General features: G+C 55.0%; 59 protein-coding genes, 1 tRNA gene and 1 pseudogene (2 of these 61 running past the window's edge). 28 read left to right on the top strand and 33 right to left on the bottom strand.

Going from position 1 to position 55,062, the window contains the following annotated elements:
* Both GOX45_RS09205 and GOX45_RS09200 read left to right on the top strand, forming a co-directional pair.
* Positions 1 to 689, top strand: the 3' portion of a protein-coding gene (locus GOX45_RS09205) for an ABC transporter permease (protein ID WP_171100112.1). The gene continues 178 nt to the left of window position 1, outside the view; 689 of the gene's 867 nt are visible here — the last part of the coding sequence; its start codon lies off the left edge, out of view; its stop codon occupies positions 687 to 689.
* Positions 686 to 1,540: an ABC transporter permease gene (locus GOX45_RS09200; protein ID WP_171100110.1), complete on the top strand. Its 855-nt coding sequence runs from the start codon at positions 686 to 688 to the stop codon at positions 1,538 to 1,540. Before GOX45_RS09205 ends, GOX45_RS09200 begins: the two co-directional genes overlap by 4 nt.
* Positions 1,541 to 1,709: 169 nt before the next feature.
* Here GOX45_RS09200 and GOX45_RS09195 read toward each other — a convergent pair whose 3' ends face one another.
* Positions 1,710 to 2,588 (bottom strand): LysR substrate-binding domain-containing protein, encoded by an 879-nt coding sequence (locus GOX45_RS09195; protein ID WP_171100108.1) that lies wholly within the window; start codon positions 2,586 to 2,588, stop codon positions 1,710 to 1,712.
* 97 nt (positions 2,589 to 2,685) lie between these two features.
* Here GOX45_RS09195 and GOX45_RS09190 point away from each other — a divergent pair, with 97 nt between their 5' ends.
* The 3 genes from GOX45_RS09190 (at position 2,686) to GOX45_RS09180 (ending at position 4,033) form a co-directional block, all read left to right on the top strand.
* Positions 2,686 to 3,390 carry an SDR family oxidoreductase gene (locus tag GOX45_RS09190; protein WP_171100105.1) on the top strand — a complete coding sequence of 235 codons (705 nt, stop codon included), beginning with the start codon at positions 2,686 to 2,688 and terminating at the stop codon, positions 3,388 to 3,390.
* Positions 3,380 to 3,631: a DUF6552 family protein gene (locus GOX45_RS09185; RefSeq protein WP_171100103.1), complete on the top strand. Its 252-nt coding sequence runs from the start codon at positions 3,380 to 3,382 to the stop codon at positions 3,629 to 3,631. The genes GOX45_RS09190 and GOX45_RS09185 overlap by 11 nt, the downstream gene beginning before the upstream one ends.
* A gap of 129 nt (positions 3,632 to 3,760) precedes the next feature.
* Positions 3,761 to 4,033 carry a hypothetical protein gene (locus tag GOX45_RS09180; RefSeq protein ID WP_171100101.1) on the top strand — a complete coding sequence of 91 codons (273 nt, stop codon included), beginning with the start codon at positions 3,761 to 3,763 and terminating at the stop codon, positions 4,031 to 4,033.
* Positions 4,034 to 4,155: 122 nt separating this feature from the next.
* Here GOX45_RS09180 and GOX45_RS09175 read toward each other — a convergent pair whose 3' ends face one another.
* Both GOX45_RS09175 and GOX45_RS09170 read right to left on the bottom strand, forming a co-directional pair.
* Positions 4,156 to 4,317: a hypothetical protein gene (locus GOX45_RS09175; RefSeq protein ID WP_171100099.1), complete on the bottom strand. Its 162-nt coding sequence runs from the start codon at positions 4,315 to 4,317 to the stop codon at positions 4,156 to 4,158.
* A 231-nt stretch (positions 4,318 to 4,548) separates the two neighbouring features.
* Entirely contained in the window at positions 4,549 to 5,415 is an 867-nt protein-coding gene (locus GOX45_RS09170) for a hypothetical protein (RefSeq protein ID WP_171100097.1), read from the bottom strand.
* A gap of 371 nt (positions 5,416 to 5,786) precedes the next feature.
* On the opposite strand from GOX45_RS09170, the gene GOX45_RS09165 reads away from it, so the two are divergent.
* Positions 5,787 to 6,149 (top strand): hypothetical protein, encoded by a 363-nt coding sequence (locus GOX45_RS09165; RefSeq protein ID WP_171100095.1) that lies wholly within the window; start codon positions 5,787 to 5,789, stop codon positions 6,147 to 6,149.
* Positions 6,150 to 6,937: 788 nt separating this feature from the next.
* On the opposite strand, the gene GOX45_RS09160 is transcribed toward GOX45_RS09165, so the two are convergent.
* From GOX45_RS09160 to GOX45_RS09125, 8 genes are all read right to left on the bottom strand, one after another.
* On the bottom strand, positions 6,938 to 7,435 hold the full coding sequence (locus tag GOX45_RS09160; RefSeq protein ID WP_171100093.1) for a hypothetical protein: 498 nt from the start codon (positions 7,433 to 7,435) through the stop codon (positions 6,938 to 6,940).
* A gap of 193 nt (positions 7,436 to 7,628) precedes the next feature.
* Entirely contained in the window at positions 7,629 to 7,940 is a 312-nt protein-coding gene (locus GOX45_RS09155) for a cupin domain-containing protein (protein ID WP_171100091.1), read from the bottom strand.
* 17 nt (positions 7,941 to 7,957) lie between these two features.
* A complete protein-coding gene (locus GOX45_RS09150; protein WP_171100090.1) occupies positions 7,958 to 8,701 on the bottom strand; it encodes a 3-oxoacyl-ACP reductase family protein in 744 nt (247 codons plus the stop codon).
* A gap of 59 nt (positions 8,702 to 8,760) precedes the next feature.
* Positions 8,761 to 9,639 (bottom strand): NAD(P)-dependent oxidoreductase, encoded by an 879-nt coding sequence (locus GOX45_RS09145; RefSeq protein WP_171100088.1) that lies wholly within the window; start codon positions 9,637 to 9,639, stop codon positions 8,761 to 8,763.
* Between the two features lie 19 nt (positions 9,640 to 9,658).
* The gene (locus GOX45_RS09140; protein ID WP_171100086.1) at positions 9,659 to 10,084 is read right to left on the bottom strand and encodes a heme-binding protein; all 426 of its coding nucleotides are present in this window, start codon (positions 10,082 to 10,084) and stop codon (positions 9,659 to 9,661) included.
* Between the two features lie 19 nt (positions 10,085 to 10,103).
* Positions 10,104 to 11,390 (bottom strand): TRAP transporter large permease, encoded by a 1,287-nt coding sequence (locus GOX45_RS09135; protein ID WP_171100084.1) that lies wholly within the window; start codon positions 11,388 to 11,390, stop codon positions 10,104 to 10,106.
* Positions 11,391 to 11,392: 2 nt separating this feature from the next.
* The gene (locus GOX45_RS09130) at positions 11,393 to 11,962 is read right to left on the bottom strand and encodes a TRAP transporter small permease (protein WP_254445963.1); all 570 of its coding nucleotides are present in this window, start codon (positions 11,960 to 11,962) and stop codon (positions 11,393 to 11,395) included.
* A gap of 40 nt (positions 11,963 to 12,002) precedes the next feature.
* Positions 12,003 to 12,977, bottom strand: coding sequence for a TRAP transporter substrate-binding protein (locus GOX45_RS09125; protein WP_171100081.1), 975 nt, complete (start codon positions 12,975 to 12,977; stop codon positions 12,003 to 12,005).
* 243 nt (positions 12,978 to 13,220) lie between these two features.
* Between GOX45_RS09125 and GOX45_RS09120 the strand changes: the two genes are divergently transcribed.
* Together GOX45_RS09120 and GOX45_RS09115 are read left to right on the top strand one after the other, a co-directional pair.
* Positions 13,221 to 13,967 (top strand): GntR family transcriptional regulator, encoded by a 747-nt coding sequence (locus tag GOX45_RS09120; RefSeq protein WP_254430596.1) that lies wholly within the window; start codon positions 13,221 to 13,223, stop codon positions 13,965 to 13,967.
* 356 nt (positions 13,968 to 14,323) lie between these two features.
* Positions 14,324 to 14,809, top strand: a complete 486-nt coding sequence (locus GOX45_RS09115) for a hypothetical protein (protein ID WP_171100079.1) — start codon at positions 14,324 to 14,326, stop codon at positions 14,807 to 14,809.
* Between the two features lie 57 nt (positions 14,810 to 14,866).
* On the opposite strand, the gene GOX45_RS22255 is transcribed toward GOX45_RS09115, so the two are convergent.
* Positions 14,867 to 15,208, bottom strand: a complete 342-nt coding sequence (locus GOX45_RS22255) for an HGGxSTG domain-containing protein (RefSeq protein ID WP_305851945.1) — start codon at positions 15,206 to 15,208, stop codon at positions 14,867 to 14,869.
* Positions 15,209 to 15,711: 503 nt separating this feature from the next.
* On the opposite strand from GOX45_RS22255, the gene GOX45_RS09110 reads away from it, so the two are divergent.
* From GOX45_RS09110 to GOX45_RS09090, 5 genes are all read left to right on the top strand, one after another.
* Positions 15,712 to 17,001: a DUF3300 domain-containing protein gene (locus GOX45_RS09110; protein WP_171100078.1), complete on the top strand. Its 1,290-nt coding sequence runs from the start codon at positions 15,712 to 15,714 to the stop codon at positions 16,999 to 17,001.
* 3 nt (positions 17,002 to 17,004) lie between these two features.
* A complete protein-coding gene (locus GOX45_RS09105) occupies positions 17,005 to 17,904 on the top strand; it encodes a DUF2950 family protein (protein WP_171100075.1) in 900 nt (299 codons plus the stop codon).
* Positions 17,905 to 18,504: 600 nt separating this feature from the next.
* Positions 18,505 to 19,308 (top strand): DUF1194 domain-containing protein, encoded by an 804-nt coding sequence (locus GOX45_RS09100; RefSeq protein ID WP_171100073.1) that lies wholly within the window; start codon positions 18,505 to 18,507, stop codon positions 19,306 to 19,308.
* A 382-nt stretch (positions 19,309 to 19,690) separates the two neighbouring features.
* Positions 19,691 to 20,257, top strand: a complete 567-nt coding sequence (locus tag GOX45_RS09095; protein WP_171100071.1) for a hemerythrin domain-containing protein — start codon at positions 19,691 to 19,693, stop codon at positions 20,255 to 20,257.
* Positions 20,258 to 20,267: 10 nt separating this feature from the next.
* Positions 20,268 to 21,287: a glutathione S-transferase C-terminal domain-containing protein gene (locus tag GOX45_RS09090; protein ID WP_171100069.1), complete on the top strand. Its 1,020-nt coding sequence runs from the start codon at positions 20,268 to 20,270 to the stop codon at positions 21,285 to 21,287.
* Positions 21,288 to 21,597: 310 nt separating this feature from the next.
* Here the strand turns inward: GOX45_RS09090 and GOX45_RS09085 are convergent, their stop codons facing one another.
* Complete coding sequence (locus GOX45_RS09085) at positions 21,598 to 22,875, bottom strand: adenylate/guanylate cyclase domain-containing protein (protein ID WP_171100067.1); 1,278 nt, start codon at positions 22,873 to 22,875, stop codon at positions 21,598 to 21,600.
* A 289-nt stretch (positions 22,876 to 23,164) separates the two neighbouring features.
* Here GOX45_RS09085 and GOX45_RS09080 point away from each other — a divergent pair, with 289 nt between their 5' ends.
* Positions 23,165 to 24,481 carry an MFS transporter gene (locus GOX45_RS09080; RefSeq protein ID WP_254445977.1) on the top strand — a complete coding sequence of 439 codons (1,317 nt, stop codon included), beginning with the start codon at positions 23,165 to 23,167 and terminating at the stop codon, positions 24,479 to 24,481.
* 52 nt (positions 24,482 to 24,533) lie between these two features.
* Here the strand turns inward: GOX45_RS09080 and GOX45_RS22320 are convergent, their stop codons facing one another.
* The 3 genes from GOX45_RS22320 to GOX45_RS09065 all read right to left on the bottom strand — a co-directional run bounded on the left by GOX45_RS22320 (position 24,534) and on the right by GOX45_RS09065 (position 27,097).
* Entirely contained in the window at positions 24,534 to 25,316 is a 783-nt protein-coding gene (locus GOX45_RS22320) for an FAD-dependent oxidoreductase (protein ID WP_371808967.1), read from the bottom strand.
* Positions 25,274 to 26,116 carry an FAD-dependent oxidoreductase gene (locus GOX45_RS22315; protein ID WP_171100062.1) on the bottom strand — a complete coding sequence of 281 codons (843 nt, stop codon included), beginning with the start codon at positions 26,114 to 26,116 and terminating at the stop codon, positions 25,274 to 25,276. The genes GOX45_RS22320 and GOX45_RS22315 overlap by 43 nt, the downstream gene beginning before the upstream one ends.
* A 216-nt stretch (positions 26,117 to 26,332) precedes the next feature.
* Positions 26,333 to 27,097 carry a DeoR/GlpR family DNA-binding transcription regulator gene (locus GOX45_RS09065; protein ID WP_171100059.1) on the bottom strand — a complete coding sequence of 255 codons (765 nt, stop codon included), beginning with the start codon at positions 27,095 to 27,097 and terminating at the stop codon, positions 26,333 to 26,335.
* A 233-nt stretch (positions 27,098 to 27,330) separates the two neighbouring features.
* Here GOX45_RS09065 and glpD point away from each other — a divergent pair, with 233 nt between their 5' ends.
* On the top strand, positions 27,331 to 28,911 hold the full coding sequence (gene glpD / locus GOX45_RS09060) for a glycerol-3-phosphate dehydrogenase (protein WP_171100058.1): 1,581 nt from the start codon (positions 27,331 to 27,333) through the stop codon (positions 28,909 to 28,911).
* Positions 28,912 to 28,992: 81 nt separating this feature from the next.
* On the opposite strand, the gene rplT is transcribed toward glpD, so the two are convergent.
* From rplT to pyk, 5 genes are all read right to left on the bottom strand, one after another.
* Positions 28,993 to 29,358 (bottom strand): 50S ribosomal protein L20, encoded by a 366-nt coding sequence (gene rplT / locus GOX45_RS09055; protein WP_171100056.1) that lies wholly within the window; start codon positions 29,356 to 29,358, stop codon positions 28,993 to 28,995.
* 14 nt (positions 29,359 to 29,372) lie between these two features.
* The gene (gene rpmI / locus GOX45_RS09050; RefSeq protein WP_039523697.1) at positions 29,373 to 29,573 is read right to left on the bottom strand and encodes a 50S ribosomal protein L35; all 201 of its coding nucleotides are present in this window, start codon (positions 29,571 to 29,573) and stop codon (positions 29,373 to 29,375) included.
* A 184-nt stretch (positions 29,574 to 29,757) separates the two neighbouring features.
* Entirely contained in the window at positions 29,758 to 31,308 is a 1,551-nt protein-coding gene (locus GOX45_RS09045; protein WP_171100054.1) for a sodium:alanine symporter family protein, read from the bottom strand.
* Positions 31,309 to 31,319: 11 nt separating this feature from the next.
* Complete coding sequence (locus GOX45_RS09040) at positions 31,320 to 31,757, bottom strand: universal stress protein (RefSeq protein WP_171100052.1); 438 nt, start codon at positions 31,755 to 31,757, stop codon at positions 31,320 to 31,322.
* Positions 31,758 to 32,030: 273 nt separating this feature from the next.
* Positions 32,031 to 33,476, bottom strand: a complete 1,446-nt coding sequence (pyk, locus tag GOX45_RS09035; RefSeq protein ID WP_171100050.1) for a pyruvate kinase — start codon at positions 33,474 to 33,476, stop codon at positions 32,031 to 32,033.
* A gap of 117 nt (positions 33,477 to 33,593) precedes the next feature.
* Between pyk and GOX45_RS09030 the strand changes: the two genes are divergently transcribed.
* Both GOX45_RS09030 and GOX45_RS09025 read left to right on the top strand, forming a co-directional pair.
* Positions 33,594 to 34,331, top strand: coding sequence for an N-formylglutamate amidohydrolase (locus GOX45_RS09030; RefSeq protein ID WP_171100048.1), 738 nt, complete (start codon positions 33,594 to 33,596; stop codon positions 34,329 to 34,331).
* 67 nt (positions 34,332 to 34,398) lie between these two features.
* Entirely contained in the window at positions 34,399 to 34,713 is a 315-nt protein-coding gene (locus tag GOX45_RS09025) for a DUF1244 domain-containing protein (RefSeq protein WP_171100046.1), read from the top strand.
* A 41-nt stretch (positions 34,714 to 34,754) separates the two neighbouring features.
* Here GOX45_RS09025 and GOX45_RS09020 read toward each other — a convergent pair whose 3' ends face one another.
* From GOX45_RS09020 to dgcN, 3 genes are all read right to left on the bottom strand, one after another.
* On the bottom strand, positions 34,755 to 35,615 hold the full coding sequence (locus GOX45_RS09020) for a D-amino-acid transaminase (RefSeq protein ID WP_171100044.1): 861 nt from the start codon (positions 35,613 to 35,615) through the stop codon (positions 34,755 to 34,757).
* A 30-nt stretch (positions 35,616 to 35,645) separates the two neighbouring features.
* Positions 35,646 to 36,611 carry an N-acetyl-D-Glu racemase DgcA gene (gene dgcA, locus GOX45_RS09015; protein WP_171100043.1) on the bottom strand — a complete coding sequence of 322 codons (966 nt, stop codon included), beginning with the start codon at positions 36,609 to 36,611 and terminating at the stop codon, positions 35,646 to 35,648.
* A 77-nt stretch (positions 36,612 to 36,688) separates the two neighbouring features.
* Complete coding sequence (dgcN, locus tag GOX45_RS09010) at positions 36,689 to 37,690, bottom strand: N-acetyltransferase DgcN (RefSeq protein WP_171100041.1); 1,002 nt, start codon at positions 37,688 to 37,690, stop codon at positions 36,689 to 36,691.
* A 296-nt stretch (positions 37,691 to 37,986) separates the two neighbouring features.
* Here dgcN and GOX45_RS09005 point away from each other — a divergent pair, with 296 nt between their 5' ends.
* The gene (locus GOX45_RS09005) at positions 37,987 to 38,949 is read left to right on the top strand and encodes an L-malyl-CoA/beta-methylmalyl-CoA lyase (protein WP_171100039.1); all 963 of its coding nucleotides are present in this window, start codon (positions 37,987 to 37,989) and stop codon (positions 38,947 to 38,949) included.
* A 37-nt stretch (positions 38,950 to 38,986) separates the two neighbouring features.
* On the opposite strand, the gene GOX45_RS09000 is transcribed toward GOX45_RS09005, so the two are convergent.
* Both GOX45_RS09000 and GOX45_RS08995 read right to left on the bottom strand, forming a co-directional pair.
* Positions 38,987 to 39,568 carry a PA14 domain-containing protein gene (locus GOX45_RS09000; protein ID WP_171100036.1) on the bottom strand — a complete coding sequence of 194 codons (582 nt, stop codon included), beginning with the start codon at positions 39,566 to 39,568 and terminating at the stop codon, positions 38,987 to 38,989.
* Between the two features lie 120 nt (positions 39,569 to 39,688).
* Positions 39,689 to 40,141, bottom strand: coding sequence for an Lrp/AsnC family transcriptional regulator (locus GOX45_RS08995; RefSeq protein WP_171100035.1), 453 nt, complete (start codon positions 40,139 to 40,141; stop codon positions 39,689 to 39,691).
* A gap of 73 nt (positions 40,142 to 40,214) precedes the next feature.
* On the opposite strand from GOX45_RS08995, the gene GOX45_RS08990 reads away from it, so the two are divergent.
* Positions 40,215 to 40,811, top strand: coding sequence for a LysE family translocator (locus GOX45_RS08990; protein WP_171100033.1), 597 nt, complete (start codon positions 40,215 to 40,217; stop codon positions 40,809 to 40,811).
* 1 nt (position 40,812) lies between these two features.
* Here GOX45_RS08990 and GOX45_RS08985 read toward each other — a convergent pair whose 3' ends face one another.
* Positions 40,813 to 41,646, bottom strand: a complete 834-nt coding sequence (locus GOX45_RS08985; protein WP_171100165.1) for a GyrI-like domain-containing protein — start codon at positions 41,644 to 41,646, stop codon at positions 40,813 to 40,815.
* A 122-nt stretch (positions 41,647 to 41,768) separates the two neighbouring features.
* Here GOX45_RS08985 and GOX45_RS08980 point away from each other — a divergent pair, with 122 nt between their 5' ends.
* Complete coding sequence (locus GOX45_RS08980) at positions 41,769 to 42,731, top strand: acetyl-CoA carboxylase carboxyltransferase subunit alpha (RefSeq protein WP_171100031.1); 963 nt, start codon at positions 41,769 to 41,771, stop codon at positions 42,729 to 42,731.
* Positions 42,732 to 42,734: 3 nt separating this feature from the next.
* On the opposite strand, the gene GOX45_RS08975 is transcribed toward GOX45_RS08980, so the two are convergent.
* Positions 42,735 to 43,865, bottom strand: coding sequence for a lytic murein transglycosylase (locus GOX45_RS08975; protein ID WP_171100029.1), 1,131 nt, complete (start codon positions 43,863 to 43,865; stop codon positions 42,735 to 42,737).
* Here GOX45_RS08975 and GOX45_RS08970 point away from each other — a divergent pair.
* Positions 43,768 to 43,986, top strand: coding sequence for a hypothetical protein (locus GOX45_RS08970; protein ID WP_171099282.1), 219 nt, complete (start codon positions 43,768 to 43,770; stop codon positions 43,984 to 43,986). The genes GOX45_RS08975 and GOX45_RS08970 overlap by 98 nt on opposite strands.
* Here the strand turns inward: GOX45_RS08970 and GOX45_RS08965 are convergent.
* On the bottom strand, positions 43,979 to 44,626 hold the full coding sequence (locus tag GOX45_RS08965; protein WP_171100027.1) for a GntR family transcriptional regulator: 648 nt from the start codon (positions 44,624 to 44,626) through the stop codon (positions 43,979 to 43,981). The two genes, GOX45_RS08970 and GOX45_RS08965, sit on opposite strands and share 8 nt — an antisense overlap.
* Before the next feature lie 42 nt (positions 44,627 to 44,668).
* Positions 44,669 to 45,352 (bottom strand): M48 family metallopeptidase, encoded by a 684-nt coding sequence (locus tag GOX45_RS08960; RefSeq protein ID WP_254445962.1) that lies wholly within the window; start codon positions 45,350 to 45,352, stop codon positions 44,669 to 44,671.
* A gap of 100 nt (positions 45,353 to 45,452) precedes the next feature.
* Between GOX45_RS08960 and GOX45_RS08955 the strand changes: the two genes are divergently transcribed.
* From GOX45_RS08955 to GOX45_RS08945, 4 genes are all read left to right on the top strand, one after another.
* Positions 45,453 to 45,776: a TIGR02300 family protein gene (locus tag GOX45_RS08955; protein WP_171100023.1), complete on the top strand. Its 324-nt coding sequence runs from the start codon at positions 45,453 to 45,455 to the stop codon at positions 45,774 to 45,776.
* Positions 45,777 to 45,917: 141 nt separating this feature from the next.
* Positions 45,918 to 45,993 (top strand) — tRNA-Ala (locus GOX45_RS08950).
* A 100-nt stretch (positions 45,994 to 46,093) separates the two neighbouring features.
* Positions 46,094 to 46,201, top strand: coding sequence for a DUF6538 domain-containing protein (locus tag GOX45_RS22310; RefSeq protein ID WP_371808964.1), 108 nt, complete (start codon positions 46,094 to 46,096; stop codon positions 46,199 to 46,201).
* A 34-nt stretch (positions 46,202 to 46,235) separates the two neighbouring features.
* A complete protein-coding gene (locus GOX45_RS08945; protein ID WP_171100021.1) occupies positions 46,236 to 47,114 on the top strand; it encodes a hypothetical protein in 879 nt (292 codons plus the stop codon).
* A gap of 25 nt (positions 47,115 to 47,139) precedes the next feature.
* On the opposite strand, the pseudogene GOX45_RS22075 reads toward GOX45_RS08945, so the two are convergent.
* From GOX45_RS22075 to GOX45_RS08935, 3 genes and pseudogenes are all read right to left on the bottom strand, one after another.
* Positions 47,140 to 47,256 (bottom strand): annotated as a pseudogene (locus GOX45_RS22075) (pirin family protein); the annotation flags it as partial.
* A gap of 133 nt (positions 47,257 to 47,389) precedes the next feature.
* Positions 47,390 to 48,136 carry a hypothetical protein gene (locus GOX45_RS08940; protein WP_171100019.1) on the bottom strand — a complete coding sequence of 249 codons (747 nt, stop codon included), beginning with the start codon at positions 48,134 to 48,136 and terminating at the stop codon, positions 47,390 to 47,392.
* 67 nt (positions 48,137 to 48,203) lie between these two features.
* Complete coding sequence (locus tag GOX45_RS08935) at positions 48,204 to 49,844, bottom strand: sulfatase-like hydrolase/transferase (RefSeq protein WP_171100017.1); 1,641 nt, start codon at positions 49,842 to 49,844, stop codon at positions 48,204 to 48,206.
* A gap of 382 nt (positions 49,845 to 50,226) precedes the next feature.
* On the opposite strand from GOX45_RS08935, the gene GOX45_RS08930 reads away from it, so the two are divergent.
* The 3 genes from GOX45_RS08930 to GOX45_RS08920 all read left to right on the top strand — a co-directional run.
* Entirely contained in the window at positions 50,227 to 51,585 is a 1,359-nt protein-coding gene (locus GOX45_RS08930) for a tetratricopeptide repeat protein (protein WP_171100015.1), read from the top strand.
* A gap of 664 nt (positions 51,586 to 52,249) precedes the next feature.
* Positions 52,250 to 54,592, top strand: coding sequence for a tetratricopeptide repeat protein (locus GOX45_RS08925; RefSeq protein WP_171100013.1), 2,343 nt, complete (start codon positions 52,250 to 52,252; stop codon positions 54,590 to 54,592).
* A gap of 351 nt (positions 54,593 to 54,943) precedes the next feature.
* Positions 54,944 to 55,062, top strand: partial view of a hypothetical protein gene (locus GOX45_RS08920; protein WP_171100011.1) — the 5' end (the start) only. 232 nt of this gene lie beyond the right edge of the window; the window shows 119 of its 351 coding nt (coding positions 1-119); its start codon is at positions 54,944 to 54,946; its stop codon lies off the right edge, out of view.

The raw sequence follows: 55,062 nt of genomic DNA, 5'->3' as shown, positions 1-55,062 counted from the left end.
CATTGTACTGGCGCACCTTCGCTCGCACCACGATCATGTCGGTTTTGGCGACCGTGCTCACGCTGATCCTTGGGTTCCCGATCGCCTATTACATTGCCAAACTCACCAAGGGTCGGGCTAAGACAACGCTGTTTCTGATGTGCATGATCCCGTTTTGGGTCTCGGAACTTGTACGAACCTTTGGCTGGATGATCCTTCTGCGCGAGACTGGGGTGTTCTCAAATCTACTGCAATATCTTGGATTGGTCACTGGGCCGGTCGAAATGCTCTACAACGACGCGGCCATCATGGTCGGCCTCGTCTACACCTCGATCCTGTTTATGGTCGTACCGCTTGTCACGACCCTGGACAGTCTGGACGACAGCCTGATCGAAGCGGGCTATGACCTCGGGGGTACAAACACCTCTATTATGCGCGAGATCGTGATCCCGCACGCCATGCCGGGCATCGTGTCTGGCTGCATCGTCGTCTTCATGCTGTCGCTGGGCAACTATCTAACGCCAATCCTGTTGGGCGGCAAAGACAGCCTTTGGTTCACAGGTATGATATATACTCAGTTCATAACGCGCTTTAACTGGGAACTTGGGTCGGCCTTCGGCTTTCTTCTTTTGGCGCTTTCATCGCTTGTTGTCTTCCTTGGGCTAAAAGTGTCAGGCCAGTCTCTGTCCAATACGATGGGGCGCTCATGATACCCAGCATTCCCCAACCCGTTTTTACCCGGTTTTGCTATCGCGTCTACGTCGCCGTTTTTTTCATCTATCTGGCGCTACCATTGGCAGTGGTCTGTGTGTTTGCCTTCAACGACAGTGTGTTTCCATCGCTTCCCTGGGAAGGCTTCACGCTGGCTTGGTTCTTTGGCACCGACGCACCGTTCATCGGTGTTTTCAACGAGCGTTCGATCATGCGCTCGATCGGAACCTCTGCTTTCGTGGCGATCTGGGTTTCTGGCCTTTCCGTAGCTGTCGGCACCAGTAATGCATTTCTGTTCGCGCGTCATGAATTCCGAGGCAAGGCGTTGCTTTACATGCTGATGCTACTGCCCCTGATTATTCCTGGTGTGATCCTGGGCATCTCGATCCTTGTATTTTCCAGCTCGGTTGCGAATACACTGGAGGATGCGACCGGACTGTGGTTCGACGGTCTCAGGCCTGGCCTGATGCTGGTAATCCTGGGGCAGTTTTCCTTTATCACCACCTTTGCAACACTTGTAATCTCTGCGCGGCTGCAAAAGTTTGATCTCAGCCTAGAGGAAGCGGCGTTGAATCTGGGCGCCAGTAAATGGGGTGCAATCCGCCAGATCACCATACCGTTTTTGTTACCAGCGATTTTAGCATCCGCAGTGGTCGCTATGTTAATGAGCTTCGAGAACTTCAACACAACGCTCATGCTTGTTGGATCGGAGTCGCCGCTGACGATCACAATGTTCGACAAGCTAAAACAAGGTTCGACGCCTGTCCTAAACGCGGTCTCTTTGTTGTTGATGGCAGCGTCCGCCATTCTTGGCCTGTTATCGCTGCTTTTTCAAAACAAGAAATCCTAACGAGCGCTCCTTTTATAGCGCTCACAGAAAGACTCGAACCAAACTCAGCTAGTCCAGTACAACCTGCTGTTCAGAGCGGTCGTTCGCTGCAGCTTGCTTGAACGTCTACTTTGCGGATTTGCTGTCGTTCATCCCGATGGTCTGAAAGACCGCTTAGGTTCCTAGGCAGTCAGTTATCTTCGGCCGAGCGCGCCTTAAGCCACGTCACGACATTGATGACCGTCTCGCTGTTCTTGGCTGTTCGCGGCATGAGGACATAGAAATCACTTCCACCCGCGTCCAGCGCTGCGCCAACCTCGACCAAGCGTCCAGCCTCAAGGTCATGAGCCACCAGAAACCGGCTTACTAAGGCCAGACCTTGCCCGGCGATAGCGGCATCGACCGCAAGAGACGTTTGGCTCAGACGAAGGTGCCGAGGCGACTGTTCCTGTACACCCAAATGCGCGAGGTAGCTGGGCCATTGGTCGTGGGTGTCATGAATCTTCGGCATACTTGCAAGTTTATCTGGTTCAAGAGGAGTGTCACCCATGTCCCCAAACTGCGGCGCAGCGACCGCGATCAGCGATTGCCTGAACAAAAGCGTTACGTCCAGTGACGCGCCAAACGGCGGCGATCCCTGACGCACTGCAAGGTCAATCCCGTCGCTGTGGAAGCTGGAAACTCTTTCGGTCGCCATAATCCGCAAATCGATATCAGGATGGGCTACGGTGAAGTCCGGCAGATTGGGGATCAGCCATTTCGCAGCAAAGGTCGGTGTGACGCTGATGACGACTTTGTTTGGCTCCGGCTTCAATTCTGCCGTTGCGGATCGAAGGTCAGCGAAGATCCCCGCAATCCTGTTGTGATAGCTGCGCCCGACCGATGTGAATGCCAGACCCTTTGGAACACGCTCAAACAAGATCAGATCAAGATGCGCTTCTAGTTGGCGCACGTGCTGTGCAACAGCCCCTTGCGTAACGCCCAATTCATCAGCGGCAGAGCGGAAACTGAGGCGGCGGCCTGCAGCATCAAACGCACGCAAACTGTTGAGCGGGGGAAGTTCAGTCATTCTACAATAGTATTTCTACTGTCATGTGACATCAATTCTGAATCGAAATTTCTCAGATAATAGACAATTTGGGAATCAACCAGAAAGGATTCTCGATATGACAGTAGAAAAAGTAGCTTTAATTACGGCAGGCGGAAGCGGCATGGGTGCAGATGCAGCGCGCAAACTGGCAGAAGATGGCTTCAAAGTTGGCATCCTGTCCTCGTCCGGCAAAGGTGAGGCACTCGGTGGCGAACTTGGTGGCTTTGGCGTTACTGGCTCTAACCTTGATGGAGAAGCGCTGAACGCTTTGGTCGAAGGTGCGAAGGATCGCTGGGGTCGCGTCGATGTCTTGGTGAACTCTGCCGGCCACGGACCAAAAGGTCCGGTTCTCGAAATCAGCGACGACGACTGGCATCAAGGGATGGAAGTCTACCTGATGAACGCTATCCGTCCGACACGGCTTGTCACCCCCTTGATGCAGGCGCAGGGCGGCGGAGCAATCATCAATATCTCAACCTTCGCGGCATTCGAACCTGATCCTCTTTTCCCCACGTCGGGCGTCTTCCGGGCCGGGCTCGCCGCGTTCACAAAACTCTATTCCGACAAGTACGCAACAGAGAACATCCGCATGAACAATGTTCTTCCGGGTTTCATCGACAGCCTGCCCGAAACCGAGGACCGTAAAGCACGGATTCCTATGGGGCGGTATGGCAATGCCTCTGAGGTCTCGTCCTTGATTTCGTGGCTCGCCTCAGCGGAAGGCGGCTACATGACAGGGCAAAACCTGCGCATCGACGGTGGGTTAACCCGTGCCGTCTGACATCTTGGCCTTCGCGTCATCGCGCGAGCGCCTGGTTTTCGCGGTCAAGTGGGGCGCATCCGCCGTTCAAATCATGGGATACACCGCGACGGGGTTTGGCTGGACGCCTTGGAACCTCTACTTGTTTCTTGTGGGTATCGTGGGGTGGTTCGCAGTCGGCGCACTGTGGAATGACAAAGCGCTCATGCTTGTCCACCTTGTCGCCCTGGGCGCAATGATTACTGGAATGGCAAGCGGCTGATGAGCAAGAGCAGTCATTCGGGCGTTGCGTAGCATCTGGGAGGTTTGGGCTCAAAGCAGACTTTTGACTATATTCAAACGAGCCTCACCACCCGCTCTGCCTCCTAAATATCTGTTTGATGCTGAACGGGTGCCTGCCGCATTTGGTACACCGGGCTTTACCCAAAACGCTGCGCAGGGTGACATCGCCGCCGAGGCGGTTAACCAACTCACTTGGCTGGAAGCTCGCACCATGGGTACAGCGGACATCATCGCAGTGGATGTATATCCAGTAGTCATCGGAGATGCTGGAAATCGGGATGGGCAGGATCTGACTTCTGAGTTGTCGGGGTGGCATTACGCAAGAATAGGGAAGGGCCTCACCCGGGCAAGCCGCGAAGTGAAACCTTGCCGAATTTGCTGAAAACCAAGCCTTCGTCTACAAGCGTTCGGGGTAAGCAGGGACCACATGTGATGGCTGAGACGCGAATCAAACGGATCAAAGTGACCTCTGAGCAGGAGCTTCGTAACTGGCTTGCAAAGAATTCATGCGGCCAGCAGGTTGTCATGATTGTGACCTGCAATAAGAAGTCCCCGGCGAAACACATCAGCAGCGCTCAATTGAGGGAAGCTCTTCACGATACTGGCTGGGTTGCTGGTCACACCCAAACACTCGCTGGCAATCTTCTCGGACATGTCATCAGTCATAGCTAATCCAATTGCTGGGTATTGTGTGTGACCCGCTTCACTGAAGTGGCTAACTCCTCGCATGTTTCTTTGACTTTGGAAAAGTTAAGCCGGGCGCGTCAGTCTGGGTCTTCGAATTTGAGAAAACCTTTGTAGATTGGTTCCGGCTCAATCTCCTTTGGGGCAAACCAATCACTTGCTTCCTGGAGGCTAGAGTGTAGTGCGGCCCAGAGCTTAGCTTTCATTGTTGCCTCACGGCTGAATTGAGAACTGCGCGACAACTGGTCTGTGGTCCGGCCCTCCAACCTTTTCAGCATCGCAAAACGCGCTTTCGGTTTCGTGGATCGCGACGTCAATTGTACCGATGTTTGGACCTTCCTTTATGAAGAAGTGATCCAGCATTGAGTCAAAGTCTTCGCTGCACTGGGTCTTTATCGGGTTTTGTGGACGTTCCCATGTCATAACGCTTTCAAGGGTTTTGAAGGCATCGGAGTTCTGATTTCCATCGGCGCTGGATGGTTGTACCGGAATGTTGAAATCACCGGTCAATATCACCTGCACATCGGACCTTTCGATCCATGCTTTGATGATTTCTGCTTGATGTGCGCGGGTATTCTTACTGTCACCGCAGCATTTCAAATGAACATTTCCAACGTAGAACTCGACACCAGTGTCTTTGTCCTGCAATCGTATGAACAATGCTCCGCGAAGGTTCCAGTCTGGCTCACCCAACCGTCCGCCTATCGCTCCAGGCTTGGACCTTATGCCATGGAGTTCAACGTTTTCGACCTGCCTGAACCGGGATGAATTGTAGACGATAGCCAGTTGGTCATCTCTGCGGTGCTGCTGAGAAATCGTACCGCTTTCGCTCACGATGGCTCGGTAACTGCTTCTGCGCCCGACCGCTCCCGCCGCAACTGTGTATTCTTCCACTGCGCTAAGGCCAGCCACCTCTTGCAATGCCCACACATCAACCTTCCCGACGCCGCGTATTGTGCGGCTCACCATGAATGGCTGGGTATCTGAAGCGGATTCAGTGTTTAGCGTGCCAACTGAAAAGTCTTGGGCGTGAGCCGATGTAAAAGGGAAAAGCATCAAAAATGCTGCTAAGAACCTCATAGGAATCTCCAATATTCATCAATCAATGGAACGACAATACATGCCTATCGTTGGTTCTTCTAAGGATTTGTTCCGACACCTGACTATCCGTTCATTGCGTCCTTCGCGGCGCAAGACGACAAACTAGATCCCGAAAAGTCGCTAGATTTTGGAACAAGCAGGTTTTGCTAGCTTAATCCGAAAAGTGTTACGCTTGTCTTTGTTTAAGACCTGGAAATTTGATTATGCCCCCAGAAGACAGACATCCCAACGCAGAAATAAACCCGCTGATTGCTAAGCTCTAGGAGCGGACTCTAACCATCCTTCAGGACCCATTGAGTGAAGAAACCCGCAAGGCTCGCCGAAACCTTCTCACCTTTTGTGCTGTGTCTATGTTCTTTGCATTGGGAGGAATTGTACCAAAAGAAATCAGTGCGCTGGGTGTTGAACTGACGGTCACGAACCAGAAGTACTTGTATTTGGTTGCCGTGCTGATTGTGGTCTATATGGCGGTGACCTTTTTGGTGTACGTCGCAGCAGACACCCAACGCCTCCTGATCGCCTACCGGGCTTTCAAAGGAGACTTCAACATGGTGAAAGACGCAGCGAATGAGCGTTTCCAAGACAGGTTGCTTTTAAGAGGAAGGGCTTGGAAAGGAACTGTCTTGTTACGCGCGGTCTGGGAATTGCTTGTGCCTTTACTGGTCGCCCTTGCGGCGATAATCGCTCTCCAGAACACGACGATCCCAATGTGACTCTGTGCAGCACGCACAGTTAAGAAATTAGGCAGCAGCTAAGGGGTGAAAAGGTAGGTGAAAGTTGCTGGGAATTGGCAGTTCTATTCAGAAGGGCCCGAACTGGTATACGGGAAGGCTCGCAGTATTTTTTGCGGCATTTGTGCTTTACGCAATTAGTCAGACGCTCGGCGGGGTCTTTGCTTTTCTCTTCCCCCCTGAGGGGAAAAGGCATCTGTGGAGCAACCTAGCGGGCGTCGACGCTACAGGGAAAAGCCGTAGGCGCACGCACTGCGCAGAAATCCCGGTTACCGTCTGGCTGAGAATTAAGCCTGTTATTTCCCGTTTAAAAAACGGCGGTCCCGATATCCCGGCATCGGATTTCTGAGCATCTAAAAAACTCAGATTTAGACCTGACCCGCTGCTACATCTGCTACTTCTGCTGCATGAGAAGGGCAAAGGTAACCCCACGCCGAAAGTGGGGAACGGATCGGCATGGGGTTATTTACGGAGTTTTCGACTTTCAGACGTAGGCCACTCTCACACAGACCTACGTCTTCACTCTCACACGTCGAACTCCGAATTGAGTTACTCGAAACAAAGAACTCGTAAACAGTACTTGATACTGGCAGTAGCACCTTGCGCCCAAATCCAAAGCAAAAGCTGTTGAAAGGGTATAATTTGCGCCCGATGGGGGTGCTATCCAGCAACAGTATCGATTTCGTGGAAGACTGGATACAGACTGGCAACAATTTGAGATTTGATTTCCTGAATCCGAAGTCGGCCACTCGCGTGGATTTTGGCTGAATTTACGTCAAATGGCCAAGTAAAGTTGAAAAAAGTAGAAGAATAAAGCCGAACCATGCGAGTCTTCTTTCTCTTTGTTCGGGGTGGTCTAAATAGTCGAATGCATGAAACAAGACGGTGGTGATTAGACTTGTCGCCGCCAAAACGGCTAGAACAGCGGCTGCAAGAAATCCCAAAATTGCGATGGAAAGTCGCGTCTCATTCGAAAACTCGTGCGAAAAATCAGTACCGGCGATGAGTGTGATTGGCACAAGAAACAGACCAACGTATATCAAGAGAAATGCATTTTGTGTCCAGTGGTTGGATAGTAGATTCTCTTGCCACGCTTTCCGAATGAACAGTTTTTTCAAACGTGAAAGCCAACGTATCCATCTGTCTTCTGGGATAAGCAGGTAACGCTCGCCCTCGCTCACATGTAAGCGATAGAGACCAACAGTCTTGTTTGGTACGATCTGAACGTAAGCGTCAGAAATATTGCCAGCCTGCATAAACTCCAACATTTCGCTGGACAGGTCATCATCGCGAACGGCGGTGAAATAGGCGACCTCTGCCTTTGTCTAAATCTGAGCGAGATACCAAGCGGTGTTGAAGATATCTCCGGCAAAGCCCAAGCGAAACGTCCTTGCGTCACCTGTCGGAGCGAATTCGGCCATGCAGTCACCAATCGACAAAACGCGCTTCGGACCAGAACGGTCAGAGAAAATCGTCACGGCGCGGGGTGAAGGTGTCAATTAGAACGCCCGGCACAAGACAGACACAGCCGTGGGTCTGGTCGGAAGGGATCACGAAACTGTCACCTGGACCAACCTCGCGCTCTTCCTGGCCAAGCGTAAACCGAAATCGGCCGCTTTCCACGTAAGTCGATTGCACATGGGGATGGTTGTGAAGGGCTCCAATGGCTCCCGACGCCGCAAACCTGAAAGCTACAACCATCAACTGATCATGATCCGACAAGACTTGCCGGGTCACATCGGGCCCAGTTGAGACAATGGGATACTCAGACATTATGTGATCCTTGTGTGTTACGAGAAAAGCATGCCGCCGTTGATGTCGATATTCGCACCGGTGATGAAAGCGCTGTCGTCGCAGGCAAGAAACAGGACAAGATTTGCCGTATCTTGAACATGACCTTGACGCTTGAGTGGGGCGTTTGCCTCGAAGCCGCATCTCCCGGCGTCCGGTGTGTGAATATTGTGGAAATCTGTGTCGATCATGCCGGGGCAAAGCGCGTTAACGCGGATTTCTGGACCAACTTCCTTGGCTAGCCCTCGGGTCATGGTCATCACCGCACCCTTCGAGGCGGCGTAGGCGACGGCTCCCGGACCGCCTCCGTCGCGACCGGCTTGACTTGCCAGGTTCACGATCGCCCCGCTTTTCATGTGCGCCAGGCACGCCTGAGTCATAAGAAACGTACTGGTGACATTAAGGCGCATCACGGCCTCCCAATGCTCTAAAGACATCTCCGCAATGGTCTTGCGGGCAATGAGTCCGCCCGCATTGTTAACGAGGATATCGACGCCGCCAAAGGCTTCCACTGCCGCCTGAACAAGCGCATCCGCATCTACCTTGTTGTTCAAATCCCCCTGAACTGCGATTGCACGGCCACCTCGCGTCTTGATGGCCTCGACGGTCTCATCCGCTCCTTTGGAGCTTGAGAAGTAGTTGATAGCGATACTTGCGCCTTCTGAGGCTAATTTCTCGGCGACGGCTCTGCCGATGTCGCGGCCCCCTCCTGTGACGATTGCGGTTTTTCCTTCGAGTTTCATGAGAAGTCCTTCAAAGCTGAAATCGGCGCGAAATAGATTGGACAGTAGTCGTTAAACGCTTATGCGCCGCGTTGCACAAAAAGATCATAGATTTCAGGGACATTGCCATGGCCCATGCCTGCCTCTAGAGCGGCAGCCAGGTTAGCGGCAGTACCTTCTGCGATCTCGGCCCGGGTATTCATGTTTTGTGTCATCTGTACAAAATATCCGATGTCCTTGGCAGCATTCGCAATCGAAAAGCCAAGATCACTGATTCCATCGACAGCATAGTTCTTGCAAAACTGCATGAAGGGCGAATTGGACGGGCCCGCCGACATGATGTCGAACAGCTGCTGCACGTCAATTCCGGTGCGTTTGGCAACAGCGAAAGCCTGGCTCATCGCGCAAACGGTAGTCATGCCCATGAAGTTATTGATCAGCTTCGTCACGTGGCCTGACCCAAGCGCACCAAGGTAAAAGACGTTTTCACCAAGCACGTCGAGCACCGGCTTCACCTTGACATAGGTGTCCATGTCACCTGCGGCCATGATATTAAGCAACCCGTCCTTGGCGTGTGCTGGCGTGCGCCCCAAAGGCGCATCAATCATTCCCGCCCCTTTTGCATCTAAATCCGCTCCGATCTTTTGGGTGGATGCCGGAATGGACGTGCCGAAATCAATGATGGTTGTCCCCGGCTTGATACCAGCGAGTATCCCTTCGTCGCCGTAGATCAAGCTTTCGACGACTTCCGAAGTCGTAACGCAGAGCATCACGATATCACTGGCTAGAGCGAGTTCTTTCGGCGTGCTGGCTTCCACCGCGCCCCGCGCAAGCGCAGGCTCTAGGGCGCTCCGCGTCCGCCCCATCACCACCAGGTCATACCCGTTGTTTTGCAAGCATTCGGCCATGTTGCCACCCATCAGGCCAAGGCCAATGAATCCAATTATCGGGGCTGTCATATGTCGTTACTCCATGCTTTCATGTGGGCGTGTTATCGAATGCATCTGCGCCCGCTTGCGCCACCTCGAGATCCTGCGCGGGCGATCCGGAACTCACGCCGATGCCGCCAACGACAACGCCGCCTGACATGACCGGCAAGCCGCCCGCAACAGCAACCATGCGCCCGCCCAGAGCGGAGGAGATTCCGTGCGCAGGCATGCCAGGCTGATTTACTTCTCCCAAGACATCTGTGCCTTTCCGGATCCCAGTCGCGGTAAAACTTTTGTCGATGGCCAGTTGAATGCTGGTAATCTTGCCACCGTCCATACGCTCAAAAGCGATTAGATTGCCGCTTTCATCGGTCACCGCGATGCACATCGGCACACCGATCTGACGTGCTTTGGCGCGTGCGCCTGCGATCAGCCTCTCAGCATCGGTGATATCCAGTCTCTTAATCGTCAACATGTGCTGCACGTTCCGCTGATCATTGGGAGATTATTAGGTTTGGCAACGTCAGGGAAATCGCCGGTATGAAGGTGATCAGCATGAGCGCTGCAAAGATTGCGAGGTAAAACGGCCATATCGTTCTTACGGCTTTCTCCATTGGTAGCTTACCAACAGCGCAACCTACAAAAAGGCAGGTGCCCACAGGCGGCGTGCACAGGCCCAGGCCGAGGTTGACCAACAGGATCATGCCAAATTGCACCGGATCGATCCCCAGCATGTTCATAACCGGCAGAAAAATCGGTGTGCAGATCAGGATCAGCGCTGCCATATCCATGATCATTCCAAGAAGCAGCAAAACTGCATTGATCATGAGCAGGATGAGGATCGGATTTTCGGTTATACCCAGCAGGAATTCGACCGTCTTGGTGGGCACGCGGTTGTAGGTCAGCATGTAGGCGAATGCACCCGCACAAGCGATCAGGATCATGACCATCGAAGTTGTGCGCACTGAAGATATCACAGCCTCCTTGAACCCCTCCCAGCTAAGACTGCGATAGACGATAAGTGTCACGATGAAGGCATACATTGCCCCAAAGGCACCGGACTCGGTCACGGTAAAAACTCCAGACAAAACCCCGCCAACGATGATCACCGCCGTCAGCAATCCGGGGATCGAACCGACAAAGGCAATGGCCAGTGCTGTCCAGCCGGGAAATTGCTCGGCCTGATAGCCGCGTTTAACCGCCACAACATAGGCTGCAATCGCAAGGCAGCAGCACATCAGCACGCCTGGCACCACACCCGCCAGAAAAAGCTTAGAGATCGACACCGCGCCACCAGTAGCCAGTGCAAAGATAATCATGTTGTGGCTGGGTGGAATGATGATCCCGGCGATGGAGGAGGTCACCGTGACGTTGACCGCGTAGTCAGCATCATACCCTTTGTCTTTCATTACCGGGACAAGGATTGATCCAAGTGCCGAGATGTCCGCGATGGCCGATCCAGAGATCCCACCAAACAGCATTGACGAGAACACATTGACGATCCCCAGACCTCCACGCACAGCACCAACCGCTGCCTGCGCGAATTTGACCAATCGCATGGCGATCCCGCCATGAAACATAAGCTCGCCCGCGAAGATGAAGAACGGGATCGCCATCAGCGAAAAGACGTTGACCCCCGAAACGATCCTTTGAAACCCGACAAAAAGCGGCAGGCCTTCGTACCAGAACGCCGCCAAAGCCGAGATGCCCAGGGCAAAGGCTACCGGTGTACCGATTATGACGCAAAGGGCAAAGACCCCAAGAAGAAGCATCAGTCCCATGATTAGCCCTGATCTATGTTGTCTTGGCGCTCATCCCTGCCGAGAACTAGGCGGATGAGGTGACCAACGGAAAAGAGAAACAAAAGCGCGCCGCAAATCGTTAACGGCAGTGAGCGCAGACCTTCCGACCACTGGATCAAGGGTATGAGTGTGTTCCATTTGAACTTGGTCAACTCGATCCCGTACCAGAACATCATTGCACCAAACCCGGCCATCAGAACGTCCGATACTATGACAAAGAGCGTGCGCACCGGCGTCGGGACGATGTTGCGAAAAATCACCACAGAAAGGTGCGTGTGATTATGCACCCCGGCGGCTGCACCCAAAAACGCAATAACCATGACCAGAAGTAGCGAGACTTGCTCGACCCACGTGGGCGTGTTGTTCAGCACATAACGTCCAAAGACCAGCCATGCGAATATCGCGGTCATGCAAACAAGAGCGATCCCCGCGATTAAAACACAAGCTCGTGAAAGAAAATCGAAGGCTCTGTCCATTGGTCGCAAAAACGCCGGTGCTTTTTTGTACTCGTTCATGTGCCCCCCTTTTTGGATAAAACGCCCGGCTACCATTCTGGGAGCCGGACGCTCGTTTTTGTCTGATCAGACGAGCTTATTCGGTGGCTTTCGCCATATCGACCAAGGCCTGCATGTCGGGGTTTGCCGCCAGGTAATCGGCATAGACCGTATCCATTGCCGCTTGGAACGGCGCTTTGTCAGCGATTTCGTTTACGGCGATCCCGGCGGCTTCCACGTCCTTGCGCGCCTGCTCGGAGCCGATAGCCCAGAGTTCGCGCTGAACAAGTGCTGCTTCTTGCGCAGCACTGCGGACGGCCGACTGCATTTCAGGGCTCAAAGCGTTAAACTTAGAGGTGTTCACGCAAATGCACTCGGGAATGATAAGGTGCTCGGACAGCGAATAGTGAGTGGTTACTTCGTAGTGGCCAACGTTCTTGAACGAGGGGAAGTTGTTTTCAGCACCGTCCACAACACCGGTCTTCAACGCTTGCTGAACTTCGGCAAATGCCATTGGTGACGGGTTGCCGCCCATGGCCGAAATCATCGATGTATAAAGATCATTGTTCATCACACGGATCTTCAAGCCTTCAACATCTGTCGGTGTGTTGATCGGCTTCTGGCTGTAGAACGAACGCGCGCCCGCATCAAACCAGGCAAGAGGTAGCACGCCCGCTTCGCCCATCGCGGCAGCAACGGTTTGACCCGCTTCACCTTCCATGACACGGAACATGTGCGGCACGCTCTTGAAGATAAACGGCAAGGACACCAGGTTCGCCTCTTTAACCATGGGTCCAATGGGCCCAAGGTTAAAGTTGCCTACCTCGATGGCACCGATGCGCACTTGCTCCAACGCATCGGGTTGCGACCCCAGAACACCGCCATGGAAGACGTCAATAGTGATCTCGCCATCCGTGGCCGTATCGACCAGCTCAGCGAATTTATCCATGGCCGCGGTGTTCGGGTGGCCGTCGTTGTGAATGTTCCAGGCACGCCAGCTCTCGGCGGACGCAGAAGTTGCGATGAGAGCAACCGCGCTGGCAGCTGCAAATAGCGATTTCGTAAAAGTCATGGGTTCTCCTCCCCGTTGAATTTTGGACAGGACCTGGCTTTTCAAAGTTAGGGAGGTCGGTGGAAGCATGGCCTCCTGCTTCCTCCCAGAGCCGGAATCACTGTCCCTATATCGAGTACTAGTATCCAAGTTTTGTCAATACTTGTCACCTAGTATCCCAGATAGCTTGACACAGCGCCTCTTAAGACTTTTCATAGGGGTAAAGATCAGTTCCGATTTGGGCTCTTTGAAAGAAGGTCTATATTGGAACAGTTTCAAGTGTTTAGGGGTGTTATGGCGGGCCTCAACTTGCCGATGCCATTGGGAAGCGAGATAGAATTCGTGGAAGATATAGTCAGACGAACCACAACTGATGCGGTTTATGAAAAACTGCATGACGAAATAATCTCGCTTGAAATTCTTCCCGGTACAAAGCTGTCGGAGTCCGAAGTCGCGCGCCGATTTGGCGTCTCTCGTCAACCCGTCAGGAATGCGTTCACACGACTTGGCAATGACGATCTGTTGTTGATCAGGCCGCAAAAAGCAACCGAAGTCCGCGGATTTTCGATGGAGAGGGTGGAACTCGCCAGATTGGTGCGCCTGGCCGTTGAATTGGAGATCGTTTACCGCGCGGTCGGCGTTTGGGATGCATCATGCCAAGCTCAATTGGCCGACAACATACGCTTGCAGGAACAGGCTATCGAGAGTGGTGATCTGACGACATTCCACGCGCTGGACTATGATTTTCACAAGTTGATTTACGTTCTCAGCGGTAATCCTACGGCCTTCGAAGTCATGCTTGAATGCAAACAAAAGGTGGATCGACTCTGCCTCTTGAGCCTCGAAAAATCCAGCGAAGCCACGTCGATTTTGGCAGACCATCGCGCGATCGCTGAGAGCTTAGCATCGAGAGATCTTGACGCAGCGCAGGCCGCGATCCGGGCGCATCTGTCGCGACTAGATGAAACGATTGAGTTTATTCATGAGACTCATCCGAACTTTTTCGAATGATTGGTTTTTGAAGGTTCACTGACACCACGCCCTTTGGCCGATGCAACGCAGTATCTTGTCGTACTTTGCCTGCCAATTATAGCGACATGGCCTACGACTGCTTTGTCCGCTTTGCCGTCATTCGAGCCACTCGAATCAACTGAATCCGCCGGATAACCGCTTTGAGCCCAGAGTAACATCCATTCGACAAGGTAAATGCTCTCAGAAGAGCGGCATCAAATCGTGGCACGTCAAATAGGGTTTCTCATTGATTTGTTTCGAGCCCAAAAGCTTTGTAAGATGTTTCTACGTCGGCATCTGGTGCTAACTGGAGCATTTCTTGGATAGAGTGACCAATAATAACAACCCACACACTAATGGCTGATTTTGGCTGTTTTGGTTGGCGCCACCGCGGCCCGGAAAACGAAGTGAACCCACCTTTGGGTGGTGGCATATGGGACGGGTATTACTGGATCGACGAAGACGCGGTCATAGATGAAGAACTAAGGTTGGATTTGCGTGCATGGCACGCTCGTTTTGAGCTTGGAAATTCTGGAAGCGATGAACATTGCTTCAAATTTGATTGGAAGAGTTTCCATAGTGAAGGCGTTGCATTCTGCTGCAGGCTCAACGCTGCATTCGGGTCAACTGTTCGTATACGATACGAAAAACCCGTCGAGGACCCCACCCACCGCGGCAGGAGCCCAGCGCAGATCGAAGCTGATGGGCGCGTTGTAGAAGTGCCGTGGGATCATGATCTGGAAAGACAAACGTTAGATAGATTCGTGGAAGATGTGCGAAGGCACCCAGAAAATGGTCGATTTGCTACGAGTTTGTTCTTGGTCGCTTCTAAACTTCAGTAGTTCAGATGCGACCTGACGGACGCTGCCAGAAAGCGGCCAACTTTCAGATTGCGTCGATCAAATTCTCATGCGCACGCGATGAGGGGCCTGTTTAGCCTTTTCTTTTGGTCCTGTGCTAAGACCGCCATGCAATCGGCAGCGTCGTTTACCTGGTACCACTCGGGCCTGACATTGACCGCCAGCTCGAGTCTTCGCGCCGCATGCTGAGCGCTCGGACTTAGGTAAAGGCTCACCGTTATCATTCAGGTCTAGTTCCACCAACCGCTTGCCGATTACACCAGAACAATGCGAGCAGTCCCTTCGGTAGTCTCTGTGTTTGTGAGCTTCCGCAGGGCACGGCCCCCAACGTGACCGAATTGTCAACCAATTTAAAGGATCGATCTGAATGTGCGAACGCATCTAAACTTCCAGCCTTGTGGGTCGCGCCATCAGAAAACACCAACATTTTTTAAAATAGTTGGCAAACCCCATTACGGGCGCGAGGCGACACCAGTTGTTCTGAACGAGACTTCTGCCACCTCTGTGTTGTTGTCTGAGGCAGTCGAGATTTATCTTACACAGTAAGGGCCGATCTCTACATTCACACCAACGGCAACCGGCCATATGTGATTCTTTGAACTGAGGTTCCGGCGCTTGGGCTTTTTTCGGTCTTGGACAGGCCTGGTCGCTGTAGAACAGGGCACGGCTTTCGACTATGTAGATAATCTTCCCACAAGGGTTTTCGCACCGGCTTAAGCCTCCAATACCCATCGAAAATAGCCGTTTGGATTAAAGGCTCTTTACACAGCCGTTCCTCCCGCGACAACATGCAAGAAATAAGTGAATTCGAATATCGGGATAAGTTTCCCGGTGCGCTCGTGATGATTAGCGCCTCGGATAGTTGGCATTGTAAGGGGGAGATTATGGTCCGTATATTTCGTTGGATAATACCCGCGGTTTTGGTTTTTGCACCAACACTTGCGGGGGCACAAACTGAACAGGAGGGTACTGTTGACCCAGTCTCAGACGACGACCTTCTGACTCAGGCCGAGCTGGAAAATCTTGTCGCCCCAATTGCCCTGTTTCCCGATACGCTTTTGATTCAGATCCTTGTTGCAGCGACCAGCCCGATGGAAGTGATCAAAAGCGACCGATTGCTCACCAGTCTTGACGGTGAAGAGCCTGAAATCATTCAAGCGGCTGTTGAGGCTGAAGAATGGGACGAAAGCGTAGAGGTTCTGGCCGTCGCTTTCCCCGAAGTGATTGAAGATATGGCTGCTCACATCGAATGGACTGAGACGATGGGCGATGCCATGCTTGCCCAAAGCGACGACGTGATGGCAGCCGTCCAGACGATGCGAACCCAGGCGATCAACAATGGGGCTCTGGTTTCCGGAGACGAACAGGTCGTAGAAGTCACGCAGGACGAAGATGTCATTATTCAACCCGCCGATCCCGAAGTTGTCTATGTCCCGCAGTACGACCCTCAGGTCGTTTACGCAGACAACAATAGCAACCTTGTAGGCGATGCTATCGTCACCGGTGCAGTAGCGTTCGGAACCTTTGCCGTGATTGACGCCATTTTCGATGATGATGACGATTGGAATGATTACTGGGGATGCCGGAATTGCGGTGGATGGGGAGGAGGCCCGATTTACCGAAACCCAAATATTGATCTGGACGTTGATCGCAACGTGAATATCGACAGAGACGTCAATATCGGGAGCGGAAACAATATCGGCAATGGGAACATCAATCGCTCCAATACAGGCTGGACGCCGGATGATAGAAAGAAAGATCAGGCGCGGGACAAGATTAGTTCCAGAAAAGACGATGGTGGCAAAACCAAGCTGCCGATAAATAAAAGTGACAGCAACGCGGACGCGTTGCGGAGCAAGCTGTCCCAGACATCTGGAGCGCCGGATATTTCGCGACCTGGTTCACAAGCCAAAACCGAAGCAGTTCGAAAAACCATGAAGGATGGAGGCAAGCCCAAGGTAAACAGGCCGACGCCAAGCAAAGCGGTTAAAGATCCGGCCAAAAAACCAGCAGTTAAGAAACCTTCGGCGGCCAAGTCCCCCGTCAACAAGGCCTCTAAACCCAAGGCGGTAAAAAAGCCGAAGGCGACCCAGAAGAAATCCAGCGGGCAAAAGGCACGCAAAGCTTCGCAACGGGGTAAGGCCAGCGGTAAAAAAGCCAAGCGGAGGGGATAAGACATGAAACGGATTCTATTCAAAACAGCTGTAATTGCCGCGCTGTTCTGCGGTCCGGCTAAAGCGGACCCTGCTGCGTATGGCTCTCCGCAAGAGGCGCTTGAGGCGATGGTTGCGGCGCTAAAAAGCCCGGACGAGGGTGGTGTTTTAGCCGTCTTTGGGTCGGAAGCTGCGGACTATCTTTCAGATGGAAACCCGATCGAGGACAAGATCAACAAATTGGCCCTGCTGTCGCTTTACAGAGAAGGGTATCGGCTTGTACCGCAAGACGATGGCTCTGTCCTGATCGCGCTTGGCGAGGAAGGGTGGCTTTTCCCAGTCCCCATCGCAAAGACGGACACATCATGGTCGTTTGACAACGACGCTGGTCGCGAAGAAGTACGCCTGCGCGAAATTGGCCGCAATGAGCTGGACGTGATCGAATTGATGGAGGCCTATGTCGAAGTTCAGGCCGATTTCCGGTCGCAGGATCAAGACGGTGACGGGGTCAGGGAATTTGCGAGCCAGATCATCTCAACCTCTGCGGATCAACGAGATGGATTGTTCTGGGCAGATGAAGGCACGCTTTTGGGAGAGCTTTTTGCGCGCGCCTCGGCCTTTGGGTACAGTGACGGTGAAACCGATCACGCACCCGAGCCCTATTCGGGATACTATTTTCGCATCTTAACAGAACAGACAGATGCGGCACCCGGTGGTGCTATGGACTATTTCGTCAATGGGCACATGGTAGCAGGTCACGCCCTTCTGGCCGTCCCGGCAGAGTTCGGAGAGACGGGGGTGCACAGCTTTATGGTTTCGGAAAACGGTATCGTCTACGAAGCCGTTTTGGGTGAGGACACGTTGGAAAAGGCGGCAGCCATGACAAGCTTTGATCCGTCAGAAGACTGGCATCCGGTGAACTAAACTTGCTCGCCGAATTAAGCATTCGAAATATGAGATTATTCGCGAAGCTTTCAGAGAATTCATGACAATGAGTTCGGTCAAGACACTTGCGGGGGCTGCAGTTGGTATCGCGATTGCACAGGGTGTATGGCGTGTGATGTCCCGGTCAGGCGGCGCATCGGGAGGGAGCGTTTCGGGTCGCGGTGCACCCTACGGCGGCTCAGCTTCCCGAACGCCAGCGTCAGGGGGGGAGTTTTGGGCGGCCTGATCGGGAGTAAACCACGCATCGTTCGAGTAGGAAGAAATCGTCGTTGATTTGTGCGCGTACTGATTCTGGCTGCAAACGCGGATGGCCGCATAGAGTCGAGCGAAAAAGAACAGTTTAGTGGCCTTCGCGGACGGCAAATGGGCTGTCGTGGTGTCCTGTGAAAGCGTAGAGGCTGCGCAAGCGTCGATGGACAGTTTATCGGATCTATGCGACTGAAACGTTGTTTTTCCGTGATTGGCCTTGATGTTTGGTATGGCAGACGTCCGCCCAAAGCTTTGCCGCTTTTTCTCATCAACCACATCATCATGCGTTTGTGGCTTGACTTGAGCGCCCAGCGCACCACCCGTTAAGGGATGCTACGAAAGATATTCCTGACCATTTTCGCGTCCACTTTTCTCTTAGCCGCGCCTGCCGTTTCACAGGCGACGGAGGTTGATCTAGAGCTTGTTCTTCTCGTCGACGTCTCTCGGTCGATGACCGAGCGGGAACTCGAGATTCAGAGACAGGGCTATGCGGCAGCCTTGCAGTCTGACGAGGTCTTCGCGGCCGTTCGGTCGGGCCTGTTGCAAAGGATAGCTTTGACATATGTCGAGTGGGCCGGCACGCAAGAAGTGGTCGTTGATTGGCGACTTGTGGAAACGCGCGCTGATCTTGAAGGCTTCGCGCGCGCTCTTACCACGCGTTTCGATCCCGCTCTGCGCAGAACTTCAATTTCTGAAGCGCTGATCTTTGGTGCGGCGATGATCGAAGAGAACGAATTCGAAGGTCTGCGCAAGGTGATCGACGTTTCAGGCGACGGGCCTAACAATCAGGGGCGTCCGGTACTCCGAGCCCGTGAAACAGTGCTGTCAAAGTCGATCACCATAAACGGATTGCCGCTCATGACCCAAGAAGGTTTGGGCAGCCAATGGCATCTCGACGACCTCGATGTGTACTACGAGAATTGCGTGACGGGCGGGCCAGGTTCTTTTGTCATTCCGGTTCTTGACTGGCAGGACTTCGCAGAGGCCGTCCGCCGAAAACTGGTGCTGGAGATCGCGTCGACGACCGTGCTCGAATACTTCAGATTTGCGCAATTCAATTCGACCGATACTTATGATTGCTTGATAGGTGAGAAAATTTGGGAACGGAACCGGCAAATCTGGAGCGAGCCCTAAAGGTGGAAACTTTGACACCGAATTGCATGCGCGTTCTCTGAAATCTGCGGCTCGGAGCGAGCAAGACAGCAAAGGCGATCCCATCACGGAGTTTGTTTTTTGGTGGTTGAACTGCCGCACATGCGCTGCGCTAGCAGTACCGTCCGCGCTCTTGAGCGATGCGTGTCGTAAGTTTTGGGCCGATCCAGCGCCCCTACCGTTTTTTCTCCCGTGACTGCTTGTCCGGGTTCACCCGACACGACGTCAAAACCTTGAACCGCGCGATAGCCGGTTTGTACGGTATCGGATTTGCGGGGGTTCGCTGACGCATAGTGACTGTGCGTTCTCGCTAGTGGCGAGCAGTTGCCCGACCTCCCATCTTTGGCCTGAAAGGAGACAACCGATGCTCGATACATATACCATTCGCCAAGATGACATGCCTCAAGAAATGCGGTTTCTCTTGGACCAATACCCCCGCGACAGCTGGGAAGCCCATCCGGGTTTCAAAGAAAAAACCAAGCATTGGCTCGGTGCGCATGAGATGTTCCGCCGCGTCGCAGAACGTATTCGATTGGATACAGAGAAGCTGTTGAACAGCGACATGGGGTTTGACGACTATGCAGGACGGCTTTCCGACTATGGCGGCAATCTGGTTGGGAACCTGCATGGTCATCACGGTTGGGAAGACCACAGCTATTTCCCTGAATTGTCGGCTGCGGACCCTCGTTTTGATGCGGGGCTTGAGTTGCTGGAGCAGGATCACTCCGATCTGGATAAGGTGCTGAGTGACTTTACCCGGACGGCGAACCGTGTGATCAAGCTGTCCGCACTTGATGAGGCGCAAGCTTACGACGAAGCCGGACAGCTCCATGCGACGAGCGATACGATTGAAGCGTTCCTGAAACGGCATCTCAGCGATGAAGAGGAATTGGCCGTGCCAATCATCTTGCATCACCGGCTCAGAGGATGATGCTGAAGTCATGACGGATGCATCTACCGAAGAAGACCAAACTGATATCAACAAGCGCCGCGCACGGGGTGAATTCGTGCGCGGTATTAGCGGCTTTCGCCACGCCATTGGCGATCCAGTGTTTCCGGCAGAACCTGATCGCTATCACCTGTTCGTAGCCCTGAATTGCCCGTGGTGTCACAGAGTGACGCTGGCGCGAAATGTGTTGGGCCTTCAAAACAGCATCACCATGGACGTTGCATTTCCAAACCGAACCGGTGACGACGATCCAGAGGCGCCAAACCTATGGGAGTTTGCACCTGATCGGATTGCATCGCTCACAGGTGAGACTTTGCCAGAATGCACGAGCGAGACCGGCACCGGCAAAGGATTTCGCCTTGCCAAAGGGATCTATCGTGCCGAAGGCTCTGAAGAGCAATCCCTTCCAATCCTGTATGACAAGATACAAGGGCGTATTGTTAACAACGAAAGCGCTGAAATTGTCCGAATGCTGGACGCTGCGGCGGATTCACTTGGCAGCACAATCCCGGCGGCTGAACGCGTTAGGCTTTACCCAGACGAAGTGCCGCGTCATCAAATTCACGACCTGAACGAACGGATATATACAGCGATTAACAATGGTGCCTACAAGGCCGGGTTTTCGTCTGATCAAACGATCTATGAAACAGCTTTTGACGCCTATTTTGAGACACTCGAATATTTGGAGGAGCATCTATCAGATGGCAGGCCGTATTTGACAGGAAACCACTTTTCAGAAGCAGATCTTCGCCTGTTCCCAACTCTTTATCGTCACGATCCCGTCTACTATGTGCGGATGAAACTTAATGGTGCCCGAATCCTGGATTACCCATACTTGTGGCGGTGGCTGTGCCGTGTATACGCGTTGCCCGGAATTGCCGAGGCAGGGTCTCTTGTACATTGCCGCCAGGGTTATTTCGGGCGCAGTTGGAATTGCGTGGTGCCCAATGGTCCACTCAAGCCAATGTCGTACCCTGAGGCCTATCTGCATCCTGAGCTCGCAACACTGTAGGACTCGTCAAGGTGTTATTGGGAGGCCTAGTTTCGAAGCCAAACGTTTCCATTTCGGAGTACGAGAGCATTTTGTCTCTGCGTTTCGAAACCTGCATATCTTGGTTGCGAATGGTCGGTTTGGGCACAGTGATCAGTAGAAACGCAGTTGCAATTGCAGTATTGGACGAGGGGACGCGAGCTTGGCTCTGGGCCGAACCTATGCTCGGGCTGGGGCGGGCTCATCAATTGATGCTGCGATTGCTTCAGGATCCGCAATTGAGCCCAAAGCAGTCATCAGTATCGCTTTCCCCCATGCCCGTTACATTACCCTAAGTTCCCTGAACCATTAGAAAAACCTCAACCGGTTCGCGGATACCCTTTAGCTTGACCTCTCCTGCTGAGACTGACTTGAATTCGTTTTCCACAGCGATCGCCGCGCGGGTGCTGAGTAATATCTCGCCGTCCTCGGCCATATCGCAGAGTCGTGCCGCCACATTGATCGCGGTGCCCGAGGCGGTGTAGTCTGATCGATCTTCGTAACCGACCATGCCTACGGTTGCATATCCGAGCGATACGCCCACGCCAAACCCAAGCCTGTGACCAAGTCGTTTCCATCGCTGAGACAACTCAACCATTTTCGCCCGCATCGCAACCGCGAGCCGAACCGCATCCCCGGCAGGGTCGTCACAGGGCAACGGGTCGTTGAACAGCACCATGATCCCGTCGCCCATGCGGTGGTCGACGCCCGCACCATGCGCGTTGATCAACTTGCCCATTTCCTCGTGATAGGTCTGCAGCACCTCGATGGTTTCTTCTGGTTCGGCAGTTTCGCAAAACGCCGTGAACCCACGAATGTCACAGAAAATAACGCCCAAAAGCGCGCGATGGCTCTTCAGCATGGTCTCAGAGCCTGAAGAGATCACCGTGTCGGCGACAGCGGTGGGAAGGAAGCGTTTAAGGCGGCCCATTCGCTCAATCTCGCCCACCTGTTTCTCAACGCGGTCTCCAAGTTCTGCATTCAGCTTTTCCAAGGCTCTAAACTGTCGCGCGTTTTCGATGGCGATGACGGCTTCGGTGGCGAAATTCTCGACCAAAAGCAGGTCGTCAGGTGCGAATTTGCCGACCTCTCGTCGCAACAGAACCAGATTGCCAAGAGATTTACCCTGCGAAACAAGCGGGACGAACACACGCGACAGGATACCATCGACGTCCACCAATTTTATCGCATCCACATGCCTGGATTTGTAGAACTCCGTCTCACGTATGTCAGGTTCTTCGACGATCCGGCGTGTTTTGACGCTTTTGTAAGGTGCGAATTCTCGGCCGACTTGAAAGACGTTGCCGACTTTCATCATATTAGTCGCTTCCCCCGTGGCAGCAGCTATTTCCCACTCGGTATGGTCCTCATTGATCAAAACCACAAAGGTCATCGGAGCACTACACAACCGCGCGGCGTTTTCTACGATTGTCTGAAAAACTGGTGTCTCATCGTCGCGGCTTTGGCTTATGACAGTCAGGATTTCGCGCGTCGCGGCCTCGCGGTCATGCGCGCGCGCAAGTTCGGCTCGAAGGTTTTGTCTATAGACGTTATCCTGTGAGTCCGGCACAACTTGCCCTCAGCTCCTGATCACGTTTCAACATGGATATCACACAGGGCTTGCGAGACCAGAAAATTGCAGAGCGGGCGTAAAGCGAGGCAGCTCTGCCTCGCAGTCGGTGAATCCGCTTTTCCAACGAATGCGCGCCAACAACGAATGGTGGGTAAGCGATTTGCGACCCAACTCCTTCAACATGTATTATGATTACTCTGGACCGACCGGCGCGTCGCGCAGAGTTTTGTAGGAGCGATTTGGATTGGGAACTGGCAAAACTGATCGTTGGTGGCTTCTGGGTGCGATGGGCGCAATTCTCGGGGTGATCTTGTTGGACGAAACTGCGGTTGGCGTCGCGCTTCCAACAATACGCCAAGAACTGGGACTTTCAGAGATATCTGCTCATTGGGTGGTCAATATCTATCTTCTGACATTGGCCTGTTTGGCGGCGGCTACGGGTCGAATTGGGGACATAGTCGGAATTAGGGCGCTTTTGACCGCAGGGCTTCTTGTTTTTGGAGTGGCTTCAGTTGTTTCAGGATTTGCGCCAAACGGGCTAACGCTGCTTATAGCGCGTGGCATTCAGGGCGTTGGCGCCGCCGCAATCTTTCCGTTGTCTCTGACATTGATAGCCTTGTCATTTGATGGGGCCGAGCGCGGCAAAGCTTTGGGTATCTATGGAGCGATCGGAACATGTTTCCTGGCGGCTGGCCCCTTGGTCGGCGGTGCGCTTACTTCCGGTCTCTCCTGGCGGTGGATCTTCTGGATCAATCCAGTGGTCGTTACATGCGTCGCCTTTGTGGTTTGGCGGTTATGGCGCGATCCTCCAAGACACATCAAAGAGCGTTTCGATTTGACAGGTATGGTTCTGTTGGTATTCGGGCTTTCGCTTTTGGTCTTCGGAATAATGCAGGGGCCTGACGTTGGATGGCAACAAGGCAATGTGCGCGCTGCCCTGATCACTGGCGTTCTCGCACTTGCGGTATTCGTATTTGTTGAGAACCGGCGCAGAGATCCTTTGGTCGCGGTGGCTCTTTTCCAAAATCCGACCTTCACAGCCTCGAACCTAATTGTCGGTGTCGCCCAATATGGAAAGATTGCCACCTTTGTTTTTGGGTCGATGTACCTGCAAACGGTTGAAGACTGGGGGCCATTCTGGGCCGGATTGGCTTTGCTGCCAGCTGTCATACCGACAACCTTTTTTGCACCAATTGCCGGCAAGTTATCTGACGAGCGCGGTACCCGCTGGCCTGCACTTGCTGGGTTGGTGTCCATTACTGTCGGTCTCTGCCTGGTCGCGGTTGGAATGATGCTTAAGACAACGGCCGTTGTTTTCGTTGGGTTTGTTTTGTTTGGTGCCGCCGTTTCGCTGATGTTTGTACCGTCTCAGCGTGCTGTCACAATGTCGGTCCCTCCGAATATGCAGGGACAAGCGGGCGGGATTGTACTTTCAAGCCAATTGATTGGGGGGACAGTCGGCATGGCGTTGTCTAGCACAGCGCTGGCGGTGACGTTGTCACATGCGGCGGTATTTTGGCTGGCTGCATTCGCGTCACTGATGGTTCTCATCTACTCATACTTCGCGATTGATGCGCGGGACTCCTGGAAACAGACTGCTTAACCCTGAGCTGCTACCGAACAACTCTTTGACCTCAAAAGCCGATTAAGCTGACCTATACAAACGGGTCCATTTTGAATTTCGTGACAAGCAAGCTGTCGGCCGATTGCATGGCCCCATTTGTCCAACCCTGAGAGACAGACCACGCTTCATTGCAAATGTGCATGCCCGGCACGGGCTCTTGCATGTACCCGATGATATCCTTCGGATCCGCCCCAATTCCCCACAGGTGATAGGCAGCACCCCAGGGTTCGCGCCCCCAATTCTGGTAGGTGGCGGCAACAGGATTGGGCAAGTCATCACTCAAATTATGGGATTTGCGGACCTGGCTCCAAACTTCTTTCACAAGCCGGTCGGACGCTGGCAGAAGTTGGCGCATTGATGGCGCTATGGGGTCTCCCTCAGGTCCGGTCGCCCGATCAATCCAATCGGGTGCACCGAAAGTCGACCCTTGGGACAAGGCCTCCCAATACTCGATCATCTCACCATCGTGATAACTCGCCATCAACAAAGCATGGCCTGACAGGTCGTCTACACCCCAGCGATAAATCTGTCTTGCCGGCAAATCCGTGATGACGCGCCCGACAGAAAGGTTTCGGGGCGTCCACCAATCCTGATCAAACGCAAGATGCACCTTGGCCAATGGCACTTTGTAAACACTCTTCACGGCACGTGCAAAACGGGTATCGCCAGAAAACACTTCGGTATTGATCAAGGATGGAAAGGCATTTGGCGGAATTGCCAGGATCACCCGCGCGGCCGACAGGCTCGTTTGCCCAGCTTCCGTCTGGAAGGTCAGATCAAAACCCGCATCAGGCCGCCGCCTGAGGTTGACCAGTTTATGTCCCAGATGAACCTTCCCCGGTTCGACACATAGGCTCTGGCAAGAGCTTTGGGGATTTGTTCGAGACCATGATCCAGTTTGAAGTACTTGGTTTTGTACGCGAAGTCGCGTTCAAACCAACTGATTGCTGTTTTGCTGTCCCAATTGGACAAAGGAGAGTTGTAACCCAGCACGTCGCGCACGAAATCATAGGTCTCGCGACTACGCTGTTGAAGCAAGAGTTCCCACAACCCCGTGTCCTTCAGAGACAGAGTGCCTTCGCTCGCTCTCTTGTTTAAGTCGTCAATCACGTACGTCAGAAGGTCATCTCCACGCGCGATGACTGCGCGTTCCCGATCAGACAACCCGTAAGGAACGGACGTGGCTTCAGAAAGCTTTGAGAAGTGCTGCCCGCGCAGGTAATAGCCCGTGATCGGGTAGGCAAAGTCCTGTAGTTTCTCGCGCCCGATCATTTCATCAACGATTTTGAGCGCGTGTTTGTCTGTGCGGCGCAAACGCATACCACCGATTTCCGCGGTTTGAGAGGTCAAGTTGGGGAAATGCAGCGAAAGGAGGCGTCCTCCTATCCGATCGGTCGCTTTAAAAACGCCTACTCTTGTGTTGGGTGCTTCGCTCAATCGCATTGCACAAAACAGTCCAGCCACCCCGCCGCCCACAATTGCGATGTCCAGGTCCGTTGTCCCGGTCTGCGCCCGAACTGCCGGTGCCGCGAAGGCAAACGCAGTAGCGGCGCCAGCTTGATTTAGAAAGGTTCGGCGTGTCGGCATCGTGGTTTCTCGAGCTGCAAAGAACAAAGTGCCGTATGTTCGGGCATATGGAAAAGTCAGATTGGCTTATTCTTGGGGGCCAGTTTGGTCGTTTTATCGGGCTTTGCAAAGCTTAGTTGCGATAGTCAGCTTGGACTGACCCTCTGACGCTCAAACCAAAAGGTGTCTCATATCAAACTGAGCGTTCCGGAAGCCCGCTTTAATAAGTTAAAACGCAGCATTGTCTTGTGCTTTGGCCGGTATTTAGGCGGTTGCGATAACCAGCTTGGTGCCCCAGGTTTCGCAAGATTGCGACAGGTCCTGAGGGAATGCGTGATCTGTAAAGACGACATCGATATCGGCAAGCGATGCAATACGCGCCGGAGCGCTTCGGGACAGCTTTGTTTGGTCAACCACCAGAAAGGTCGAACGGGATTGCCGCAAGATGGCTTGGCTGACGCTGACTTCCTGAATGTCAAAATCCAACAGGTCGCCTTCGTGGTCCAAAGCCGAACAGCCGATAACGGCCAGATCAAACTTGAATTGCCGGATTGTTTCAGCCGCAAGGTTTCCGACAAGCCCGCCGTCTGACCGACGCAGAGTACCCCCGGTCACGATGATTTCGCAGCCTGGGCTGTCGGCCAGTATGTTCGCGACGTTCATATTGTTTGTCACAACCAAAAGGTTCTGATGATACCGCAACTCCTCTGCGACAGCTTCGGTAGAGGTCCCGATGTTCAGAAACAGCGACGCGTTATTTGGGATTTCGGCAGCGCAGGCGCGTGCGATGGCGCGCTTGGAGTCACGATGCAGCGCGCGACGTTCCTCGTAACCGATGTTTGTCGTTCCAGAACTTAGGACCGCGCCGCCATGAACGCGTTCAAGGCGGCCAGCTTCCGCCAAATCCGTCAAGTCGCGGCGGATCGTTTGAAGCGTTACGCCGAAGTGAGACGCCAGACCTTCGACTGTTACCTTTCCGTCTCGTCGTGCGATGTCGAGGATTTCGGGATGGCGAAAGGTCTGGGTCATTTGGTGTCTTTCAGGACGAAACTCGGAAACAAGCCTACGTGCTCAAATTTGCTGGATACGCCGGAAAAGGCAACCAAGTTCTTTCGGTTTTCCAAAATACCGCGCGAAAAGTTACGCGGTTTGGCGAAATTTCACCCAAAAAGACCAAAAACGAAAAATATCGAAAAACAATTCTTGCAAAAGAACGAAAACCGCAGTTAAAGGCGTGCAAGCGCGCCGAAAAGGAGACAAAGGTGGCACATTCGGAAAGCATCGAAGTTTCGGACCTTTTCATCATAGGTGGCGGCATTAATGGGTGCGGCATCGCGCGTGATGCGGCGGGGCGTGGCCTGAGCGTGACACTGGCCGAGATGAACGATTTGGCCTCGGCCACCTCGTCTGCTTCGACCAAGCTGTTCCATGGCGGTTTGCGGTATCTTGAGTATTTTGAGTTTCGCCTTGTCCGTGAGGCGCTGATCGAGCGGGAAGTGTTGCTGAAAGCGATGCCGCATATCAGCTGGCCGATGCGATTTGTGCTGCCTTACCATAAGGATATGCGGTTCGAGTCGGATACGCCGACGTCCAAACTGCTCAACACCGTGATGCCGTGGATGAAGGGGCGCAGACCAGCCTGGCTGATCCGTTTGGGTTTGTTCATGTATGACAATCTGGGCGGGCGCGAGGTGCTGCCAGGTACCAAAACCGTTGATCTGAGATCTGGGCCAGAGGGCCTACCCTTAGAGGATCGCTTTGAGAAGGCTTATGAGTATTCCGATTGCTGGGTCGAAGACAGCCGCTTGGTTGTTTTGAACGCACGCGATGCTGAAGCCCGTGGAGCGCGTATACTGGTCGGGACACAAGTGTTGTCGGCTGAAAGCGAAGACGGTATTTGGCGCATCGAAACGCGCGATACCGAAACCGGGCAGACACAAACGCACTATGCGCGCATGTTGGTGAATGGCGGTGGGCCCTGGGTCGGCGATATTATCCAGACCAAAGTGCGCGTCAACTCACGCGAAGGGGTTCGGCTGGTGCGGGGCAGCCACATTGTGACCAAGCGTCTGTTTGACCATGACAAGTGCTACTTCCTGCAGGGCACTGACGGGCGCATCATTTTCGCGATCCCGTACGAGACAGATTTCACGCTGATCGGAACCACCGACGCCGAACACAGCGACCCCTCTGTCAAACCGACATGCACCCCGGAAGAGCGGGATTATCTGCTGAGCTTTGCCAACCAATATTTCAAGCAGGACCTGACGCAAGATGACGTGGTCTGGACCTATTCCGGTGTTCGTCCTCTTTATGACGACGGGGCCAGCAGCGCCACCGCGGCGACGCGCGATTATACGCTGAAGGTGGATACCAGCACAGGCGCGCCGATGCTGAATATTTTTGGCGGCAAGATCACGACCTATCGTCGCCTTGCCGAAAGCGCGCTGGAGCATATCGCCGAGCATTTGCCAAACGTCAGTGGCCCTTGGACGGCGGGTGTGGCTTTGCCCGGTGGGGATTTTCCGGTGGATGGCGTTTCCAATCTGACCGCGCAGCTGAAGACGGATTATCCGTTCCTCAGCGACTATTGGGCCGGTCGCCTGATCCGAGCCTATGGCACCGAGGCACAGGCCGTGCTGGGCGACGCCAAGTCGGCTGAGGATCTGGGGCGCGACTTTGGCGCGACATTGACCGAGGCAGAGGTCAACTGGCTGATGGCCAAGGAATATGCGCGCCACGCAGAGGATATCGTCTGGCGGCGCAACAAGCTGGGCTTGCGGCTGAGCGAAGAGCAGATTGCAGATCTTGAGACCTGGATGGCTGAGCAGCGCAAAGCCTAGCTTTCACTATTTCGCTCAGTCGCAAAGAAAAAAGCCGTTCCCGAAGGAACGGCCTTTCTTTCACTGTCTCTCGAAAGAGGATCAGGCAGCCAGAGCAGCCTGAGCTTTGGCAACGATCGCGCCGAACGCTTCCGGTTCGTGCACGGCCAGATCAGCCAGAACTTTGCGGTCCACTTCGATACCGGCCAGGTTCAGGCCGTTGATGAAGCGGGAATATGTCAGAGCCTCGTCATGCGAACGTACAGCTGCGTTGATCCGCTGGATCCACAGTGCGCGGAAGTTGCGCTTACGGTTCTTGCGGTCACGGGTTGCATACTGGTTCGCCTTGTCGACGGCCTGAGACGCAACTTTGAACGTGTTCTTGCGGCGACCATAATAGCCTTTTGCGGCTTTGATGATCTTCTTGTGACGGGCGTGAGCTACGGTTCCACCTTTAACGCGGGACATATCGGTATCTCCTCTTAGCGGTCGTAGGGCATGTAGCCCTTGACGATCTTGGCGTCGGGGGCGGACAGGGTGGTGGTGCCACGGGCGTCGCGGATGAATTTCTTGGTCCGCTTGATCATGCCGTGACGCTTGCCGGCCTGGGCCGACATGACCTTACCGGTCGCAGTCACCTTAAAGCGCTTCTTGGCGCTCGATTTCGTCTTCATCTTAGGCATTTCCGTCTCCTTTTCCGGGTTCGGTTCCAAACGCGACTCGGCATGCCATCTCGGCCGGTCACGCGATCAGAGGCGCCGTTTACGCAAGTTTGATCAAGCTGGCAAGGGGGGAGCGACCAGAATCTGCGTTTTTCGCAGGGTGGCCCGGGCGCCGGGGCGACAAGTGCCGCCCCGGTGATTTGGCTTAGTGGCCGAACTTGCGGATCTCACCGCTTTTCAGGCGTTCAGCATAGGAGGCCAGCTCTTGCCGCACCACTTTCATCAGGAAGTAGAGCGCAAAGACGTTCACAACCGCCATGGCAAAGATCGCCGCATCCGAGAAGTCGATAACCGGGCCAAGATTGGCCGCCGCACCGATCACCACGAAGACGCAGAAGATGACCTTGAAGATCAACTCGGTGGTCTGTCCTTCGCCGAACAGATAGGTCCAGGCCTTGAGGCCGTAATAAGACCAGCTGATCATGGTCGAGAAGGCAAACAGCACCACAGCGATGGCCAGAACATAGGGGAACCAGCTAAAGGCGCTTGCGAAGGCGGCCGAAGTCAGGCTGACGCCCGAATTGCCGTCTACAGTCGCGATTGCGGTACCTGCTTCGTTCAGCATGTATTTGCCGGTTTCTGGGTCGATGATCAGCTGTTGGGTGATGATGATCACCAGCGCAGTCATGGTGCAGATCACCACAGTGTCGATGAACGGTTCCAGCAGCGAGACAAAGCCTTCGGTGATCGGTTCTTTGGTCCGCACAGCCGAGTGCGCGATGGCCGCAGAGCCAACGCCAGCCTCGTTCGAGAATGCAGCCCGGCGGAAGCCCTGGATCAGCGCGCCAACCATGCCGCCAGCAACGCCCAACCCGGTGAAGGCCCCGGCGAATATCTGGCCAAAGGCCCAGCCGATCTGATCTGCATGCATGATGATGATAACCAGCGCGGCCAGCACATACATCACGCCCATGAACGGCACGACTTTCTCGGTCACGCGCGCGATGGATTTCAAGCCACCGACGATCACCGCAAAGACGATACCCGCAAAGACCAAACCGGTGATCCAGCCCGGGTAGTCCCCGGTAATTCCTGCGATCTGAGCATGGGCCTGATTGGCCTGGAACATGTTGCCCCCGCCCAAAGCGCCCAGGATACAGAAGATCGAGAAGAGGACCGCCAGGATCTTGCCGCCCGGCAGACCAAGCTCGTTGAACCCTTTGGACATGTAATACATCGGGCCGCCCGAGACGGTGCCATCTTCGTATTCATTGCGGTATTTCACGCCCAGCGTACATTCGGTGAATTTCGACGCCATGCCCAAAAGGCCTGCGACGATCATCCAGAATGTGGCCCCAGGCCCGCCGATACCAACAGCAACTGCCACACCAGCGATGTTGCCAAGACCCACTGTACCCGAAAGCGCAGTGGCCAGTGCCTGAAAGTGGCTGACCTCACCAGCGTCATTGGGGTCAGAGTAATCACCTTTCACAAGGCTGATCGCGTGGCTGAAGAACCGCAGCTGCACGAACGCGAAATACAGCGTGAACACTGTCGCCGCAATCACCAGCCACCCCACGATCCATGGGAACCCTGTCCCTGGGAACGGTGCGAAAATGAAGCTGACAAATGGCCCGGTGAAGTCGGCAAAAGCCTGGTTGATACGTTCGTCCAGCCCTGGTGCGTCTTGCGCAGCGGCGGCGCTGGACGTGAAGATCATCGCCAGCAAGACGCCGATTTTGTTGATAAAGTTCATATTCGCCCCCATCAATTGACGACTGTTACTGGAACATCTGCGTGCATCACCAGATACTGGGTCGAACTGCCAAACAGGCGTTTTTTGATCCCATCGGCGGATGCGCGACCAACAACGATCTGAGATGCGCCGTTTTCGACAGTGATTTTGTTCAGCGTTTCTGCAACGTCACCGTGGCGCACGATGCCGCGGGCGGTGAAACCTGCGGCGCCCAAAGCGTCTACTGCTGGTGTAATCACCCGCGTAGTGGCCAGTTCAATCTCTTCTTCACGCCGTTTGTGACGCTGTGCGTTCTCCTCTGGTGTCTGAAATGTAAATGGGGACCATTCGATCACGTAGGCCACCAGAAGCTCGCAAGTTCCGATACGCTCTGCCAGATCTTTGGCAAAGGCGATCGCGCGTTCTCCGGATGGTGTCCCGTCCAACCCTATGACAATTTTTGTTGTCATCTCGACTTCCTTTTTTGTTTGTTTTTCCGGGGCCCGTGCCCCCGGCCGAGCAGCCGGATTCTGGAACTAATTTGAGACTGCTCGTAGAAATACCTTCAAGACTGTCCACCTGAAGATGTGTCGCATTGTGCCAAACTCGTGTTTGGCGGTCAAATTGTGTTTATTTTTTAGGCACTGAGCGGCTTGAACCAAATGCAAAAACCCAAACTCGGACAGGGCGAGTTTGGGCTTTTCCTGCGTCAGGAAGATCTGATCTGAAAAGAAGGCTTGTGGCTATTCCGGGTCAGTGCTGTAGATCAGGCGTTCATCACAAGGTGCCACGCGTAGAATGTTGGTTGTTCCTGGAACATTGAATGGAACACCCGCAGTGACAACGATCTGATCGGTTTCGGTGGCGAACCCACCGGCGCGCGCTGCGCGGGCTGCGTTCACCACTGCACCTTTGAACCGTTCCAGCACCGGTGTCATCACACAGTTACAGCCCCAGCTGAGGCACAATCTGCGGGCGGTAGTGCGTTGAGATGTCATGGCGATGATCGGAACACCGGGCCTTTCCCGCGCTGTCAGCGAAGCTGTTGTGCCGCTTTGGGTAAAGCAACAGATTGCCTTGATGTCGGTTTTCTCAGCGATCTCACGGGCCGCCGCTACGATGCCATCAGCAATTGTCGTGCCCTTCGCGGAGCGCGAGGAGGCAATGATCTGTTCATACGTAGGGTCGGCCTCGACCTCGATCGCGACCTTGTTCATCGTTTGAACCGCCTCAATCGGGTACGATCCAGCAGCAGATTCAGCGCTGAGCATGATGGCGTCTGTGCCTTCATAGATCGCTGTTGCGACGTCCGAAACCTCGGCGCGCGTGGGCATCGGGCTGTCGATCATGCTCTCCAACATCTGAGTTGCCACAATCACCGGTTTTGCCGCACTCCGGCACTGGCGCACCAAGCGTTTCTGAATTGGTGGAACGGCGGAAACAGGCAGTTCAACACCCAGATCGCCACGGGCCACCATGATCCCGTCAGAGGCATCAAGGATAGCGGCAAAATCTTCGACCGCTGCGGGCTTTTCAATCTTGGACAGGATCGCCGCGCGCCCGTCGGCCAATGCGCGCGCTTCGAACACGTCCTTGGCGCGCTGCACAAAGCTGAGAGCCAGCCAATCGACGCCGAGTTGGCAAACGAATTCAAGGTCGTCCCGATCTTTTTCCGACAGGGCCGCCAAGGGAAGAACAACGTCAGGCACGTTGACACCCTTGCGGTTCGAGATCGTGCCGCCAACTTCGACGGTACAATTTGCGAAATCTTCGCCGCACTCCTGAACGATCAGGCGAATCTTGCCGTCATTGACCAAAAGGCGGGCACCAGGTTCAAGCGCCACGAAAATCTCGCGGTGGGGCAGGCAAACGCGCGATGCGTCGCCGGGTTCGGGATCAAGATCCAGACGGAAGCTTGCACCTTCCTCCAGCTCTTCCGCGTCATTGGCAAAGACGCCAACCCGCAGCTTGGGCCCTTGAAGGTCGGCCAGAATTGCAATCGGACTGTCCAGATCCTTTTCGATCTGACGAATGATGCGATGCCGTTCGCGAATCTCGTCATGGCTGCCGTGGCTCATGTTCAGGCGGAAGACATCCGCACCCGCCTCGTGCAGGGCGCGAATGGTATCGTAATCATTCGACGCCGGTCCCAGCGTCGCCACGATTTTCACACTTCTCAGGCGTCGCATAGGTATTGCTCTCCTCATGTCCCAAATGTTACCGCAAACAGTGTTTCAGCTGCTTATTGCGCAATTCCCTTTCCGAAGCAACTGTCCTACACCTGCGGCAAACTAGACAACAGGCTCATGACATATTCTCCGTTCTTCGTTCACGGCGCTGACCGTCCGTCGCGCTGGTTGATAAGCTGCGATCACGCCACCAATACCGTCCCACCCGAAATCTGCGAGGGCGATCTGGGCTTGCCGCGGGAGGACATGGAGCGCCACATTGCATATGACGTCGGCGCCTATGAAGTCTCAAAGCATCTGGGCGAAATGTTGAGCGCGCCTGTCGTGGCCGCAAATTTCTCGCGCTTGGTCATTGATCCCAACCGGGGCGAAGACGATCCGACCCTGCTTATGAAGCTTTATGACGGCTCGATCATTCCAGGAAACAGACATGCGGATACGGCCGAGCGCGCGCGTCGTCTGAACCTGTGTTATCGGCCCTATGACGCGGCCTTGGGCCAGTTATTGGCTCGGCCCGGCACCGTTCTGGTCTCGATGCATTCTTTCACCCGCCAATTGCGCGGGCGCGAACCGCGCCCCTGGCATATTGGGGTGTTGCATACACCGGACGAAAGGTTCTCGGCCCCTTTGATTGCGCGGTTGCAGCAAGAAGATGACCTGTGTGTCGGAGTGAATGAACCCTATGCAGGGGTCCTACCTGGTGATGCCATAGATCGACATTGCACCAAACACGGCATTCCCAATGTCCTGATCGAGCTGCGCAATGATCTGATCGCAGACCACGCGGGCCAGCGGGAGTGGGCCGAGCGATTGGCCGTGATCCTGCAAGACGCGCTTGGGCGCAGCGGACTATAGGTCAGTTGAAACGTGGGCCTTTGGTTGCTACCTCCAACAGAATACGCCACGCAATAGGAGCCGGACCATGGACAAGCAAACGGAAATCGAACTTCAGGCTGCCGCGTTTCGGCGGTTGCAAAAGCATCTGATGGAGGATCGCACGGATGTCCAGAACATCGACATGATGAATCTGGCCGGGTTCTGCCGGAACTGCCTGTCGCGCTGGTATCAGGAGGCTGCGAACGAAAAAGGTATCGAGATGGGCAAGGACGAAGCTCGTCAGATTTTCTACGGCATGACCATGGATGACTGGAAAGCCAATTATCAGACCGAGGCGAGCCCGGACAGACAGGCAGCCTTCCAAGTGGCCTTCGAAGAGAATGTCGGCAAAGAAAGCTAACGGCTGCAACAAAAAGCCCGCCAATTAGGCGGGCTTCTAAATTAGATCGCTGCCTTGCGGCTTTCGTCCAGATAGATCTCACGCAGTCGCTTGGCAATCGGCCCTGGGGTGCCATCCCCCAGCGCGACGCCGTCGATTTCGATTACAGGCATGACAAAGGCACTGGCCGAGGTGGTAAAGGCTTCATCAGCCTCTTTCGCCTCGTCGATGGTGAACAGGCGCTCTTCGATTTCCATCTGCGCTTCTTGCGCCATCCGCAGCACCGCCTTGCGAGTGATCCCATGCAGGATGTCAGTTGACAGCGGGCGCGTGACGATCTTGCCGTTTTTCACGAAATAGGCGTTGTTGCTGGTGCCTTCTGTCACATAGCCATCTTCGATCATCCAGGCGTCATCGCAGCCCGCGGCCTTGGCCATCATCTTGCCCATCGATGGATAGAGCAGTTGCACGGTCTTGATATCCCGACGCCCCCAGCGGATGTCGTCGATCGATATGATCTTGGCGCCTTTCTTCGATGCCGGGCTGTCGGCCAGGCCGGGTTTGTTTTGGGTAAACAGAACCAGCGTTGGCTTGGTATCCGCAGAGGGAAACACAAAATCCCGGTCGCCATCGCTGCCACGCGACACTTGCAGGTACACCAACCCCTCGTCGATCTCGTTCAGGTCCACCAGCTTCCGGTGAATCTCCAGCAACTCGTCCTTGCTGCACGGCTCGGCCATCTGCAATTCGTCCAGTGAGCGTTTCAGGCGCACCGCGTGGCCTTCAAAGTCGATCAGCTTGCCGTCCAGAACGCTTGTCACCTCATAGACGGCGTCCGCCATCAGGAAGCCGCGGTCAAAGATCGAAACCTTGGCCTCGGTCTCGGGCAGGTATTCGCCATTTACGTAAACGGTGCGGGTCATGCTTGTTCCTTTTCGTCTCGAAGGCTTGGGTCAGCCCCAAAGTGTGGCCGCAGGCGGGTGGACCCCTGCTTCATCAAATCTCAGCGGGGTAGAGCGGTCTTCGGCCAACAGAAGCGGGCCGTCAAGGTCTGTGACCATCGCACCCTGTGCCAGCAGTGTTGCAGGCGCCATCGCCAAAGAGCTGCCGACCATGCAGCCCACCATGATCTTGTAGCCCTCGGCTAGCGCCGCCTGACGCAGGGCCAAAGCCTCGGTCAAGCCACCGGTCTTGTCCAGCTTGATATTCACCACGTCATATTTGCCTTTCAGCGCGGGCAGGCTGGCGCGGTCATGGCAGGATTCGTCGGCACAGACAGGCACCGGACGCTCCATCCCGATTAGCGCGTCATCGTCCCCGGCGGGCAGGGGCTGTTCCACAAGCGCCACGCCCAGACGCACCAGATGCGGGGCCAGGTCGGTATAGACATCGGCGGACCAACCTTCATTGGCGTCGACGATGATCGTGGATTTGGGCGCACCCGCGCGTACCGCCTCAAGACGCGGCATGTCGTCAGGGGTGCCCAGCTTGATTTTCAGCAGCGGGCGATGGGCATTGGCCGTGGCCTGTGCCCGCATCGCGTCTGGCGTATCCAAGGACAAAGTATAAGCCGTGATTTCAGGGCCCGGTACCGTAAGCCCGGCCAAGTCCCAGGCGCGTTTCCCTGCGCGTTTGCATTCCAGATCCCAAAGGGCGCAATCCACCGCATTCCGCGCCGCGCCAGCGGGCAGGAGGTCGATCAACGACTGCCGTGTGAATTCTGCGGGAAGGGCGGCTATCTCGGCCTCGACCGACTCCAGCGTCTCAGCATAGCGCGAATAGGGCACGCATTCGCCCCAGCCCTGATGTCCCCCGTCCGAGATTCGAACCGTCAGCACCTTTGCCTCGGTCCGGGATCCGCGCGAGATGGTGAACACCTGCGCCAGCTGAAACACATCGCGAGAGACTTCTACCTGCACGCACCCCGTCCTTCTTCTCGTTCCAATTACGGCCGCCGGAGGCGGATCAAGACCCACCAACCGGCGCGCCGTTCAGATCACAACGCGGCCAGCGCGTCCACCAGTTTACCGGCGCCAAAGCGATAGGGGTCTGTCGCGGGCAGGCCCATCTCGGCCGCGACCTTGGCGATATAGTCTTTCGCCGCGTCCTCGCTCAGATGCTGTGTGTTGATTGAAACACCGGCAACCTGGCAATCGGGGTTTGCGACGCGCGCCAGCGGCAGCGCCGTGTCGCGCAGCTGTGCCAGAGTCGGCAACGAATATTCGGGCAGGCCGCGCATATGCGTCCGCGTGGGTTCATGACACAGGATCAGCGCATCAGGCTGGCCGCCATGGATCAGCGCCATGGTCACGCCGGAATAGGACACATGGAACAATGAGCCCTGACCCTCGATATGATCCCAGTGATCCGCATCGTTTTCAGGCGTCAGATATTCGACAGAGCCTGCCATGAAATCCGCGATCACTGCGTCCAGAGGTACCCCTTGCCCAGTGATCAGAATGCCTGTCTGGCCTGTGGCGCGGAAGGTCGATTTCATTCCGCGCTTGCGCATTTCGGCATCCATCGACATCGCGGTATACATCTTGCCCGCTGAACAATCGGTGCCCACGGCCAGACAGCGCTTGCCGCTGCGCTTTTTGCCATTGGCGATCGGATAGCCAACGGTCGGAACCCGCACATCATGCAAAGTGCCACCATGGGTTTGCGCTGCGGCCACCAGATCCCCTTCGTCGCGCAGCAGATTGTGCAGGCCCGAGGCCAGATCATATCCCATCTCAAGCGCGGCGATCAAAACCTCTTTCCAGGCTTCGCTGATGATGCCACCCCGGTTGGCCACACCGATGACCAGAGTTTTGGCTCCGGCCTCTTTGGCTTCGGCCAATGTCATGTCGGTCAAGCCAAGATCGGCTTGGCAACCTTCCATCCGCAACTGGCCCACAGCGTTTTCCGGACGCCAGTCCCTAATGCCAATTGCCACTTTGGCCGCCAACATGTCGGGCGCATCGCCCAAAAACAACAGATACGGTGTCTCGATCATCGCGCTGCACTCCTTTGATTCCGGGACAAGGTAAAGAAGCGGCTCAACGAAGGCTTCGCTATTTGCCCGGGCTTTGACTGGAGGAGTGGGAAAATTTCCTGCTTTTCGGAAAACAAACGCGAAATTCTTCGAAGTTTTCAAAGTGATCAAACTTTCATCACCCTCAAGTGGCTCCGTTCGCCACTTTTGCTGCAGACGCATTGCCGCAGTCGCACAATGGTGGTTGCGCATGTCTTGGTAATTTAATACCCAATCGAGTGACGAAATCGTAATTTCATTGCTTGCACGAGGCCCAGATGAGTTTCCGTATCCAACCCAGCGCTCCGGCGCGACCTAATCGCTGCCAGCTGTTTGGCCCGGGATCAAACACCAAACTCTTTCCCAAAATGGCGGCCTCGGCAGCGGATGTGATCAACCTTGATCTGGAAGACTCAGTCGCGCCATCCGACAAAGACGCGGCCCGCGCCAATGTGATCGAGGCGCTCAATACGGTTGATTGGGGCTCGAAATACATGTCGGTGCGGATCAACGGGTTGGACACACCCTATTGGTACCGCGATGTGGTGGACGTGCTGGAACAGGCGAGTGACCGTCTGGATCAGATCATGATCCCCAAAGTGGGGTGCGCTGCGGATGTCTACGCAGTTGATGCGCTTGTCACTGCAATCGAGCGTGCCAAGGGACGCACCAAGCCTATCTCCTTTGAAGTCATCATCGAATCTGCGGCCGGTATCGCCCATGTTGAAGAGATCGCTGCCGCGTCCCCCCGTTTGCAAGCGATGAGCTTGGGTGCCGCGGATTTTGCGGCCTCAATGGGCATGCAAACGACTGGGATCGGTGGCACGCAAGAGAACTATTACATGTTGCGCGAGGGCGAGAAACACTGGTCGGACCCGTGGCATTGGGCGCAAGCTGCTATCGTGGCCGCCTGCCGTACCCATGGCGTTCTGCCTGTTGATGGCCCGTTTGGCGATTTCTCGGATGACGAAGGTTATATCGCGCAGGCCAAACGTTCGGCGACACTAGGGATGGTTGGAAAATGGGCGATTCATCCGAAACAGATCGCTCTGGCCAATCAGGTGTTCACCCCGTCAGACGCAGCGGTTTCTGAGGCGCGCGAGATTTTGGCGGCGATGGAACAGGCCAAAGCCAATGGGGAGGGCGCGACCGTCTACAAAGGTCGCCTTGTTGATATCGCCTCAATCAAACAGGCCGAGGTGATCGTGACGCAGGCCGAATTGATTGCCGCCGGAAGCTGATCAAAAAAGGCGCTCAGTTGAGCGCCTTTTGTCCATTCTACCGGCCAAAGACATCGTTTGGCGTCCACGTAAGACGCTCACCCTGCTTGCCCCATTTCATCATTAGACAAGACGCGACGTACTTCTGAAAATACTTGATATGCAGTGGGTACCAACCCGCTTGGGGAACTTCCACTTCCGTCCGCTGGTTGCGATCGCATGGCTGCCGATTGTTGAGATACCCAACTTGTTGTCCACCGATCCATGCATCAATGCCATCATTTGACCAGGTTTCCAGCTCGTAAATACCGGGTGCGTCAAAGCGGATATATCCGGTGATTTCTGCAGCTACATTGTATGCCTTGTCGTAGGTCAATACTGGATCACCATCATTGGTTTCTCGGTAGTCCAGCCCTCTCAACGGAGGGCCAGGCTGAGCTTTCTTAAGCAGATGCTCTACCTTGGCCAAATTCTGGATTTTGCGTGGCGGGTTGCCTTCCCAGGCATATTTGACGTCCAGACCTGCCTTCGGGTTCGAGGGTTGTGGGCTGGCGGGTTGCAGCTTGAGCGGTGCTGCAAAGGCCGCTCCGGCCAATAAGGCAACGCAGGTCGCGATTGCCCCCATCCGTGCGTAGTTCATCTTTGGTCTCCCTGACTGTGCGCCTCTTTTGGTGTTTTTCAACGATAAGGCTGCTATTTTCAGATGACACTAAGCTGTGAATTTTAACCTCGCAAGATTATTAAATTCACAGTTTTTCCGTTACGCGCGCAGGTCTTTGGGTGAATCCATCACCACATAGGTGGTGATTGAGGTGACATGGGGCAGGGTCCCCAACACATCGGTATGGAAGGTTTTGTAGGCCGACATATCCGCACATTCAACGCGCAGCAGGTATTCGATTGTGCCGGTAATGTTATGGCATTCGACAACCTCGGGCGCATTTTGCAAGGCGCGTTCAAACCCTTCCTGCGCGGCTTTGGTGTGCTCGCCCAGCCCAACGCCGATATAGGCGGTAAAGCCGACGCCAAGCGCCACCGGGTTCAGAACCGCGCGATAGCCAGAGATCACGCCTGCCCGCTCCAGCTCCTGCACCCGACGCAGGCAGGCAGAGGGCGACAGGCCCACGCGATGGGCGAGATCCTGATTGCTGATCCGCCCGTCGCGCGAAAGCTCGTGCAATATTCTGCGGTTTAGATCATCAAACTTGGTCATTGATTGTGAGGTTTAGAGATCTGCGCATGAAAAGGCAATTTCATTTGCCTGCACCCAAGAGATTATGCACCACATGACATATGATCTGCTCTTTGCCTTGATGACCTTTGCTTTTGTCTCGTCGATCACGCCGGGGCCCAACAACCTCATGCTGATGGCCTCGGGCGCGAATTTTGGCTTTCGGCTGAGCGTGCCGCATATGCTGGGGATCGGCATCGGCTTTACCCTGATGGTGGTTCTGGTGGGGGCGGGGCTGGTTCAGGTCTTTGACCGGTTTCCGGTCAGCTATACAGTGCTGAAGGTCGCTTCGGTCATGTATCTTGTGTATCTGGCCTGGAAGATTGCCCATGCAGCACCTGTACAGTTGGGCGGCGCAGCGGGCAAACCGATGACTTTCCTGCAGGCTGCGAGTTTTCAGTGGGTGAACCCCAAGGCCTGGGCCATGGCACTGACTGCGACAACTGCGTACACGCCGGATCAGACATTTTATGCCGTGTTGATTGTGGCCTTGGTCTTTGGTGCGATCAACCTGCCTTCGGTCAGCGCCTGGACCATCCTGGGGCAGCAAATGGCGCGGGTGCTTACGAACCCGCGCCGGTTGGTGATCTTCAACTGGACCATGGCGGCTTTGCTGATCGCGTCACTCTATCCGGTCCTTTGGCCGACCTGAGCTATTTCAAAGGCAGGCATATTTCGGTCAACAACTCCTCGGGCGCGGTCTCGCGCGGATCGTTTAGATAGATCTCATAGCACGGCTGATCGGCAGGTTCTTCGCCTGATGTCGGCAACCAATTGCCAAACAGGCTGTGATACGCCGCGTGCAGCCCTGAATAGGGGCCTTTGAAGGTCAGAACGGCCGTCTTTCCACCTGGGATTTCAAGATTTTCCATCCCTTCAGGTGTGGCGTCACCGCGAAACTCTGCCCCGGCATAACTGCGCAGTTGGTCTTCGGGTACAGCGTCAGGGCTGTCGAGGTACAGGCCGATCACCGGGCCAACTTGCGGCCAAAGCTGACGCGCCTCGCACAAAGCGCCAAAGGCCTCGAATTTCTTTCCGATCTCGGCGTAGCTGCCTTTGTGGGGCAAGGCGACAACGCGCCGGGCAGGTTCGGTCCGTGTTTCTACAGGATGCATTGGGTATTCTCCGGTTCTGAAATGTGGATTGGCAGGCAGAAATTGTCCCGATTTGCGGAATTCAACCGGGCTGCTGCCATAGGCCTCGGAAAAGGCCCGCGCAAAGGATTTCAGGTTAGGATAGCCGATATCTGCTGCCACCTTGTCGACCGCCGTGTTCGTTTGAACCAGCCAACAGGCCGCGCGGTGCAAACGGATCCTGCGCACAGCCTGTGCACAGGTCTCGCCTGTCAGCGCGCGAAACACCCGGTGCCAGTGAAACCGCGACATCGCGGCGACGTCGGCCAAGGCATCCAGCGACAAATCACCAGCAGGATTGTCATAGATATACGACAACACACGCAGCACCCGTTTCTCATAGCTGTTTGCCATTTGGCATCCTTCCTGTTCCTTGCCTGTTCTGGATCGCATGACCACGCTCCACAAATCTTGCTGAGTTGCATCCTGCGCAACGTCAGGTCATATAGCAGGGAAATTCCGCGTTGAGAGGCGTCATGACCCAGTATCTGGATTTCGAAAAACCATTGGCCGAGATCGAAGGCAAAGCTGAAGAGCTGCGCGCGCTGGCCCGTGCCAATGAGGAAATGGATGTGGCCGAAGAGGCCGCGGCGCTGGATGCCAAGGCGGCCAAGCTGTTGGATGAGCTTTATGCTGACCTTACCCCGTGGCGGAAATGTCAGGTGGCGCGGCACCCCGAGCGCCCCCATTGTAATGACTATGTCGATGCGCTGTTTACCGAGTTCACACCGCTGGCAGGCGACCGGAACTTTGCGGATGACCTGGCGGTGATCGGTGGTTTGGCGCGGTTCGAAGATCGGCCTGTGATGGTGATTGGCCATGAAAAGGGCTCGGACACCAAATCGCGGATCGAACGCAATTTCGGCATGGCGCGCCCGGAAGGATATCGCAAGGCTGTACGCCTGATGGAAATGGCGGGGCGGTTTGGTCTGCCGGTGATCACTCTGATCGACACTGCAGGGGCTTATCCGGGCAAAGGCGCTGAGGAGCGTGGGCAATCCGAGGCCATCGCGCGCTCGACCGAGATGTGCCTGAAGATCGGTGTCCCGCTGGTCTCGGTCATCATCGGTGAGGGTGGATCAGGCGGCGCGGTTGCCTTTGCAACAGCCAATCGGGTCGCGATGCTGGAGCACTCGGTCTATTCGGTGATTTCGCCAGAGGGCTGCGCCTCGATTCTTTGGAAAGACGCTGAAAAGATGCGCGAAGCGGCTGAAGCGCTGCGCCTGACAGCGCAGGATTTGTACAAACTGGGTGTGTGCGACCGCATCATCAACGAGCCCAAGGGTGGCGCGCATCGCGACCCACTGGCGGCGATGACATCGGTGCGCAAGGCCATTGCCTCGATGCTGAAAGATCTGGACGGCAAGGATGCGGCGGCCCTTATTAAAGACCGCCGCCAAAAATTCCTGGATATCGGCTCAAAAGGCTTGGCGGCCTAAGCATTAGCCACCCAATCGCCGCAACAAAGCAACCGAGGGCTCTCCGGTCACGGGCAGCCCGTTGGCACGCTGATAGGCCGAGATTGCGGATTTCGTATTGTTCCCAATCACCCCGTCCGCGCCTTGCGTGTCGTAGCCTGCTGCGGTCAGGCGGCGTTGCAGAGCCTTTCGGTCATCCAGCGTCAGCCCTGTGGCATCGGGTCCGAATGAGGCCTGAAACGGCGCGCCACCTGCGATGCGGTCCGACAGATGACCAACGCCAATCGCATAGCTGTCCGAGTTGTTATACCGTTTGATCACCTGAAAGTTGCGAAACACAGCGATGCGCGGGCCCGGTGTTTGTGGTTGCAATACGGCGACCGGAGTACCTGACACCGTGCCAGCTTCGCCGCCCCAAGGCTGCCCGCGTACCCAACCCGCGCGCGACAGATAGGCGGCGGTTGAAGCCAGCGAATCTGTCGGGTCATCCGACCAGATATCGCGCCGGCCGTCGCCGGTGAAATCCACCGCATAGGCCAGGTAAGAGGTTGGGATGAACTGCGTATGGCCCATCGCCCCGGCCCAACTGCCGGTCATCTTGTCAGGCGTGGTGTCGCCGTTCTGAATGATCTTCATGGCGGCGATTAACTGGCTTTCAAAAAATTGCCCGCGCCTGCCGTCATAGGCAAGCGTCGACAGTGCCGATACGACCTGCACGTCACCGCGCCGCGCACCGTATCGGCTCTCTAACCCCCAAACAGCCACGACAACCTCTTTGTCGACGCCATATTGCTGTTCAATCTGGCTGAGCGTTCCATTGTATTTTCGCAGCATCGCCTGACCGGTGCTGATACGCTCATCCGAGGCTGCGATGGCCAAATAATCCTCAAGCGAGCGCTTGAACTCGACCTGATTACGGTCACGCTCGATCACTCCGGGCAGGTAGCCGGCGCCTTGGAAAGCGCGGTCTATTGTGGCCTGCGAGATCCCTTGCGACGCCGCGCGCCCCTTGAAACTGGCGACCCACGCGTCATAGCCCGGATTGGGAACGGCACGCATGCGCGATGGGGCCCGGCTGTTCGAAGGCGTGCCTCCGGTACAGGCGGCGACCAAAGACGCCCCAAGCCCGATGGAAAATGTCCGTCGTTTAATCATGTTCGGTGACTGCTCTGTTTTGATGATTGCCCGTATACTAGCGCAGTTTATGAATTCGAGCCAGAACCTGTCGGCTGTTGAGGTTCAGGTTTTTGTAATGGGCGGGTCTCTGCTCAGCTGACCAGCATACGCAAGCCTTGGGTCACGTCGGATCGCACGGCAAGCCGCAGCCCCGGTTCGTCACCCGCTTTTAGCGCCGCAATGATCAGTTTGTGATAGCGCGGGGGTTCGGTTCTTCGCAGGCGTCCATATAGAGCGCGCATCGTGGGCCCCAATTGCAGCCAAACCGTTTCGGCCATAGCCAGCATCGCAGGCGCTTGCGCACGCAGGTACAAGGTGCGGTGAAACTCCAGATTGGAGCGGATATAGCCAACAGCGTCGCGCTTGGTGACCATTTCAGCCACGTTCAGGTTAATGCTTTGTAGCCGGTCGATCAGCGCAATGTGGGCGCGGGGCAGGGCGCGACTGGCCAGTTCAACCTCAAGCAACGCGCGCAAGGCGGCCAGTTCTTCGATACGGTCATTGCTAAGCTCGGGCGTCGAGACACGCCCCGACGTGGACAAAGACAACGCGCCCTCGGCGGCCAGTCGGCGCACAGCTTCGCGGGCCGGTGTCATCGAAACGTCGAATTCTTTGCCGATCCCGCGCAGGGTCAGGGCGTGTCCGGGTGCGATCTCGCCATGCATGATGCGCGACCGCAATGCGCGATACACCCGGTCATGGGTTGCGGGCTGAGAGTCAGAGGTGCGCGGGGTGTTCATTTCCCTATGTGATCACAAAACTCTCGCGGGTCAACAGCCGGATCACTCAAAGCGATACCGATGCAGGGCCGCACCGTTTTCGCGCAGCCAGCGGCGTTGTGCCTTGCAGGGCCCAAAGATCTTTTCAACCTGCGCCCAGAATGCCGGGGAATGGTTCATCTCAGCCAGATGCGCCACCTCATGCGCGGCCACATAATGCAGGACGTCGGAGGGCGCCAGGATCAGCCGCCACGAGAACATCAGCCCGCCCGCAGAACTGCACGATCCCCAGCGAGACCGCGTGTCGCGCAGTGTCAGTGTCGTGTAAGACCGACCCAATATGGCGGCATAGTCGTCGCAGGCTTCGGTCAATCGATCCCGCGCCAGTTCTTTTAGAAACCGCGCCAGACGCCGCGCTTCCGAGCCCTCTGGCAAGGCCACTTCACGCGCAGTCAGCGCTACCCTGCGACCGGTTGCGCGCACGATTCGTCGCTCGACCCCTTCGATCGGGATCAACTGTCCGATTTGCACCAGAGCAGGGTCTGGCTGGTCCTGCAGATGCTGTCGGATCCACCCTTCTTTCTGCTGTGCGAAACTCAGCGCTTCGGTCTCGGCCACACCATGGGGGTAGGTCAGTGTAACCCGCCCATCCAACTGGGAAATCCGCAGCGAGATGCGCCGCGCGCGGGCCGATTTCCGCAATGTCAGAGGCACCGGAGGTGTTCCGGGCAGCGCATGATGCCCCATAGTCGTTTTCCCTTTGCGTAAAGGCTTTGACAGTCCCCGCCTCTTATGGCAGGTGACCTGAATCATTTATAGGATTCACCTGATATCAAGGGGATTTGATATGCCCAAGGAAGAATGGGGCGTAAAGCGTGTTTGCCCGACCACTGGCAAACGCTTTTACGACCTGAACAAGGACCCGATCGTCAGCCCCTACACGGGTGAGATCGTCGAACTGGAAACCGGCAAAAGCCGCATGATCGCCGCTGACGCGGAAGATGCAGCCTCGGTCAAAGCGCGTGAGGCGTCGTCGGAAGACGATATTGTGCTGGATGATGACGACGATAACGTCGATGTCGAACTGGACGATGATCTGCTGGAAGACGATGAGGACGACAACGTCTCGTTGGACGATATCACCGATATGTCGTCAGAAGACGAGTCCTGATCCGGTCAGGGGCGACCTGTTCGCCCCGTCCTCTTTGTTTGCAGGATCGAGTGAAAGATTTTCGCCAATCTCGCGATTTACTCTTGCACTCGCCCGCGACGTCTCCTAAACGTCCGTCCACCGCAACGGCGGTACCTGCATGGGGCCTTAGCTCAGTTGGGAGAGCGCTTGCATGGCATGCAAGAGGTCAGGGGTTCGACTCCCCTAGGCTCCACCATCCTTCCATGATATGCTTTGAACTCAATAACTTCATGGTTTTCAATGGTTTTTCCAAGGGTCTGTTACATTGAGGTGTTACAGTGAGGAACCTTGAGAAGATGCCTGGACACCCCCGTCTGTACCGCCGTGGATCGACATATTATCACCGTGCAGCCGTCCCCAAAGATATCGCTGACTCGTACGGAAAGGTCGAAGAAACCTTCTAGCATTCAAGAACATCCACGCATCAGGCTAACACGCATGCTGGAAACTCTCGGCAGTGCCGTCTTCAAAGTTGGTAACGCGAAGCTGACGGGCGGCACCCACGTTCTTCAGCAGCCCTCCGGTCTAGTTTTCACAAGCGGTGATTGCGGATGGACCTTTGATCTCTCCGAGGCCCGTGCGTTCCAAGCTGATGATGCCCCGATGTTTGGGGCAGCAATCGTCCCATTGAGTGAAGCTCGTCAAATCATCGTCACTGTCGACGGTCTGGACAGTATGTACAGTAGCGTTCGTTTGCCCTTTCCGGCAATGTTGTTGACGATACCGGAAACTCAGACCGGCTTCTGGCCAGCAGCGCTTATTACACAAGACGAAGATGCGCTCTACACGCAGGTGTTTTTTTCCAATGACGAAGGCTCTCTACCCAATCTTCTCATTTTCGAGTCTCGAGGAACGTCGGTTGACGTGCGACATTCCCCGTCACTGAAACTCGCGCGAGCATATGGGGATGACATCACGGATGATGCGGCGATGGAACAGGAGAAATCCTTGTGCTTTATGTTCTTGAGTATAGCGGTTGGGATGTCGGTTTTGTTCGACCACAACGCGATGTTAGAGAAGGATGAAGTGCCTGCCTACCCACGTGCCGAACGGCGGAGACATCAGAAGTCGGGTCGTACTCTACCAAACAGACGGATTATAAAGGTCAAACTAGGCGAACTTGGGAAACGACAGCTTCAAGCGACCCAAGAAATAGACGACCACGGCGACGAGGAGAGACAGACACGCCGTGCGCATTGGGTTCGGGGTCATATGATGCGTAACCGGGCAGGAGGTTTGAGTTGGCGGAACCCTCATGTCCGAGGTGCTGGCCCAATCATTGAGCAAGAAAGGCGGGTCTCATTCGACGAGGATTGAATGCGGTTGGCTTGGCGAACGAAGGCTACCTTCTCGGAAGGGGGATGAACTCCTGATCGTCACCGGGCGGGAGATGGAAACGGGGATTACTATCCCATGCCTCAGCCCGCCAAGCCTCTTTGGCTTCCTCAATGCGCTCCTTGTATGCCGTCTGACCGCTTCGAGCCCAAAGGCGACCACGATGATCGCTGGCAGCGCCATAAGGCTTGTCGCAAGTACCATGGCGTATTGAGATGCGGTACAGGGCGCGACCGCAGTTTTAACGAAATTGCGACCTAGTAATTGAATCTGAGTCCAATCCCGGCGCCTTGGTCATAGGGGCGATCAGCACCAATTCCGATCAGCACGTCTGCATAGAGCGCCACTCCAGGGCTCAGGTTCTTTCCGAACTGGAATTCTGCGGTCGCGGGCCAGGCGTCATTCTCCCAATCATAGGGCGCTTTAATATCTGCTTTGATCCAATACCCTTCACCAAATGGCTGAAGTGCAATTAGGCGCATCGCGGTTTGGCTGACATCAGTTGGTCCATTGTAAGATGCAAAGTGCTGGACCAGAGGGATCAGAGTCAGCCCAGTATTAGTGTTTGCAAATGCGAACCCACCAAATGGGGCTATCTGATCCGACCCGGTGCCGATGCCTTCGTCGGGGTCACCAAAATCGAGGATCCACTCCAAACCAAGTGCAGACTTCACGCTCCAGGTGTCATCCAAGGGTTTCTGTGAGGGAAAGTAGATCAGCTTGAAGCTTGTCTTTTCGAACCCTTTGAACCTTTCGCCAGTAGCATTCGTTGAATTGTAGTGGAGCTCGTATTTTAGTTTCAGATCGGGGCGTAACATGTATGCACCATCGACAAAGGTATCCCGACGGTCTGCATCCCCTCCAAGATCAAAGTACTGATATCGAATGTCGGTGTTGTTAACCGCAGCCAATGGATTTGACGCGTTTTCCTCAGCTTCGGAAGCAGAGCCTACCACGAGCAATTCACAGATCAGTGGAACAAGACAATGGAAGTTGCGTGACATCATACACCTGAGAGAAGTTGGAGGGTCAGGTGAGACGGCGACAGGTTCTCGCCGCCGTCTACCTTCATCATTGCCAGCTGGAGAAGATTTCTCGGGTCAACTCGCTTTCGGGACGAAGGTTCTCAATACCTTCATACGGCACACCCTTGCCCAGCGGCAGATGCGGGTGCTTTGCAATGGTTTTCTGATGGCGCTTGACCATGTCTTGGAATGATGCACCGGACCACAATGAATATCCGACAAGCGGATGTGCTTCACGTGGGTCGCGATAGACATTGAAAACGGGGGCCGCAGCTCCGGGCTGACCGGGGGCTGGCAAATGCATTTTGAACTCTTGCTTCACGACTGAACGCAACACGGGCCCTTCATACACATAGACGTAGTCGCGACGCGAGTTACCTTCACCTTCAAGTAACAGCGCCGTCTGGTCAATGCCGTCGATCACGCGGTCGCGAGGGATGCGGTCAGTTGCGCCTGCGATCCGCGCGAACGTGGTGAACAGGTCAGATACATGTACGATGTCACCTGCCGCACTGCCTGGCTCAATTGCGCCGGGCCAGCGGATGAACGCGTCAGTTCGCACTCCGCCTTCAAGGTGCTGCGTCTTGCCGCCGCGATAAATCAACTGGTTCAGACCGGACGTTCCTTCGTAGTGATACATCAAGCCATTGTCAGCCATGATCATGACGACGGTGTTGTCTGCCTTGCCAGTTTCATCTAGCTTTGCCAGAACCTCGCCTATCCAGCCGTCCAAAACCTGCAACTTGTCGGCATGGAAGCCACCATTGCGGGAAACAGCCTGATCCGGATAAGCAAAATTCAGCGGATAAAGTGGCCAATATTGCATGAAGAATGGATCATTCTGCGAGGCGAGGCGGTCTAGCTGTTCCAGTGCCTGACGCTGATAGCGCAGGTTCATTTCTTCGTATTTGGCTTGTGTCCATTCTTCGCCCGGCGCCATGTCTACTTCGCGAGCAGGGCCACCTGCTTCCCCTTCAACGCCGGTTACTAGACCGTAGGGCTTGAATCGCTCATCCAACTGGAATTGGTTGGACTGTCCGGACGGATGGAAGCCAAGCATATTGTTGGCAACCATCGCGTCGCGTGTCATCAGGCTGAGTTGAACCTGCTGATGCAAGGGGAATGCCGCCCAGTCAAAACCCTGATTATGCGGATAGGCCTGCTCAATATCGCCCTGATGCCATTTCCCAACGTGCGCGGTGTTGTAACCTTGTTCCTTTAGAATTTCGGCAATCGTGACTTCCTGGGCCGCAAGACCTTCGCCAACCAACGCAACTTTGACCTCCTCCACACCGGCACGTACCGGATGGCGACCGGTCAACATTGCCGTTCGTGTCGGTGTGCAAGATGGCTCGGTGTACATTCTCATCAAAGACATACCTTCGGTGGCAAAGTCGTTGATGTTGGGCGTGTCGAAACCTGTGACATAGTTCATTGTCCGGTTACCCATCTGACCGAAGCTCACATCGTCAATCAGAATGTAGAGGAAATTAGGCGGTTGCCCCCCATTCGCGCCACGGATCTCGGCAAGTCGAGCATCTATCTCCATATCCTGTGCGTCCCATTGCTCCCCAAACTGTGCGCGGAGATACTCGAACTCACCATCGTGGATGATAGGCGTTTCCTGAGCAAAGCTCGCGCCAGCGATGAATACTATGGCCGCGACTTGTTTTGAGACTGATTTCATCGGTATCCCTTCCTCTTTTGAACTACGTCTTCCCGGCCCGCCGCAGTGACCGGGCAATTTCGTCCCGAAGACCATCCAAAGTTTCGCGGATGTCGCAGGCAAACTGGTACGACTTACTTCCAGGCTCAGCGCTCAAAGAGAGGTGCTCGTCACTGAGAAGCTGATAGTCTCGGCAAATTTCATCGAAAACCGTGTCCTCCCGCCTTAGGTTCGCTATCGCGGCCTCCTGATTGGGAAATAGATTATCAACAGCGTTACACTTCATTTAGACAGCTCATTCGATGGAGCAGCATGTTTCCAAAGCGAACAACGAATTCACTTTTCACAATAGGTTTATCGGGGCATAATACGGTGTAACGATGGATGTAACTCTCTGAAAAAAATGGTATTATCCGGCAGATCATCCCCAGCGGCAGAAGATCAGGAAAAGCCCGACGCCAAGGATGTGCGGGCAGCGCTTCAGCGGCTTGTAAACTCCACGACCTTCGAAGGGTCACTACGACTACAGGACTTTCTCGTGTATGTAGTCGAGGAAACTCTCAACGGAAGGGCAGATCAAATTCGCGCCAAGACAATTGCAATGGATGTCTATGGTGGCTCAGTGGACGAGATAGAGCGCCGCGAAAATGTCGTGCGGGTGGACGCTGGTCGCTTGCGCCGCAAGCTTGCCGAGTATTACGCCGCGGACGGGCTTGACGAAAAGACGGTGTTTGAGCTGCCAAAGGGTGGTTACGCACCTCGAATTTCAAAAAGCGGCTCCGAAACCGCTCAGCCCGAGTTCTCAAAGCTGGAAATCAGTGCGCGCGCATGGGCTCGGCCAGGTGTTGGGGTTGTGGGGATTATCATTCTAGGCTGTTTTGCGGTTGCCTATCGTGTGAACTCGACGAAGCAGGATGCGCCGGCTGATTTGTCGGTAGATGGGCTAAGCCGTGATGAGCGTGGCGCGATTTTTGATGCATCCCCAATGCGACTGCAGGCTGTCAATCTGGCAAATACTGGTCGCGATCTGATCTTTCCCGCCTTGGAACCTGCGCGCCTTGAAGCGGCGTTGACCATTTTCAAAGGCGCAATTGAAAACGACGACAGCTATTTCGGCGGCCATGCAGGTGCGGCCCAAGTAGCTGCAACTATCGCGGTGCTGACACCTGATGCCGACCTCGGCAAAGAAATGTTGAACTACGCCAACGTGCAGGCCAACAGGGCCATTGAGTTGGCCCCGGAAACAGGTTGGAGCCAGTCCGCAATGGCCTGGGTCAAGTTTGCCACGGGAAACTGGCCTGAGGCCATGGAATTTGCGCAAAGAGCGCAGCGTTTGGCACCGCACGACGTTCATGTTTTGGAGTTCGTGTCGCTTGTCCTGCTCTATTCCGGTTCATTTGAACAAGTTGTGGAAATTAGCGAGGAAGCACTCTCAAAAATCGAGCTAGAGCGAGGCTATGTGTTTCAGAACGCGATGGGATCTGCAAAGTTCCATATGAAGGACTATGAAGGTGCCGTGTCGGCCTTTGAGAGAGCAACAGAAAAAGGCGGTCCTGTTGGACCTGTATCCGTTGCTTACCTCATGGCGTCACATCAGATGCTGGGGAATAAGGTGGAAGCTAAGACGCTATCGGAACAACTGTCACGCGAGTGGCCTGACAGTCGCGTGGATGCGCTGTTTGAGAGGCTTTTTGCAAATCCGCAATACGGGAAAGACCTTGGCGATGCTATGAGACAGGCCAATTGGAAACCACCAAGTTAAGACCATACTCTAGAAGTGCGCCAGCCAGGGATTCTATCATTTTCACTGGGACCGAATTATTCGCAATTCTACCATGTCCGTTGCTTTCGCATTCCTGTCAGTCTGACATCGTCGGGTCTAGCGTCGACGCATGCGGCAATTACTTATAAAAATGCTGGTATGATCCAACAATCGGCGCAGCCGCTAATACGGGTTGCGGCAGACGAAAATTCGATTGACCGCGTCAAAATGATAGTTGCGCGTTGCAAGCAGCTTCCAAGAACCCGAAACTGTCTAAGCTTGGCTCCGTTCGGTCATTTGCAGGTTTTTTGTGAGATTCAGCTTTGCGGACTTTCCGGACTCGTGCAGCCGCAGCGAGTGCGATCGGTGAAGTAAGCTAGTGGTATTCGCGCCTGCGGCGACGCGAGTTCGCCAGCGCAGCGATTTTCCCCTGACGGGTCATTGGCCGGCGCCTTCAACCGACGGATCCGTTGCCGTCATTCGCTGCGCCGGTGTGGAACTGGGAAGATGCGGACGAAGCTGGCTCCCATGCCGAAGCCCTCATCAGGGTCCACCAGTTTATTATCAATCGAAATTAGACTATCATGTCATGATTGGCAGGCAATTCCAGAGGCACCCGTAGCGTTCACGGGTGTTTCTCCTGCTCGCCCACGAGGATTTGCACATGATCGCGATGCCTCAAGAACGAAAACTCACGACCATACTGTCGGCAGATGTCGTCGGTTACAGCGCGATGATGAATCGTGATGAGAGCGGGACGCTCGCATCGTTGAAGGAACTGCGCCGGAATCTCATCGAACCCAAAATTGAACAATACCACGGACGAACCATAAAACTCATGGGCGATGGAACGCTTATGGAGTTTTCAAGCGTTTTCGACGCGGTCTGCTTTGCGGTGGATATTCAGCACAAGGTAGACGAATTCAATGCAAGCCGGGACGAGGAACCGATCCTGTACAGGATCGGCATCAATGTCGGCGACATTATCGTAGATGAAGAAGACATTTACGGAGACGGAGTGAATATTGCTGCCAGGCTTGAGGCCCTGTCCGATCCGGGTGGCATCTGTCTTTCGGGTTCCGTGATGGAGCACATCGCCGGAAAACTCGATCTCGACATTACGCCGCTTGGTGAACGACTGGTCAAGAATATCCCGACTCCAATTCTTATCTACAAAGTCGAGCGAAACGCGAAAGCGGCCAGCCTCTCGACGCCGATGCTGGAAGTGCAATCGCCACCCTCCAAGCGCCAGTTCACCCCTTGGATTGCGGCAGTCATTTTGGCCGTGCTATTCCTCACAGGTCTTGCCGTTTGGCAGCCTTGGAAACCCGAATTCGCCCGCGCGTCCGTTGACCGGATGGCCCTACCATTGCCAGACAAGCCGTCGCTTGTCGTTCTCCCATTCGAAGATTTCAGCGACAGCAAAGAAAACGAGTATTTTGCCGACGGAATGACAGAAGATCTCATCACCGATCTCTCCAAGATATCAGGTATCTTCGTCATCTCGCGCAATTCAAGTTGGACCTACAAGGACAAGGCCGTCAGGTCGCAGCAAGTAGCCGAGGAACTGGGCGTGCAGTACATACTGGAAGGCAGTGTCAGGCGGGCAGGAGATCAGGTCCGCGTGAACGCGCAGCTCATCGACGCGCTCGGGGGGCATCATATTTGGGCCGATCGTTATGACAGCCAGATTGAAGATGTCTTTGCCTTGCAGGACCAGGTTCTTCGGGAAATTACCACCGCTCTTGCCGTTCAGCTGACGGCGATTGAAGAAGGTGGATTGGAACGCGCGGAAACAGAGTCTCCGCTGGCATATGACGCTGTTCTGCGTGGCCTCGACCTTTTGCGACGTGACAACGAAGACGCTACCGCGGAAGCGATCTCTGCTTTCGAGAATGCGATTGAACTCGATCCCGACTACTCGCGAGCCTATGCAGGGCTGGCTGCGGCGCACTGGCGTATTGTTCAAAGTGTTTGGTTCCTTGCCGCCGGAGGCGGCTTCGAACGCTCTTGGAGAGAGGTCTTGAAAAACATCGATAAAGCGATGGAGGCTCCCTCTGCGCTTGCCTATTCGCTAAAAGCGCAGATTCTCGTTGAACAAGGGCGTCACTCCGAGGCGTTTGACGAGTTGGACAAGGCGCTCGCTCTGTCACCGAGCGATCCGGATATACATGTTGCAAAGGCAAAAGTACTGAACGCCACCGGTCGGGCCGCCGAAGCGGAGGCTGCGCTGCGTTACGCGGTCCGATTTGACCCCTTGCAGACCACGCGCTACCTGCGTGAGTTGGGCGTCGCGCAACTTCATCAAAGGAAATACCGGGAAGCGGTAAGCACGATGCGGCGTGTCATTGCAAGGGAAAACGACAGTGCGCCGGATATCATGACCCTTGTTTCCGCTCTCGGCCATCTGAACGAAACAGATGAAGTGCCCGCCTTGATCGAAAAATACAACGAGATCGCGGTCCCTTCTTTTTATGACCCATTCACTGCACAGGAGAGTCTTCTGTGGTGGTACGGAGACATGTTTGGATACGACCCCGAATACAGGCAGCACCTTTTTGAGGGGTTGGTCAAAGCAGGGGTTCCGGAAGGTGCAGGGAGTGATCTGAAATGGTCGACGGTACGCGAACTCGTTTCTCAATCAGAGGGGCTCTATTCGGTCGAAGATGTTCGCATGATCTCAACAGAGGAAGCGCATGAACTTTGGAGGAATAACGCCGCGGTTTTCGTGGACGTTCGTGCCGAACTCGACTTCGATGCCGGTCATATCCCTGGCGCACACTTCCTGTCGTTGATGGTCGGACTTTCACGCGAAGCGTTGATGGAAATCGCGTCAAAAGACGACACGCTGATCTTCAGCTGCCATGGACCACACTGCCCTTATTCTGCATATGCCGCAGCTAAGGCGCAGCTTTGGGGCTTCGAGGAGCCCCGCTACTATCCCGGTGGGTTCCCCGCATGGCAGGAAGCGGGTTTGCCCACAGAAACCACTGAAAGTCAGCAATAACGACATTCATATGAAGGGTGAAAGTCTTGTTTGGGTTCAGAGCCCGAATTAGCGGCGTCCGGCGTGAACGTCGCCTACCGATGGGCGAATGTCTCCGGATCGACAGAGACGGCTAAAGATCAAGAACTTCGCGCTCTTGACGAACGGCAGGTTTCATGCGGCCCGAACTCAGCGACCTGCCGCGGTGGCATTGAGCGGCTCAGAGCCCATAGCGACCGATGCTACGGTCGCCTTCAACGTCGGCGATGCGCAGAATGCGGTCATGGCGTATCTGCTGAGAATTCGGCATTCCGGGTATTGAGAGCGGCTATTGTCGTATCTCGAAGACCTTGAGCTGAAGGAGAGACCGCCATGAATAATTATGTTGGCTTAGATGTGTCCCTGACCAATTGCCGAGATTGTGTGTTGCAAGAGGATGGCACGCGCGGTTTTGAGGGTGAGTGTTCGACTGACCCGGACGCTACCAGCGA

It is taken from the genome of Ruegeria sp. HKCCD7255, assembly GCF_013031565.1.
In the GTDB taxonomy this organism is placed as follows: Bacteria; Pseudomonadota; Alphaproteobacteria; order Rhodobacterales; family Rhodobacteraceae; genus Ruegeria.
This window is presented reverse-complemented; position numbering and strand designations above follow the sequence as displayed.

What these genes read in the sequence shown, in the direction of transcription:
- GOX45_RS09200 (WP_171100110.1), top strand. Translation starts at nt 686, where the DNA reads ATGATACCCAGCATTCCCCAACCCGTTTTTACCCGGTTTTGCTATCGC.
- GOX45_RS09195 (WP_171100108.1), bottom strand. Translation starts at nt 2,588, where the DNA reads ATGACTGAACTTCCCCCGCTCAACAGTTTGCGTGCGTTTGATGCTGCA.
- GOX45_RS09190 (WP_171100105.1), top strand. Translation starts at nt 2,686, where the DNA reads ATGACAGTAGAAAAAGTAGCTTTAATTACGGCAGGCGGAAGCGGCATG.
- GOX45_RS09175 (WP_171100099.1), bottom strand. Translation starts at nt 4,317, where the DNA reads ATGACTGATGACATGTCCGAGAAGATTGCCAGCGAGTGTTTGGGTGTG.
- GOX45_RS09170 (WP_171100097.1), bottom strand. Translation starts at nt 5,415, where the DNA reads ATGAGGTTCTTAGCAGCATTTTTGATGCTTTTCCCTTTTACATCGGCT.
- GOX45_RS09165 (WP_171100095.1), top strand. Translation starts at nt 5,787, where the DNA reads ATGTTCTTTGCATTGGGAGGAATTGTACCAAAAGAAATCAGTGCGCTG.
- GOX45_RS09160 (WP_171100093.1), bottom strand. Translation starts at nt 7,435, where the DNA reads ATGTTGGAGTTTATGCAGGCTGGCAATATTTCTGACGCTTACGTTCAG.
- GOX45_RS09155 (WP_171100091.1), bottom strand. Translation starts at nt 7,940, where the DNA reads ATGTCTGAGTATCCCATTGTCTCAACTGGGCCCGATGTGACCCGGCAA.
- GOX45_RS09150 (WP_171100090.1), bottom strand. Translation starts at nt 8,701, where the DNA reads ATGAAACTCGAAGGAAAAACCGCAATCGTCACAGGAGGGGGCCGCGAC.
- GOX45_RS09145 (WP_171100088.1), bottom strand. Translation starts at nt 9,639, where the DNA reads ATGACAGCCCCGATAATTGGATTCATTGGCCTTGGCCTGATGGGTGGC.
- GOX45_RS09140 (WP_171100086.1), bottom strand. Translation starts at nt 10,084, where the DNA reads ATGTTGACGATTAAGAGACTGGATATCACCGATGCTGAGAGGCTGATC.
- GOX45_RS09135 (WP_171100084.1), bottom strand. Translation starts at nt 11,390, where the DNA reads ATGGGACTGATGCTTCTTCTTGGGGTCTTTGCCCTTTGCGTCATAATC.
- GOX45_RS09130 (WP_254445963.1), bottom strand. Translation starts at nt 11,962, where the DNA reads ATGGTAGCCGGGCGTTTTATCCAAAAAGGGGGGCACATGAACGAGTAC.
- GOX45_RS09125 (WP_171100081.1), bottom strand. Translation starts at nt 12,977, where the DNA reads ATGACTTTTACGAAATCGCTATTTGCAGCTGCCAGCGCGGTTGCTCTC.
- GOX45_RS09115 (WP_171100079.1), top strand. Translation starts at nt 14,324, where the DNA reads ATGGCTGATTTTGGCTGTTTTGGTTGGCGCCACCGCGGCCCGGAAAAC.
- GOX45_RS22255 (WP_305851945.1), bottom strand. Translation starts at nt 15,208, where the DNA reads ATGCGTTCGCACATTCAGATCGATCCTTTAAATTGGTTGACAATTCGG.
- GOX45_RS09110 (WP_171100078.1), top strand. Translation starts at nt 15,712, where the DNA reads ATGGTCCGTATATTTCGTTGGATAATACCCGCGGTTTTGGTTTTTGCA.
- GOX45_RS09105 (WP_171100075.1), top strand. Translation starts at nt 17,005, where the DNA reads ATGAAACGGATTCTATTCAAAACAGCTGTAATTGCCGCGCTGTTCTGC.
- GOX45_RS09100 (WP_171100073.1), top strand. Translation starts at nt 18,505, where the DNA reads ATGCTACGAAAGATATTCCTGACCATTTTCGCGTCCACTTTTCTCTTA.
- GOX45_RS09095 (WP_171100071.1), top strand. Translation starts at nt 19,691, where the DNA reads ATGCTCGATACATATACCATTCGCCAAGATGACATGCCTCAAGAAATG.
- GOX45_RS09090 (WP_171100069.1), top strand. Translation starts at nt 20,268, where the DNA reads ATGACGGATGCATCTACCGAAGAAGACCAAACTGATATCAACAAGCGC.
- GOX45_RS09080 (WP_254445977.1), top strand. Translation starts at nt 23,165, where the DNA reads ATGGGCGCAATTCTCGGGGTGATCTTGTTGGACGAAACTGCGGTTGGC.
- GOX45_RS09065 (WP_171100059.1), bottom strand. Translation starts at nt 27,097, where the DNA reads ATGACCCAGACCTTTCGCCATCCCGAAATCCTCGACATCGCACGACGA.
- rplT (WP_171100056.1), bottom strand. Translation starts at nt 29,358, where the DNA reads ATGTCCCGCGTTAAAGGTGGAACCGTAGCTCACGCCCGTCACAAGAAG.
- rpmI (WP_039523697.1), bottom strand. Translation starts at nt 29,573, where the DNA reads ATGCCTAAGATGAAGACGAAATCGAGCGCCAAGAAGCGCTTTAAGGTG.
- GOX45_RS09045 (WP_171100054.1), bottom strand. Translation starts at nt 31,308, where the DNA reads ATGAACTTTATCAACAAAATCGGCGTCTTGCTGGCGATGATCTTCACG.
- GOX45_RS09040 (WP_171100052.1), bottom strand. Translation starts at nt 31,757, where the DNA reads ATGACAACAAAAATTGTCATAGGGTTGGACGGGACACCATCCGGAGAA.
- pyk (WP_171100050.1), bottom strand. Translation starts at nt 33,476, where the DNA reads ATGCGACGCCTGAGAAGTGTGAAAATCGTGGCGACGCTGGGACCGGCG.
- GOX45_RS09030 (WP_171100048.1), top strand. Translation starts at nt 33,594, where the DNA reads ATGACATATTCTCCGTTCTTCGTTCACGGCGCTGACCGTCCGTCGCGC.
- GOX45_RS09025 (WP_171100046.1), top strand. Translation starts at nt 34,399, where the DNA reads ATGGACAAGCAAACGGAAATCGAACTTCAGGCTGCCGCGTTTCGGCGG.
- GOX45_RS09020 (WP_171100044.1), bottom strand. Translation starts at nt 35,615, where the DNA reads ATGACCCGCACCGTTTACGTAAATGGCGAATACCTGCCCGAGACCGAG.
- dgcN (WP_171100041.1), bottom strand. Translation starts at nt 37,690, where the DNA reads ATGATCGAGACACCGTATCTGTTGTTTTTGGGCGATGCGCCCGACATG.
- GOX45_RS09005 (WP_171100039.1), top strand. Translation starts at nt 37,987, where the DNA reads ATGAGTTTCCGTATCCAACCCAGCGCTCCGGCGCGACCTAATCGCTGC.
- GOX45_RS09000 (WP_171100036.1), bottom strand. Translation starts at nt 39,568, where the DNA reads ATGAACTACGCACGGATGGGGGCAATCGCGACCTGCGTTGCCTTATTG.
- GOX45_RS08995 (WP_171100035.1), bottom strand. Translation starts at nt 40,141, where the DNA reads ATGACCAAGTTTGATGATCTAAACCGCAGAATATTGCACGAGCTTTCG.
- GOX45_RS08990 (WP_171100033.1), top strand. Translation starts at nt 40,215, where the DNA reads ATGACATATGATCTGCTCTTTGCCTTGATGACCTTTGCTTTTGTCTCG.
- GOX45_RS08985 (WP_171100165.1), bottom strand. Translation starts at nt 41,646, where the DNA reads ATGGCAAACAGCTATGAGAAACGGGTGCTGCGTGTGTTGTCGTATATC.
- GOX45_RS08980 (WP_171100031.1), top strand. Translation starts at nt 41,769, where the DNA reads ATGACCCAGTATCTGGATTTCGAAAAACCATTGGCCGAGATCGAAGGC.
- GOX45_RS08970 (WP_171099282.1), top strand. Translation starts at nt 43,768, where the DNA reads ATGCGCGATGGGGCCCGGCTGTTCGAAGGCGTGCCTCCGGTACAGGCG.
- GOX45_RS08975 (WP_171100029.1), bottom strand. Translation starts at nt 43,865, where the DNA reads ATGATTAAACGACGGACATTTTCCATCGGGCTTGGGGCGTCTTTGGTC.
- GOX45_RS08965 (WP_171100027.1), bottom strand. Translation starts at nt 44,626, where the DNA reads ATGAACACCCCGCGCACCTCTGACTCTCAGCCCGCAACCCATGACCGG.
- GOX45_RS08960 (WP_254445962.1), bottom strand. Translation starts at nt 45,352, where the DNA reads ATGGGGCATCATGCGCTGCCCGGAACACCTCCGGTGCCTCTGACATTG.
- GOX45_RS08955 (WP_171100023.1), top strand. Translation starts at nt 45,453, where the DNA reads ATGCCCAAGGAAGAATGGGGCGTAAAGCGTGTTTGCCCGACCACTGGC.
- GOX45_RS22310 (WP_371808964.1), top strand. Translation starts at nt 46,094, where the DNA reads ATGCCTGGACACCCCCGTCTGTACCGCCGTGGATCGACATATTATCAC.
- GOX45_RS08945 (WP_171100021.1), top strand. Translation starts at nt 46,236, where the DNA reads ATGCTGGAAACTCTCGGCAGTGCCGTCTTCAAAGTTGGTAACGCGAAG.
- GOX45_RS08940 (WP_171100019.1), bottom strand. Translation starts at nt 48,136, where the DNA reads ATGTCACGCAACTTCCATTGTCTTGTTCCACTGATCTGTGAATTGCTC.
- GOX45_RS08935 (WP_171100017.1), bottom strand. Translation starts at nt 49,844, where the DNA reads ATGAAATCAGTCTCAAAACAAGTCGCGGCCATAGTATTCATCGCTGGC.
- GOX45_RS08930 (WP_171100015.1), top strand. Translation starts at nt 50,227, where the DNA reads ATGGTATTATCCGGCAGATCATCCCCAGCGGCAGAAGATCAGGAAAAG.
- GOX45_RS08925 (WP_171100013.1), top strand. Translation starts at nt 52,250, where the DNA reads ATGATCGCGATGCCTCAAGAACGAAAACTCACGACCATACTGTCGGCA.